The sequence below is a fragment of the Arthrobacter sp. 4R501 genome, from assembly GCF_002929755.1.
Classification (GTDB): domain Bacteria; phylum Actinomycetota; class Actinomycetes; order Actinomycetales; family Micrococcaceae; genus Arthrobacter.
In genome coordinates this window covers 54,906-110,000 of sequence record NZ_PJIW01000017.1, presented here as the reverse complement: position 1 = coordinate 110,000, position 55,095 = coordinate 54,906, and the positions used below count along the sequence as shown (strand labels likewise).

46 protein-coding genes and 1 tRNA gene (1 of these 47 cut by a window edge) are annotated in these 55,095 nt (G+C 65.4%); 26 read left to right on the top strand and 21 right to left on the bottom strand.

Annotation, left to right across the window (positions count from 1 at the left end; all coding sequences use genetic code 11):
• Positions 1-110: 110 nt before the first annotated feature.
• The 3 genes from CXR02_RS16875 to CXR02_RS16865 form a co-directional block, all read right to left on the bottom strand.
• A complete protein-coding gene (locus CXR02_RS16875; protein WP_104063032.1) occupies positions 111-1,784 on the bottom strand; it encodes a cell wall metabolism sensor histidine kinase WalK in 1,674 nt (557 codons plus the stop codon).
• A 71-nt stretch (positions 1,785-1,855) separates the two neighbouring features.
• Positions 1,856-3,229 carry a DNA repair protein RadA gene (gene radA / locus CXR02_RS16870; RefSeq protein WP_104063031.1) on the bottom strand — a complete coding sequence of 458 codons (1,374 nt, stop codon included), beginning with the start codon at positions 3,227-3,229 and terminating at the stop codon, positions 1,856-1,858.
• Between the two features lie 120 nt (positions 3,230-3,349).
• Complete coding sequence (locus CXR02_RS16865) at positions 3,350-4,477, bottom strand: aromatic acid exporter family protein (protein WP_104063030.1); 1,128 nt, start codon at positions 4,475-4,477, stop codon at positions 3,350-3,352.
• A 233-nt stretch (positions 4,478-4,710) separates the two neighbouring features.
• Between CXR02_RS16865 and pstS the strand changes: the two genes are divergently transcribed.
• From pstS to pstB, 4 genes are all read left to right on the top strand, one after another.
• The gene (pstS, locus tag CXR02_RS16860; protein ID WP_104063029.1) at positions 4,711-5,832 is read left to right on the top strand and encodes a phosphate ABC transporter substrate-binding protein PstS; all 1,122 of its coding nucleotides are present in this window, start codon (positions 4,711-4,713) and stop codon (positions 5,830-5,832) included.
• Positions 5,833-5,934: 102 nt separating this feature from the next.
• Positions 5,935-6,867: a phosphate ABC transporter permease subunit PstC gene (gene pstC / locus CXR02_RS16855; RefSeq protein ID WP_104063028.1), complete on the top strand. Its 933-nt coding sequence runs from the start codon at positions 5,935-5,937 to the stop codon at positions 6,865-6,867.
• Positions 6,868-7,980, top strand: coding sequence for a phosphate ABC transporter permease PstA (pstA, locus tag CXR02_RS16850; RefSeq protein ID WP_104063027.1), 1,113 nt, complete (start codon positions 6,868-6,870; stop codon positions 7,978-7,980).
• An 80-nt stretch (positions 7,981-8,060) separates the two neighbouring features.
• Entirely contained in the window at positions 8,061-8,840 is a 780-nt protein-coding gene (gene pstB / locus CXR02_RS16845; protein ID WP_104063026.1) for a phosphate ABC transporter ATP-binding protein PstB, read from the top strand.
• Positions 8,841-9,024: 184 nt separating this feature from the next.
• Here pstB and CXR02_RS16840 read toward each other — a convergent pair whose 3' ends face one another.
• The 3 genes from CXR02_RS16840 to CXR02_RS16830 all read right to left on the bottom strand — a co-directional run bounded on the left by CXR02_RS16840 (position 9,025) and on the right by CXR02_RS16830 (position 11,587).
• A complete protein-coding gene (locus CXR02_RS16840) occupies positions 9,025-10,038 on the bottom strand; it encodes an inorganic phosphate transporter (protein WP_104063025.1) in 1,014 nt (337 codons plus the stop codon).
• Position 10,039: 1 nt separating this feature from the next.
• Positions 10,040-10,657 carry a DUF47 domain-containing protein gene (locus CXR02_RS16835; RefSeq protein WP_104063041.1) on the bottom strand — a complete coding sequence of 206 codons (618 nt, stop codon included), beginning with the start codon at positions 10,655-10,657 and terminating at the stop codon, positions 10,040-10,042.
• Between the two features lie 270 nt (positions 10,658-10,927).
• Positions 10,928-11,587, bottom strand: a complete 660-nt coding sequence (locus CXR02_RS16830; RefSeq protein WP_058930351.1) for a hypothetical protein — start codon at positions 11,585-11,587, stop codon at positions 10,928-10,930.
• Positions 11,588-11,792: 205 nt separating this feature from the next.
• On the opposite strand from CXR02_RS16830, the gene CXR02_RS16825 reads away from it, so the two are divergent.
• A tRNA-Lys gene (locus tag CXR02_RS16825) sits at positions 11,793-11,865 on the top strand.
• 98 nt (positions 11,866-11,963) lie between these two features.
• Here CXR02_RS16825 and CXR02_RS16820 read toward each other — a convergent pair.
• Entirely contained in the window at positions 11,964-12,881 is a 918-nt protein-coding gene (locus tag CXR02_RS16820) for an ANTAR domain-containing protein (RefSeq protein WP_258061050.1), read from the bottom strand.
• Positions 12,882-13,315: 434 nt separating this feature from the next.
• On the opposite strand from CXR02_RS16820, the gene CXR02_RS16815 reads away from it, so the two are divergent.
• The 3 genes from CXR02_RS16815 to malQ all read left to right on the top strand — a co-directional run bounded on the left by CXR02_RS16815 (position 13,316) and on the right by malQ (position 17,266).
• Entirely contained in the window at positions 13,316-13,900 is a 585-nt protein-coding gene (locus CXR02_RS16815) for an HhH-GPD-type base excision DNA repair protein (protein ID WP_104063023.1), read from the top strand.
• Positions 13,901-13,906: 6 nt separating this feature from the next.
• Positions 13,907-14,911 carry a LacI family DNA-binding transcriptional regulator gene (locus tag CXR02_RS16810; protein ID WP_104063022.1) on the top strand — a complete coding sequence of 335 codons (1,005 nt, stop codon included), beginning with the start codon at positions 13,907-13,909 and terminating at the stop codon, positions 14,909-14,911.
• Between the two features lie 114 nt (positions 14,912-15,025).
• Positions 15,026-17,266, top strand: coding sequence for a 4-alpha-glucanotransferase (malQ, locus tag CXR02_RS16805; RefSeq protein WP_104063021.1), 2,241 nt, complete (start codon positions 15,026-15,028; stop codon positions 17,264-17,266).
• Positions 17,267-17,308: 42 nt separating this feature from the next.
• Here the strand turns inward: malQ and CXR02_RS16800 are convergent, their stop codons facing one another.
• A complete protein-coding gene (locus CXR02_RS16800) occupies positions 17,309-20,134 on the bottom strand; it encodes an FAD-binding and (Fe-S)-binding domain-containing protein (protein ID WP_104063020.1) in 2,826 nt (941 codons plus the stop codon).
• Positions 20,134-21,891, bottom strand: a complete 1,758-nt coding sequence (locus CXR02_RS16795) for an L-lactate permease (RefSeq protein WP_104063019.1) — start codon at positions 21,889-21,891, stop codon at positions 20,134-20,136. The genes CXR02_RS16800 and CXR02_RS16795 overlap by 1 nt, the downstream gene beginning before the upstream one ends.
• Positions 21,892-22,048: 157 nt before the next feature.
• Here CXR02_RS16795 and CXR02_RS16790 point away from each other — a divergent pair, with 157 nt between their 5' ends.
• Positions 22,049-22,741 carry a GntR family transcriptional regulator gene (locus tag CXR02_RS16790; protein ID WP_104063018.1) on the top strand — a complete coding sequence of 231 codons (693 nt, stop codon included), beginning with the start codon at positions 22,049-22,051 and terminating at the stop codon, positions 22,739-22,741.
• A gap of 101 nt (positions 22,742-22,842) precedes the next feature.
• Here CXR02_RS16790 and CXR02_RS16785 read toward each other — a convergent pair whose 3' ends face one another.
• A complete protein-coding gene (locus tag CXR02_RS16785; RefSeq protein WP_258061053.1) occupies positions 22,843-25,866 on the bottom strand; it encodes an alpha-amylase family glycosyl hydrolase in 3,024 nt (1,007 codons plus the stop codon).
• 316 nt (positions 25,867-26,182) lie between these two features.
• Here CXR02_RS16785 and CXR02_RS16780 point away from each other — a divergent pair, with 316 nt between their 5' ends.
• The 5 genes from CXR02_RS16780 to CXR02_RS16755 all read left to right on the top strand — a co-directional run bounded on the left by CXR02_RS16780 (position 26,183) and on the right by CXR02_RS16755 (position 32,044).
• Complete coding sequence (locus CXR02_RS16780; RefSeq protein WP_104063016.1) at positions 26,183-27,010, top strand: putative protein N(5)-glutamine methyltransferase; 828 nt, start codon at positions 26,183-26,185, stop codon at positions 27,008-27,010.
• 705 nt (positions 27,011-27,715) lie between these two features.
• The gene (gene chvE / locus CXR02_RS16770) at positions 27,716-28,843 is read left to right on the top strand and encodes a multiple monosaccharide ABC transporter substrate-binding protein (protein WP_104063015.1); all 1,128 of its coding nucleotides are present in this window, start codon (positions 27,716-27,718) and stop codon (positions 28,841-28,843) included.
• A 109-nt stretch (positions 28,844-28,952) separates the two neighbouring features.
• A complete protein-coding gene (gene mmsA / locus CXR02_RS16765) occupies positions 28,953-30,482 on the top strand; it encodes a multiple monosaccharide ABC transporter ATP-binding protein (RefSeq protein WP_104063014.1) in 1,530 nt (509 codons plus the stop codon).
• Between the two features lie 4 nt (positions 30,483-30,486).
• Positions 30,487-31,797, top strand: coding sequence for a multiple monosaccharide ABC transporter permease (gene mmsB / locus CXR02_RS16760; RefSeq protein WP_104063013.1), 1,311 nt, complete (start codon positions 30,487-30,489; stop codon positions 31,795-31,797).
• Positions 31,798-31,834: 37 nt separating this feature from the next.
• Positions 31,835-32,044, top strand: a complete 210-nt coding sequence (locus tag CXR02_RS16755) for a hypothetical protein (protein WP_104063012.1) — start codon at positions 31,835-31,837, stop codon at positions 32,042-32,044.
• 54 nt (positions 32,045-32,098) lie between these two features.
• Here CXR02_RS16755 and CXR02_RS22465 read toward each other — a convergent pair whose 3' ends face one another.
• Positions 32,099-32,263, bottom strand: coding sequence for a hypothetical protein (locus CXR02_RS22465; RefSeq protein WP_181037271.1), 165 nt, complete (start codon positions 32,261-32,263; stop codon positions 32,099-32,101).
• Positions 32,264-32,397: 134 nt separating this feature from the next.
• Here CXR02_RS22465 and CXR02_RS16750 point away from each other — a divergent pair, with 134 nt between their 5' ends.
• Positions 32,398-32,973 carry a DM13 domain-containing protein gene (locus CXR02_RS16750; RefSeq protein WP_258061048.1) on the top strand — a complete coding sequence of 192 codons (576 nt, stop codon included), beginning with the start codon at positions 32,398-32,400 and terminating at the stop codon, positions 32,971-32,973.
• 149 nt (positions 32,974-33,122) lie between these two features.
• Here the strand turns inward: CXR02_RS16750 and CXR02_RS16745 are convergent, their stop codons facing one another.
• The 9 genes from CXR02_RS16745 to CXR02_RS16705 form a co-directional block, all read right to left on the bottom strand.
• Positions 33,123-33,560 carry a hypothetical protein gene (locus CXR02_RS16745; protein WP_104063010.1) on the bottom strand — a complete coding sequence of 146 codons (438 nt, stop codon included), beginning with the start codon at positions 33,558-33,560 and terminating at the stop codon, positions 33,123-33,125.
• A gap of 111 nt (positions 33,561-33,671) precedes the next feature.
• Complete coding sequence (locus CXR02_RS16740) at positions 33,672-33,938, bottom strand: GlsB/YeaQ/YmgE family stress response membrane protein (RefSeq protein ID WP_056347899.1); 267 nt, start codon at positions 33,936-33,938, stop codon at positions 33,672-33,674.
• A 132-nt stretch (positions 33,939-34,070) separates the two neighbouring features.
• Positions 34,071-34,904 (bottom strand): aldo/keto reductase, encoded by an 834-nt coding sequence (locus CXR02_RS16735; RefSeq protein WP_104063009.1) that lies wholly within the window; start codon positions 34,902-34,904, stop codon positions 34,071-34,073.
• Positions 34,905-34,932: 28 nt separating this feature from the next.
• On the bottom strand, positions 34,933-37,488 hold the full coding sequence (locus CXR02_RS16730) for a rhamnogalacturonan lyase (RefSeq protein ID WP_104063008.1): 2,556 nt from the start codon (positions 37,486-37,488) through the stop codon (positions 34,933-34,935).
• 139 nt (positions 37,489-37,627) lie between these two features.
• Positions 37,628-38,671: an SDR family oxidoreductase gene (locus tag CXR02_RS16725; RefSeq protein ID WP_104063007.1), complete on the bottom strand. Its 1,044-nt coding sequence runs from the start codon at positions 38,669-38,671 to the stop codon at positions 37,628-37,630.
• Positions 38,665-39,636 (bottom strand): aldo/keto reductase, encoded by a 972-nt coding sequence (locus CXR02_RS16720; protein ID WP_104063006.1) that lies wholly within the window; start codon positions 39,634-39,636, stop codon positions 38,665-38,667. Before CXR02_RS16720 ends, CXR02_RS16725 begins: the two co-directional genes overlap by 7 nt.
• Positions 39,637-39,726: 90 nt before the next feature.
• Positions 39,727-40,548, bottom strand: a complete 822-nt coding sequence (locus CXR02_RS16715; RefSeq protein WP_104063005.1) for an aldo/keto reductase — start codon at positions 40,546-40,548, stop codon at positions 39,727-39,729.
• 253 nt (positions 40,549-40,801) lie between these two features.
• The gene (locus tag CXR02_RS16710; protein WP_104063004.1) at positions 40,802-41,011 is read right to left on the bottom strand and encodes a dodecin; all 210 of its coding nucleotides are present in this window, start codon (positions 41,009-41,011) and stop codon (positions 40,802-40,804) included.
• 105 nt (positions 41,012-41,116) lie between these two features.
• A complete protein-coding gene (locus CXR02_RS16705; RefSeq protein ID WP_104063003.1) occupies positions 41,117-41,821 on the bottom strand; it encodes a FadR/GntR family transcriptional regulator in 705 nt (234 codons plus the stop codon).
• 144 nt (positions 41,822-41,965) lie between these two features.
• Here CXR02_RS16705 and CXR02_RS16700 point away from each other — a divergent pair, with 144 nt between their 5' ends.
• The 11 genes from CXR02_RS16700 (at position 41,966) to CXR02_RS16650 (ending at position 55,031) form a co-directional block, all read left to right on the top strand.
• Positions 41,966-43,462 carry a four-carbon acid sugar kinase family protein gene (locus tag CXR02_RS16700; protein ID WP_104063002.1) on the top strand — a complete coding sequence of 499 codons (1,497 nt, stop codon included), beginning with the start codon at positions 41,966-41,968 and terminating at the stop codon, positions 43,460-43,462.
• A 91-nt stretch (positions 43,463-43,553) separates the two neighbouring features.
• Positions 43,554-44,453 (top strand): NAD(P)-dependent oxidoreductase, encoded by a 900-nt coding sequence (locus tag CXR02_RS16695; RefSeq protein ID WP_104063001.1) that lies wholly within the window; start codon positions 43,554-43,556, stop codon positions 44,451-44,453.
• Between the two features lie 161 nt (positions 44,454-44,614).
• A complete protein-coding gene (locus CXR02_RS16690; RefSeq protein WP_104063000.1) occupies positions 44,615-46,081 on the top strand; it encodes a GntP family transporter in 1,467 nt (488 codons plus the stop codon).
• Complete coding sequence (locus CXR02_RS16685) at positions 46,081-46,932, top strand: class II fructose-bisphosphate aldolase (RefSeq protein ID WP_104062999.1); 852 nt, start codon at positions 46,081-46,083, stop codon at positions 46,930-46,932. The genes CXR02_RS16690 and CXR02_RS16685 overlap by 1 nt, the downstream gene beginning before the upstream one ends.
• A 38-nt stretch (positions 46,933-46,970) precedes the next feature.
• Positions 46,971-47,375: a DUF1304 domain-containing protein gene (locus CXR02_RS16680; RefSeq protein WP_104062998.1), complete on the top strand. Its 405-nt coding sequence runs from the start codon at positions 46,971-46,973 to the stop codon at positions 47,373-47,375.
• A 120-nt stretch (positions 47,376-47,495) separates the two neighbouring features.
• Positions 47,496-48,875 (top strand): acyltransferase, encoded by a 1,380-nt coding sequence (locus CXR02_RS16675; protein ID WP_104062997.1) that lies wholly within the window; start codon positions 47,496-47,498, stop codon positions 48,873-48,875.
• Positions 48,872-49,204 carry a GNAT family N-acetyltransferase gene (locus CXR02_RS16670; protein ID WP_104062996.1) on the top strand — a complete coding sequence of 111 codons (333 nt, stop codon included), beginning with the start codon at positions 48,872-48,874 and terminating at the stop codon, positions 49,202-49,204. The genes CXR02_RS16675 and CXR02_RS16670 overlap by 4 nt, the downstream gene beginning before the upstream one ends.
• A 298-nt stretch (positions 49,205-49,502) precedes the next feature.
• Entirely contained in the window at positions 49,503-51,125 is a 1,623-nt protein-coding gene (locus CXR02_RS16665; RefSeq protein ID WP_104063040.1) for an aspartate aminotransferase family protein, read from the top strand.
• Positions 51,122-52,564 (top strand): lysine N(6)-hydroxylase/L-ornithine N(5)-oxygenase family protein, encoded by a 1,443-nt coding sequence (locus CXR02_RS16660; RefSeq protein ID WP_104062995.1) that lies wholly within the window; start codon positions 51,122-51,124, stop codon positions 52,562-52,564. The genes CXR02_RS16665 and CXR02_RS16660 overlap by 4 nt, the downstream gene beginning before the upstream one ends.
• Positions 52,561-53,154 (top strand): GNAT family N-acetyltransferase, encoded by a 594-nt coding sequence (locus tag CXR02_RS16655; protein WP_104062994.1) that lies wholly within the window; start codon positions 52,561-52,563, stop codon positions 53,152-53,154. Before CXR02_RS16660 ends, CXR02_RS16655 begins: the two co-directional genes overlap by 4 nt.
• Positions 53,155-53,156: 2 nt before the next feature.
• Positions 53,157-55,031 carry an IucA/IucC family siderophore biosynthesis protein gene (locus CXR02_RS16650; protein ID WP_308470697.1) on the top strand — a complete coding sequence of 625 codons (1,875 nt, stop codon included), beginning with the start codon at positions 53,157-53,159 and terminating at the stop codon, positions 55,029-55,031.
• A gap of 14 nt (positions 55,032-55,045) precedes the next feature.
• Here the strand turns inward: CXR02_RS16650 and CXR02_RS16645 are convergent, their stop codons facing one another.
• Positions 55,046-55,095, bottom strand: the 3' end of a protein-coding gene (locus CXR02_RS16645; RefSeq protein WP_104062993.1) for an RNA polymerase sigma factor. Its footprint extends 1,198 nt past the window's final position; 50 of the gene's 1,248 nt are visible here — the last part of the coding sequence; the start codon falls outside the window, past its right edge; the stop codon is at positions 55,046-55,048.

Genomic DNA, 55,095 nt, shown 5'->3' with positions numbered 1-55,095 from the left:
CAGCCAAGGCCTGGAAGCCTTCGAAACCGCCAGGAACTCCGCCGCATCAGGAAAAGTACTCCTCAACTTCCAACCGGCAGGCGCAGTGGTTCAGCCCTGAGAACTGTCGTTCAGGACGCCGGCAGGACGAATGTCGCCGTGGTACCTGCGCCCGGAGCGCTGGTCAGGCTCATGGAACCGCCGTGGCCCTCGACGATGGTCTTGCTGATGGGGAGCCCCAGGCCCGCCCCGGGGATGGCCGTTTCGCGGGACCTCGCGGAGCGGAAAAATTTGGTGAACGCCTGCTCCTGGTCTTCCGTGCTCATGCCGACGCCGGGATCGGTGATCGAGCAGACGAGGTCCGTGCCGGTGCGGTGCGCCCGGGCGGTGATGCGGCCGCCGTCCGGAGAGTATTTGATCGCGTTGGAGAGCAGGTTACTGACCACCTGGCGGATCCGCGGGATGTCCATCCGGGCGGTGAGTGACGGCTCCACCTCGAGGACCAGTTCAAGGCCCCTGTTGGCGGCCTGGGGGAGCGTGAAATCGACGACGTCGGCGAGGAGCCGGGCGAGGTCGGCCTCCTGCAGCGAAAGGTCCACACGTTCAGAGGCCACCGCAATCAGATCGTTCACCAGGCCCAACAGATGCGTCGCGTTCCGGTGTACCACCTGCAGTTCGGCTTCGATCCCTTCATGCCCGGGTTCCTCCAGAACGAGTTCGAGGTAGCCGAGGATGGACGTCAGGGGCGTTCGCAGCTCGTGGGAGACGGTGCCAACGAAGTCGTCCTTCGCGGCGAGCGCCGTGATCAGGGCTGTCACGTCCACCAACGTTATGACACCGCCGCTGCGCGCTCCGTCCCTGGAGCAAATTGTGTGCGCGCTGACGGAAAAGGCGCGCTGGTCCTTTTCATCGCCTGCCCAGATAAGCTCGTCCGTGAACACATCGCCCTGGGCAACGCGGGCAGCGGGGAGCCCGCCGGAAGGCACCGGCGTCGCCCGGTCGCTGAGCAGCAGGGTGGTAGTGCTCTCCGCTTCGGTCAGTCGGGCCAACGTCGGATCATCGCGCATGGCCCGGTTGATCAGGACATTGTTTCCGTCCTTGTCCACCACCCAGACGCCCACTCCCACCGCCGCCAGCACGGCGTCCAGGAGCCGCTGGCGGTCCACACTCTCAGCAAGCGTTTCCGCCAGGGCCTGGTCTTTCCGCAGCAGCGCTTTCCGCTGCCGGTGGAGTGTTCCTGAGACGATATGCGCGGAGACGGCGATTGCAGCCATCACCAACGGCAGGAAGATGGTCCGGATCATCGACCCCTGGGTGGGCGGGGAGCCGAGGGCCGCGGCCGGGATGACGGTACTGAGCACGACCCCCAGCACAGCGAGGAGCACCCTGCTGCGCTGGCGGCCTACGGACAGCCAGATCACGGGGAAGACGAGCATCAGGCTCAAGATATTGAAGCTTGGCCCGCCGGCTTCCCTCGTAAAGCCAATGGCAAGGCAATCTAGGACCGGAACCACACTCAACACGGGGGCCGGCACCCTGCCCCATGGGATAGCCGCACACGCAACGAAGATGACCGAATGGCCCAGCAGCGCCAGCCTGAAACGATCATCCAAGAGGGTTTCAGGGCTGAACAACGCAGCGGCCGCCACGATCAGGACCACCGTCACCGTCAGCGGCAGGTGGCTCAACACCACCCGCCCGCGGGCGCCAAGGCCCGCGAATAGCGCGTCGATCCTCCCTGCGAGAAGACCGTCGTGTGGCGGTTCCTGGCCCGGCGTCGAGCCATTTCCTTGCGTTTGATGCATCAGTCTGTCCCCCAGACACAGCTGTGATGACCCTCCGGCTGCCTGAAGGTCGTTGTGAAAGCCTAGCTGCCCTACCCGATCAGCAGGCTCAACGCCTCCGTAAGGTGCTCCACTTCCCGGACGGAGAAGCCTGGTGGCACGGGTCCGGGTCCGTTGTGGCTGGCTGGGACCACGGCGTGGGTGAAGCCCAGACGGTGTGCTTCCTGGATGCGCTGGTTTATGCCGGGCACGGGCCGGACCTCGCCGGCCAGGCCCACTTCGCCGAATGCGATCAGCCGGATGGGCAGGGGTTTGCGGGCCTTCGCGGACGCGACGGCAAGGGCAACAGCGAGGTCAGTGGCCGGTTCACTGAGCTTCACACCGCCCACAGTGGCCACGTAGGAATCGTCCTTGTGCAGCAGGCAGCCGGCACGCTGCTGCAGCACCGCCAGGAGCATGGACACCCGTGAACTGTCCAGGCCGCTGGTGGCCCGCCGGGGCTGCGAGTTGGCGCTCTCCGCAAGCAGCGACTGTACCTCGGCCAGCAGCGGCCGCCGCCCTTCCATGGTCACCGTGATGCAGGTGCCTGAAACAGGTTCCTTGGTGCGGCTGACGAACAGCCCGCTGGGGTCCGTCAGCCCTTCGATGCCGTTCTCATTCAGGTCAAAACAGCCGACGTCGTCCGTGGGCCCGTACCGGTTCTTCACCGCGCGCAGCATCCGGAGCCGGGAGTGACGCTCGCCTTCGAACTGGCAGACCACATCCACTAGGTGTTCGAGCAGCCGCGGCCCCGCGATTGACCCGTCCTTCGTCACGTGCCCCACCAGCAACGTGGTCATGTTCCGGCGCTTGGCCGCCCCGATGATGGACGCCGCAACCTCACGTACCTGCGAGACTCCGCCGGCGCTGCCGTCGACGTTTGCGCTGCTGAGCGTCTGGACCGAGTCCACAATCAGCAGCCGCGGCTCGATCTTCTCCACCTGCCCCAGCGCCTGCCCCAGGTCCGTTTCGGCGGACAGGTACAGGGAGTCGGCGACGGCGTCGATCCGTTCGGCGCGCAGCTTCACCTGTGCAGCGGATTCCTCGCCCGTGACATACAGGACATCCTGGGCGGTGCGGGCAAACTTGGCCGCGACGTCTAGCAGCAGCGTGGACTTGCCCACGCCAGGCTCCCCGGCCAGCAGGATGACCGCGCCCGGAACCAGGCCGCCGCCCAGCACTCGGTCTAGCTCGTCCACTCCGGTGGGCAGGAAAGCCGCCGTAGTGGCATCCACCTCGGCAATCCGGCGGGCCGGCTCCAGAACTGTAGTTGCCGCCGTCGTACGCGCTACGGCGGCGCCGGTTTCCTCAACCGTGCCCCACGCCTGGCACTCGCCGCAGCGCCCCACCCACTTGACCGTGGTCCAGCCGCATTCGGCGCACTTATAAGCCGGCGCCTTGGACGCCCGGGAAGTCTTTGTTGCCATGGGTTCCACCCTACTGGCGGGCACCGACAGTATTGGCCCGAGAGAGGGCAGCATGCAGCGCGGGGGTGACCTATTTGGAGGGCAGCCGCTGGGTGGCGCGAAGTGCCATCTGGGCGAACGCTACAACCCCGGCAGCACGTCCCGGGCCTCGCGCGCATCCATGCCGGTGGCCTCCAGGAGGTCCACCATGAGTGGCCGGAACAGCATCACCACAGTCTCACCCTCAAGCCGCTCGACCTCCAGCAATTTGGGGTGCAGCCTCATCGCGATCTCGCTGAAGTCCTGCCTGGCCGTACGAAGATGGGCGCGGCGCACGCCGTCCTGCGTTTCCGCCAGGCCGAGCGACAGTTCATCAATCGCGGCCGCGGTTTCCTGGAGCACGTCGGCGATGTTCGCGGTGGCGTTGTCTGAAAGCGCGGCGTGGTTGATGGCGCTGGTCAGCCGGCGTGCGAAGACGCGGCTGTTCCTGAGCGCAAGGTCGATGAAGTCAAGGGAATTCTCAAGCCGGTCGAGCTCGTCGCGGTGCCGGCGGTGGGCCGGTGCGAGGGTGGCCACTTCACCGGAAGCGCGCAGGGAATGGCGCATCGCGTCCACGAGCGGCTGGCAGTTCCGGCCGCGGATCAGCGCGTGCCAGGCCTGCGTGGAGTCGCTTTCGGTCAGGGCGGTGGCGCATTCCCGAAGCACTTCGGCCAGTTCGTGGAGCAGCTTCCGGACATCCTTGCGGGGCTCCCGGCGCGGATCCTTCGGAATCAGGATGGTCACCAGGAGGGCGAAAAGGCCACCCACCACGGCGTCCAGGCTGCGCGTGAAAGGCCCGCCGTCCGGCGCCGGCAACAGCACCACAAGCAAGGATTGCAGGCCCAGCTGCGTGGTGAAGATGTTGCCGCTGTCCAGGAAACGGGCCAGCAGGATGGAGAACAGAAGTACGACGGCGGCCTGCCAGATTCCGCTGCCCAGCCAGTGCTGCAGCAGATCACCGACGGCGATCCCGATGGTGCAGCCGAGGCCCACCTCCATCACCCGGCGCAGCCGCGGGTCACGCGAGAAGCCCAACGCGATCAGTGACGATGTGGCCGCAAAGAGGGGTCCGGAGTGCCCCAGGACGTACTCGGCGAAGGCATACGCCCCCACCGCGCACGCGGTCATCTGGACGGCGGGAACCAGGGAATTCCGGCTCCGGACCAGGCCGGTCCGGATGCGTCCGCGCAGGAAACGCCTGCTTGCTGAGAATCCTGCTGCTGCGGCCATGCCCTCCAGTCTATTTGCCGGCCCGATACCTACGCCCGAAAGTGTGACGCGCGCAATGGTGACGCCGCAGTTGTAAGCCAATATGCCGCCGTCGTTAATCTCCTGTTCATCTGCGGCCGCCCATCCCGTTACCTGCGGCCCATAGATTCGTTGAAGGTACAAAACGTACGCATCGCGCTGCAGGGCGTCTCCGGTCCTGCCGCCGCTGAATATCCCTGGAAGGGGTACATCTAGTGAAGGCACTCCGTTTCGGCCGCCACGCGGCTATCGCTGTAATCGCAGCCGGCGCACTCGCGCTCACCGCCTGCGGTTCAGATAACGCCACGGGCAACACGCCTGCAGGCAACCAGACTTCCGCCGGCCCCAAGGTCACCGGCACGCTGACGGGCATCGGCTCTTCCGCGCAGGGCGCAGCGATGGACGCCTGGAAGACCAGCTTCGCCGCCGCCAACCCCGGCGCCACCGTGCAGTACTCCCCGGATGGCTCCGGCGCTGGCCGCAAGGCGCTCGTGGACGGGTCAGCCCAGTTCGGCGGCTCGGATGCCTACCTGAAGGACGAAGAGTTCGCATCCTCCAAGACCGTCTGTGGCCCTGACGGCGCCATCAACATCCCGGTCTACATTTCCCCGATCGCGGTTGCCTTCAACCTCCCGGGCATCACCGAGCTGAAGCTTGACGCAGCTACCGTTGCCAAGATCTTCCGTGGCCAGGTCGCCAACTGGAACGATCCGGCGATCGCCGCCCTGAACCCGGGAGTCTCCCTCCCGGACCTGAAGGTCACTCCCGTGAACCGCTCTGACGATTCCGGTACCACCACCAACTTCACCGAGTACCTTGCGGCTGCTGCTGCGGATGTTTGGACCGACAAGGCTTCCGGCGTTTGGCCTGCAAGCCTGCAGGGCGAGAACGCCAAGGGAACCTCCGGTGTTGTCAAGACCGTCACCGATACCCCCGGCGCAGTGACTTACGCAGATGATTCCGCAGTCAGCGGCAAGCTCGGCGTTGCTCAGATCAAGGTTGGCGAGTCCTTCACCAAGATCTCCGCTGACGCAGCCGCAAAGGCTGTTGATGCAGGCAAGCCCGTTGAAGGCCGCACCGCCAACGACCTGTCCATCAAGCTGGACCGCAAGACCACAATTGAAGGCGCATACCCGATCGTCCTGGTCTCCTTCCACGTTGTCTGCGCCACCTATGACAAGCAGGAGACGGTCGACCTGGTCAAGGCCTTCGAGAACTATGTAGTTTCCAAGGAAGGCCAGCAGGCCGCCGCCGATTCTGCCAAGTCCGCGCCGCTGTCCTCGGCCCTGGCCGAGAAGGCCGTCAAGGCCATCGAATCCATCAAGGTCAAGTCCTAGTACCTGTCCCTGAACCATGTTCCCCGCCACGCCGAAAGGCGGGGCGGGGAACTTTGGCTTGTAAGCTGGATTTAGGCACCGCCCACAACCGAAGGGTCTGGAATGACCGCCACCCCCCTGACTAGTTCCCAGGGCGCAGGCCGCGCCGGGGATAAGATCTTTTCCGGCGCCGCCCTGACCGCCGGGTGCCTCATCCTCGCCGTCTTGTTCGGCGTGGCACTCTTCCTTGTTGTCCAGGCCATTCCGGCGCTCACCGCCCCGGCCGCCGAGATCCAGGGCGGCGAAGGCTTCTTCGCCTACATCTGGCCGATCGTTATTGGCACCCTCATTGCGGCCACCATTGCCCTGGTGATCGCGACACCCATCGCCATCGGCGTGGCCCTGTTCATCTCTCACTTCGCCCCGCGCGGACTGGCGTCCGGCCTTGGCTATGTGGTGGACCTCCTGGCCGCCATCCCGTCGGTGATTTACGGTGCCTGGGGCGCGGCGTTCCTTGCCAAGGAAATCTCCCCCGCCTACAACTGGCTGGCCGAGAACATGGGCTGGTTGCCCATCTTCCAGGGTCCCGCCTCTGCCACGGGCAAAACCATCCTGACCGCGGGCATTGTGCTCTCGGTGATGGTCCTGCCGATCATCACGTCCCTGAGCCGCGAAATCTTCCTGCAGACGCCCAAGCTACATGAGGAAGCCGCCCTGGCCCTCGGCGCCACGCGCTGGGAAATGATCAAAATGTCGGTCCTGCCGTTCGCCCGTCCGGGCATCATCAGCGCCGTCATGCTGGGCCTGGGCCGTGCGCTGGGCGAGACCATGGCAGTTGCCCTGGTCCTCTCTTCCGGTGCCCTGACAGCCAGCCTGATCACGTCCGGCAACCAGACCATCGCCGCGGAGATCGCCCTGAACTTTCCCGAAGCGAGTGGTCTCAAAGTCAGCACGCTGATCGCTGCCGGCCTGGTCCTGTTTGTGATCACCCTGGGAGTCAACATGATCGCCCGCTGGATCATCACCCGGCACAAAGAATTCTCGGGAGCCAACTAAATGTCCTCCACTCTTACCCCCGTGCGCAGTAAGCGTTCAGCCCTCACCAAAGGCCAGCTACCCAAGTACGCGCCGTACGTTGTCGTGGGACTCGCGCTCATCGTGGGCGCCGCAATCCTGGCACTGATCGGGTTCAATGCCTTTGGCTGGGGCATCGTCTCGGCCATCCTCTTCACTGCCGGCCTGGTGGGCTGGAGCGCCGCGGTGGAAGGCTCCCGCAAAGCCAAGGACAAGCTGGCCACCTGCCTGGTGGTGGGCTCGTTCCTGATCGCGCTGCTCCCACTGATCTCCGTGATCTGGACGGTGCTGGTCAACGGAGTCCCCGGCCTCATCTCCCCGGGCTTCCTCACCAGCTCCATGAACGGCGTCACGGGCGTCTACGACAATAAGGCCGTTGAAGAGGGCGCCCCCGTTATCGGTGGCATCTACCACGCCCTGCTGGGTACCATCCAGATCACGCTGGTAGCCACCGTGATCTCCGTGCCCGTCGGACTGCTGAGCGCCATTTACCTGGTGGAGTACGGCAATGACGGCCGTTTGGCCCGCGCCATCACGTTCTTTGTGGACGTTATGACCGGCATCCCGTCCATCGTGGCCGGCCTGTTCGCCGCAGCGTTCTTCTTCGCCGTGGTGGGGCCCGGCACCAAAACCGGTGCCGTCGCCGCCGTCGCGCTTTCGGTCCTGATGATTCCTGTCGTGGTGCGTTCCAGCGAGGAAATGCTCAAGATCGTCCCCAACGAACTGCGCGAAGCGGCCTACGCGTTGGGTGTGCGTAAGTGGCGCACCATCCTCAAGGTGGTTATCCCGACAGCGATCTCCGGCATCGCGTCCGGCGTCACCTTGGCGATCGCCCGCGTTATCGGTGAGACTGCGCCCATCCTGGTCACCGCCGGGTTTGCCACCAGCATCAACAACAACGTGTTCGGCGGCTGGATGGCCTCGCTACCCACGTTCATCTATACCCAGATCCTGAACCCCACCTCGCCGGCGAACCCGGACCCGTCCTCGCAGCGGGCCTGGGGCGCCGCCCTGGTGCTGATCATCCTGGTAATGGTGCTGAACCTTGGCGCCCGGCTGATCGCCAGGACCTTTGCGCCCAAGACCGGCCGCTGAAATTTTTTTCAGCAGGCCATTCCGGTCCTCGCGGCCAAACCCTAGACTTCAATCCAGACCCCAGCAAGTGAAGGAACACCATGTCTAAGCGCATCGACGTCAAAGACCTGAACGTGTACTACGGCGATTTTCTGGCCGTGGAGGATGTCAGCATCAACATCGAGGCCAAGTCCGTAACGGCCTTCATCGGTCCCTCAGGCTGTGGCAAGTCCACGTTCCTGCGCACCCTGAACCGCATGCACGAGGTTCTGCCCGGCGCCCGCGTCGAAGGCGAAGTCCTGATGGACGGCGACAACCTCTACGGCCCCGGCGTGGACCCCGTGACGGTGCGTTCCCAGATCGGCATGGTCTTCCAGCGGCCCAACCCGTTCCCCACGATGTCCATCCGCGACAACGTGCTGGCCGGCGTCAAGCTGAACAACAAGAAGATCTCCAAGGGCGAGGCCGACGTCCTCGTGGAGAGGTCCCTCCAGAGCGCCAACCTCTGGAACGAGGTCAAGGACCGCCTGGAGAAGCCCGGATCCGGCCTGTCAGGCGGCCAGCAGCAGCGACTCTGCATCGCCCGTGCCATTGCAGTGGAACCACAGGTGATCCTCATGGACGAGCCGTGCTCCGCGCTGGACCCGATCTCCACGCTGGCCATCGAGGACCTCATTAACGATCTCAAGGACCAGTACACAGTGGTGATCGTGACCCACAACATGCAGCAGGCCGCTCGCGTTTCGGAAAAGACGGCGTTCTTCAACATTGCCGGTACCGGCAAGCCGGGCAAGCTGATCGAATACGGGAACACTCAGGTCATCTTCAACAACCCCACCGTGAAGGCCACCGAGGACTACGTCTCCGGCCGCTTCGGATAATCCCCACCGCCGCCCTAACCTCGCAAGCTCGGCCAGGGAACCCTGGCGGTGTGGGCCCATCCATCCGCTCCCCAGGCTCGCAAGCTCGGCCAGGGAACCCTGGCGGTGTGGGCCAATCCATCCGCTCCCCAGGCTCGCAAGCTCGCCCGGTGGGGACAGTCGATGCGGCGTTTAAGGCTTGCGCTCAGCCCGCCAAAGGTGACATCGCCAGGGCCAGCACGAAGGCCCCGGCCGCGGCTGCCGCAGGGGTGAGGACCCACAGCGCCAGGATCTGCATGACCAGCTTCCGGTTGGTTACGGAGAAGTTCTGGTTCTCGCCCGCGCCCAGCACGGCGGACGTCACGATGTGGGTGGTGGACACGGGCCAGTGCAGTCCGATGGCGCCCACGAACAGGATCACCGCGCTGAAGATCTGGGCCACAGAGCCCCGCAACGGGTCAATCCGGGTGATTTTGTAGCCGATGGTTTGAGAGATCCGCCAGCCGCCGAAAAGCGTTCCCACCGTTATCATCACCGCGGAGAGCAGCGCCACCCACATGGGGATAGTGCCGCCGTCGGAATATCCAGCCGCCAGCAGGGCCAGCAGCAGCACGGCACTGATCCGCTGGCCGTCCTGCAGGCCGTGCCCGAATGCCACGGCGCCGGCGGCGATGGACTGGCTGCGGCGGAAGCGTTGATTGACAACGTTGGGCTGGGTGTAGCGTGCCGCCCACGTGACTGGGAAAACCAGCAGGAACGCGCCGCTGTAAGCAACCAGTGGCGACAGGAGCAACGGCAGGACCACCTGGAACAGCAGTGACTGGTTCACTGCGCCCACACCTGCGCCGCCCACGGCCAGGCTGGCCAGACCGGCGCCGCCCAGCCCTCCCACCAGGGCATGGGTGGAGGACGCCGGGATGCCGCGCCACCACAGCAGGACGCCCCAGACGCAGGCGCTCGCGAGCCCTGCAACCAGCATGCTAAGGCCGTTGGTGCCGTCTGGAAGGCTGATCCAGGTCTGGCTGATGGTTACCGCCAGGCTGGCGCTGAGCAGGGCGCCCAGGAAGTTGAAGAAGGCCGCAAGCAGCACGGCCACGCTTGGCGTGAGCGCCCGGGTGCGGACAGCCAGCGCAACAGACGTGGAGGCGTCCCTGAAGCCGTTCAGGAAGGAAAATCCCGCGGCCAGCACAACCACCGCAGCAAAGATGACTGCGGTCACCTCAGGATTCCTTGACGATGATGCTGCCCACCTGGGTGGCAATGCGCCGCATGTCCTTGGTGACTTCCACCAGCTGGTTGGCGATGTCGCGGTGGCGGGAATACTGCGCCCACTTCATCTCGTGGATCATGTCCGCCACCCAGACCCGGTGCGACCGTTCGGCGCGCTTGGCAAGCCGCAGGATCTCAATCCAGTAGTCCTCCAGGTCATCGAGGTTGTTCAGCCGGCGCATGGCGTCCACCGTGAGTTCGGCCTGCCGGCTGATGATATCCACCTGGTCCGCCGCCCGTTTTGGCAACCGCTCCAGCTTGTACAGGGCCACCAGCTCGGCGGCGCCGTCCAGTTTCTCGATGGCCTCGTTGAGGTAGCGGGACAGCGCGTACATGTCTTCGCGGGGTAGCGGGTTTACGAAGCTGGTGCGCATGTGGGTGAGCAGGGCGAAGTGAAGGTCGGCGGACGTGGCCTCGTGGTTGTGCATGTCGTCCACGAGCTTGGCGTGCTCCGCGGCAGGTACGCCAAGGATCTCTGCCATGGTGGCGCTGGCATGCACAATTTGCTGGGCCATCTGGGACAGCAGGGTCAGCCCTGCGGGCTCCTGGGGAAAAAGGCGCAGCTTCACGTTGGGATACCGGTCTCCGGGGATGTACAGGGGTCGGGGGCCGCCCACTTGTGACTTGACGCAGGCCAGCAGCTGATGTTGATTCTACCGGCCCAGTGCCCGCGGCCTGTAAACAGGCGCAAAAAATGGTGCCGAACCGGATACGCCTCTCGGCGGTAGGCCGCTCTAGGCGGCTAATTGTTGAAGCCCGGGGGTTTCGCGGCTCGACACCAGTTTCAGTGTTCTACGTTGCTTGGCCCAAGTCAACATTGACAGATCGGCGCTGGTGGTTCAGTCCAGCTCGCCCAGCCGCCAGGCGTTTGCCGCATGTTCAAGGTCCTCGGCCGTCTTCACGAGCTGGTGCGAGTTCCGCGTGAGCTTGCTTGCGTGGGCCTCGTTGCCGTGCTCGGCACCGTCGGCGATCGTCGCCTGGCCGAGCGCCACCACGCGGCAGAACGCGGCGGAACGTTCCAGCGCGACGTCGAACTCGCCGTCGAACGCTCCGGAGAGAATGGCGTCAGCCATGGTCCGCATTTCCTCGGCTCCCGGCGGTTCAGCGGCGCCGGCCACCACGTTGGAAACCTGCGCGGTGTCCTTGCCTGCCCGGAAGTACACGGAGATCCGTTCGGGGTCCTGGACGGTGGCGGCGCGCAGGGCGTACAGCCGCCAGAGGGCGCCGGGCAGCGAACGCGCCGGGCTTTCCGCCCACATCTCCGCGATGGCCTCCAGGCCCTGCTCGTCGGTCAGCTTGACCAGGCGTTCGGTGATGACGGGATCGTCGCTGTCGCGTCCGTGGCGCACCAGTGCCTGGGCGGCGAGGTGGGCGGCCTCGGAGACGCGCGCAGGATCGGGGCCGCCTGCGAACGGCTCAAAGTCGATGGGGGCGAACGGCTTGGGCTTGTGATGCCGGTTGGCTCCGCCGTAATGACTGGGTCCTGCTTGTTCGCTCATGCCCCCCACGCTACTCCTGTGCCGCGCGGGAAATCGAGTACTGTTTGCAGCCAGGATGGACCTTGCCAGCGCCGGTGACGCTGTGCGGAATTCGGAACATACGACGGCGGCGGACAACTTGCGTGCCAAAGCCGCCCCGTGTGTGGGGTAAAGTATTTTACGTCCAGAAATGGACTGGGCTGATCGGTTGTTTGACCGTCGGCTGGGGCCTTTAGCTCAGTTGGTAGAGCATCGGACTTTTAATCCGTGGGTCGTGGGTTCGATCCCCACAGGGCCCACCCACGCGGAAGACCAGAGACACTTCGTCTCTGGTCTTCTTTCGTGTACACCCCAGCACGGGCATTGGCGGTGGCCAACGTGGATGACCTGAGGCAGCCTAATGCTCGAAATGCGTGTCCGGTGCTCCGCCTGGCAGGTTCGCCAGGATCCCCTCAGCCACCTTGCGGAGCTTGATGTTCCGGTGGCTGGATGCCTTGGCGATGATGGCAATTGCGTCGTTGTAGGAGCACCTGTTCTGCGCCATGATGACGCCGCAGGCAATGTCGATGGACGTCCGGCTTTCCAAGGCTGACTGCAGGTCCGACGCCCTGGTGCTGGCCGACTCCAACTCAAGGGCCAGCCTGAGGCCGCGGGACGCGAGGTCGGTGAAACTGCGGGCCTCGGCGATGACGTGCAGCGGGAACGCCTGGGGGCTGGCTGCGAAGAAGGCCAGGGCGGCCTCGGTGCCCTCATCCAGGGAAAGCCGCAGGCCCAGGACGCTGTCGAACCCGGCGTCCTGCAGGTGCCGCCTGTAGCGTCCCCAGCGGAAGTCGGAGGCCACGTGATTCATGGCCGCGGTTCCTGTGCCGGTGAGGGCTTCGGTCAGGGGGCCTTCGCCGACCTCCTTTTCCAGCCGGGCCAACGTCGCGGTCCGCGTGCCCGTTCCAGCGGTGGCTCTGGAGCGTTTAACCCGGCTCAGGACCAGGGCGCATTCGATGGGAACGCCCGCGAGCCGGCTCAGCGTGGCCGCTCCCAGATGGGCCAGGATCTCCAGGGAGTCAGACAGGTCCTTCGAGCCGGTGACCAAATCGGGGATAAGCCCGTCGACGCCGACCATCCCGATGGTGAACGCCTTGGCTGCCGGTTCCGCGCCAGGACGATCGCCCGGTGCCGCGATGGGCCTGCGGTCCGGGATTGCCGCCGGCCCCGGATGCGGGGCTGCATGCTGGGTGGTGTGTTGGGCCGGATGAGCCGGCGCTGGCCTCCTGCCCGCCGACGCGTGTGCCTGGGAAGCCTCGGATCGGGAATACTTCACGTCCGCCTCCCGCCGGGACACCAGGAACTGATCGGAAGCGTTGGATGAATATGGGGCGTGGAGGACAAAGGGCCGGCGACGGCTGGGGGAGAGGCCTTGGTCTCTAAGACCTCCTCGTCGCCGGCCCCGCTTATTTCCCGGACCCCTTGGAGCGGGAAAACGCGGCTGCCGAGTCGTGTATTCATCCTTCCCACAACCCCCTAGTGAGACATCCAAACCAGTGCGGTTTGCGAGTCTTAACTCATTACTCGAAGGTAGTTCTGGCTTGGTCCCCGGCAACCGCGTAATCGGTACTTGTTTTTCAAATTAGGTAGTACTTGGTTTTTCGGAAGAACTACTCAACTCCGCGCTGATGAGTTCTCCTCCGCCGGCACGATCACCATGAGCATGGACAAAAACTCCAGGTCATGACGCAGGCCGCGGGAGGTGGAAGGATGAGGGCCATGGAACTGCATATCACGGGTGACCCGGCCGCCGACCAACTGCTGACCGATGACGCGTTTGCGCTGCTGACAGGCATGCTGCTGGACCAGCAGGTAACCATGGAATCCGCCTTTGCCGGGCCGGAGAAGATCCGGGCCCGGATCGGGTCCATCGCCCCGGCCGCGGTGGCCGCGTACGAACCTCAGGCTTTCGTCGACGTGTTCAAGGAACGGCCCGCGGTGCACCGGTTCCCCGGCTCGATGGCGGGACGTGTCCAGGCGCTCGCCGAGACGGTGCAGCATGACTGGGACGGCGACGCGACGCTGATCTGGACCAAGGGCGACCCGGACGGCCCGGAGGTGCTGCGCCGCCTGCAGGCACTGCCAGGATTCGGGGAGCAGAAGGCAAAGATTTTCCTTGCGCTCCTGGGGAAGCAGCGCGGGCTGAACGCACCCGGCTGGCGCGAGGCCGCCGGCCACTACGGCCAGGAGGATGCCTTCCTTTCGGTTGCCGACATCGTGAGTCCTGAATCGCTCGCGAAGGTGCGGGCCAGCAAGCAGGCAGCAAAGGCGGCGGCCAAGGCTGCCAAAGGCTGACCGCTCATGGCCGTGACCATGAACGATGTGGCGCGCGTCGCCGGGGTGTCGTTGAAGACCGTGTCGAACGTGCTCAACGACTACGAGTTCATTCGGCCGGCCACCAGGCAACGGGTCCAGGACGCCATTGACGCACTGGGCTACGAGGCGAACCTGACAGCTCGCAGCCTGCGCTCCGGGAAGACCCACATGTTGGGCCTGGTGCTGTCCGATCTCGCCGCGCCGTACTACGCAGAGCTGGCCTCAAGGGTGATGACGGTGGCGGAGCAGCGCGGCTACCGCGTGCTGGTGGAACAGTCCGGCGCCCTGGAAGCCAACGAACTCGGTGCCCTGCAGGGTCCGCTGCGGCAGCTGACCGACGGACTCCTGTTCACGCCACTCGTCATGAGGGCCGACGCCGTCACCTCCCACCGCGGCACTAAGCCGGTGGTGCTGCTCGGCGAGCACATTCGGGATCCCCGGCTGGATCTGGTCACCATGAAAAACCAGGACGCCGCTCAGGCCCTCACCGCCCACCTGGTGGCGGGAGGCCGCCGTCGTATTGCCGTGCTCGGCGCCCATCCTGGCGAATCAGCGGGCTCGGCCGGCCTGCGGCTCAACGGTTACCGGAGCGCACTGGAGGACTCCGGAGTCCCGTTTGACCCGGCCCTGGTGGCACCCGGGGAATGGCGCCGCGACGGGGGAGCAGCCGCCGTCGCCGGCCTCCTGGAACACGGCATTCCGTTCGACGCCGTCTTCGGGCTCAACGACGCCCTCGCCTTGGGCGCCATGCACGAACTGCTCGTCCGTGGTGTGAACGTGCCCCAGGACGTTGCCGTGGCGGGCTTTGACGACATCGACGAGGCACGGTTCGCCTCGCCGTCGCTCACCACCGTGTCGCCCGGCATGGACGAGATTGCGGAACGGTCCGTCGGGTTGCTGATCGACCGGATTGACGGGCTGGAAGCGAGGGCAGACGGGGTCCACGCGGAGGCGGGCTTTGACCTGATAATCCGGGATTCGGCGCCCTGAGGGCTGCCGCCGGACTATCGTTGGCTGCAACAGTCGTGCGCGGGGGCGTGTTGCTCCCGTGCGTCAGCAAGCAATGTAAGTTCGGGCCCATCACACCAGACGAGGCGGACATCCATGAAGGCTCCAGACCAGCAGCACGCTCAAATTTTCGGCACGCCGGTTCCACCGGGCGATGGTGATGCCGCCGGTCATGAGCCCGTGGACCGGCACCTGCTCCAACGCCTCGCCGACGTTCACGGCGTGGGAACCTCGTTCCACGGCTGGGACGGGCTGCCGCACAGCGTCGCCCCGGAGACGCTGACCAAGGTCCTGGCGGCGCTGGGCGTCCCCGCCCACACGAACCAGCTGATCGAAACTGCCCTGGCCGAGGCGGAAGTGGCGCCGTGGCGGCGGATGCTGCCGCCCGCCGTCGTGGTCCAGCAGGGCCAAGCCGCACTGGTTCCCGTCCACGTCAAGGACGGCGCCACGGCCCGCCTGAGGGTTGTGCTGGAGGCCGGCGCGGGCGGGCCCGTAGACGCAGTCCAGCAGGACGTCTGGGTGCCGCCCCAGGACGTGGATGGCGTGGCCACCGGCCGGGCCACCTTCGTCGTGCCGGAGGGGTTGCCGCTGGGTTGGCACACGCTGCAGGCAGAGTCCGACGGCGTCACAGCAGAGGGCACGCTGGTGGTGGTTCCGGCGCGGCTCACCACCGCCGATTCCCTGGCGGAGCGTCGGGGATGGGGCCTGGCCACGCAGCTCTACTCCGTGCGGTCCAAACGTTCCTGGGGGATCGGCGACTTCGCCGACCTCGCGGATCTGGCCACGCTCAGCGGCGCCCGTGGTGCGGACTACGTGCTGGTCAACCCGCTGCACGCCGCGGAACCCGTGCCGCCGGTCCAGCCGTCGCCCTACTCGCCGTCCACGCGGCGCTTCTTCAACCCGCTGTACATCCGGGTGGAGGCCATCCCGGAAATCGCCTACCTGAAGCCGCGTAAGCGCGCGGCGGTGGACAGCTTGCAGGAGCAGGTCCAGGCCCTGAACAAGGACGGCGAACGGCTGGACCGGAACGCCGCATACGCCGCCAAGCTCCAGGCCCTGGAACTCCTGTATCACGCCCGGCGCTCGCTGGCGCGGCAGGCAGCGTTCGACGAATTCTGCCGGATCTCCGGCTCCGGGCTGGATGACTTTGCGCTGTGGTCTGCCATCCGGGAAGACCTGGCACCGCACCATCCGCTGTGGACCGACCCGGACTGCGCGCTGGGATCCCCTGAAGCGGAGTCGCTGCGCGGGAAGCTTGCGGACAGGATCGGGTTCCACCGCTGGCTGCAGTGGATCTGTGACGAGCAGCTTGAGAACGCGCAGCAGGCGGCGCGCCGGGCGGGGATGCGGCTGGGCGTGGTGCACGATCTTGCGGTGGGCGTGGACCTCAGCAGCGCCGACGCCTGGACCCTCCGCGATGTCCTGGCGCCCGGGATCAGCGTGGGGGCGCCGCCGGACATGTACAACCAGCTGGGCCAGGACTGGAACCAGCCGCCGTGGCATCCCGCCCGTCTGGCGGAGGCCGGCTACGCGCCGTTCCGCAACATGCTCTCCACCGTGCTCCGGCATGCCGGCGGCATCCGGGTGGACCACGTGCTGGGCCTGTTCCGCCTCTGGTGGGTGCCGGCCGGCAACTCCCCGCGCGATGGCGCCTATGTCACGTACGACCACGAAGCACTGATCGGTATCCTGGCGCTGGAGGCCCAGCGCGCCGGGGCCGTGGTGATCGGCGAGGACCTGGGAACCTTCGAGCCGTGGGTGCGCGACTACCTCGCTGCCCGCGGCATCCTGGGCACCTCCATCCTCTGGTTCGAGAACGACGGCGATTCACCCCTGCCGCCGGAGCTGTACCGCACGCAGGCCCTCGCCAGTGTCAACACCCACGACCTGCCGCCCACCGCCGGCTACCTGGCGGGCGACCACGTGGCCCTTCGCAGCAGGCTGGGCCTCCTGGAACGCCCCGAGGCGGAAGAGCGGGCGGAACACACTGCCACGCTCGAAAAGATGATGGGGCTGCTGCGGGAACGCGGCCTGCTGCCTGACGGTGGCGCTACCGCCGACGGTGGCACCGGCAGCACCGGCAGCGAGGAACGCACCATAGAGGCGCTGCACCGCCTGCTGGCGCAGACGCCGTCGGTCCTTCTCGGGGTGGCGCTGGTGGATGCCGTGGGGGAGCGGCGGGTGCAGAACCAGCCCGGCACCACCGAGGTGCTGTACCCGAACTGGCAGGTCCCGCTCGGTGGTCCGGACGGTAAGCCGGTGTTTATCGACGACCTTCCTGCCAATCCGCGGTTCAACACTTTGCTGGGAGCAGTCGCGGAGGCGCTCCGCGGCTGACCCACGCCGCAGCTGACGCACGGTAACCCGCTTTGCCGTGGGTCAGCGGGTAACCTCCTCCAGGAGTTCCAGCACGTGGCGGTACTGCGCGCCGGTTGCCCGCGTCATGCCCAGTTCGCAGGTCCGGTTGCAGGAGGCGTGCGCCGCAGCGCCCATGTCCGCCACTTCCGCGGCCTGCTTTGCGGTAGCTGATGCCGTCAGCTCCGGGTGCAACATGCCGCGGTCCCCGGCGAATGCGCAGCAGCCCCAGTTTTCCGGGACCTCCACGCGATCGGCGACGGCGCCGGCCACGGCACCGAGGGCATCGTTGAGCCCCATCCGGCTGGAGGAGCAGGTGGGGTGCAGGGCCAACAACTCCAGCTTCCGGTGGTCGGGCAGTCCGGGAAGGATCCGGTCCGCAACGAAATCCACGGCGTCCACCATGCGCAATGGACGCTGCCTTGCTGCCGGCGTGTCCGATTCGACGGCCTGTCGCAGGCCCTCGGTGCAGGAGGACGCGTCGCAAACGATGGGCAGCTCGCCGTCCCGGGTGGCCGCCCGGAGCGCTGCGAGGGTCTTCTCCCGCATCGTTTCTTGGCCGGCGACCATGCCTTTGGAAGACCAGGGGGTGCCGCAGCAGAGGCCGTCGATCCCTTCCGGGACAAGGAGCAGGAGCCCTGCCCTGGCACAAAGCTGTTCGAAGCTGTACTGGACGCCTTTCCCGAGGCTGTCCTGGGCCGTACCCGCGGGCCCGAACATCGTCCCCACGCACGCAGGGAAGTAGACAGCGTCCACTTCGCCCGCCGGTGTCGGACGCTTCCGCACCGAACCGCCGCCCGGCAGTTCGGCCGAATACAGCGGGACTGTGTCTGCCCCAAGCACTGCCCGCGCGGCCTTATTGGGCGGGGCGATGGCGGCGGCCGGGAGCTTGTTCACCACAGTCAGGGCCAGCGAAGCACCCCGGGTGACGCCTTCCCAGTGCTTGGCGGCGGCATTCCACGCCCCGTTGGCGAGCGGGCCGGCGTCGGACTTCCGCAGCTTCTTTACCAGCGATCCGGTGTTGATGTCCACCGGGCAGGCGGTCTGGCACATTCCGTCCACGGCGCAGGTGTCCACTGATTCGTACTTGTAGTCCTTTTCCAGTTCCTTGACCAGCGCCGTGTCCCCGGCGAGCCGCGCGGATTCGATGGCGCGTAGCGTGACGATCCGCTGCCGCGGCGTCAGGGTGATGTCCTTGCTGGGGCACACCGGCTCGCAGTAGCCGCAGGAGACGCAGCGGTCCACCTCTTCGGCGACCGGCGGCGCGGTCTTAATGTGCCGCAGGTGCGCCAGGGGGTCTTCGTCCATCAGCACGCCCGGGTTGAGCATCCCGGCAGGGTCGAACAGCCGCTTGATGCTGCGCATGACGTCATAGAGCTCATCGCCGTATTGCCTGCGGACGTAGGGTGCCATGACGCGCCCTGTCCCGTGCTCGGCCTTCAGCGATCCGCCCTCGGCCAGGACCAGGTCCACCATGTCTTCGGTGAAGGCGCTGTAACGGTCCAGTTCTTCGGCGGTGGCGAAACCGTCGGTGAGCATGAAGTGGACGTTGCCGTCCTTGGCGTGGCCGAAGATCACGCTGTTGCCGTAGCTGTACTTGTCGAAAAGCCGGATCAGTTCCCGGCAGGTGCGGCCCAGCACCGGGACGGGGACCACAATGTCTTCCAGCAGCGCGGTGGTGCCCTGGGGGCGCGCACCGGCGACGGAGGCGTAGAGGCCCTTGCGCAACTGCCAGAGCTGGCCCCGTTCCCGGGCGTCACCGGTGAACCGGGCGGGGGTGGAGAGCCCCAGGCCCATGAGGATGCCCTCGCCGTTGACTTGGAGCTCCGCCAAATGTCCGGCGCTGCCGGCGGAGTATTCCACGAGCAGGGCGGCATGGTCCCGGACCGCCAGGTCCTGCACGACGGCGGGCGTTCCCTTGAGCGTCTGGCCCACCTTCAGTGACAGCGCGTCCATCAGCTCAATGGTTGCGGCCCCTGTTTCTACGAGGGCAGGCAGGGCCGCGTTGGCCGCCTCGAGGTCCGGAAATACCAGCAGGCCCGCGGCGGCGTGCTGGAGCCGCGGGATGGTGCGGAAAATCGTCTCTGCCACGAAACCTAGGGTGCCTTCGCTGCCGACAATCAGGTGGGCCATGATGTCCACCGGCCTCTTGAAGTCCAGCAGGGAGTTCAGGCCGTAGCCCATAGTGTTCTTCATGGAAAACTGCTGCCGGATCCGGTCGACGGAGCCGGGGTTGTTCCGGACGCGCTCCGCCAACCGGGCCAAACCTTCGTAGAGTTCCGGTTCGAGGGCGCGGAGCTTTTGGTCGGCGTCGACCGCCCCGGTGTCGATCACGGTGCCGGAAGGCAGCACTACGGTCAACGACTCCAGCGTCCGGTAGGTGTTGTTCAAGGTCCCGCAATTCATGCCGGAGGAGTTGTTGGCCACCACGCCGCCGATGGTGCACGCCGCCTCGCTGGCCGGATCCGGGCCGAACTTGCGGCCGTAGCGGGCGAGCCTCGCGTTGAGCGACCGTACGGTGACGCCGGGCTGTACCCGGACCCGCGCGCCGTCGTCAAGCACTTCGATGTCCCGGAAGTTGCGGCGCACGTCCACCAGCACGCCGTCGGTAACCGCTTGGCCGCTCAGGCTCGTTCCGCCGGAGCGGAACGTCAGCGGCACACCCTGGGCAGCGCTCGCACGCAGCAGCCCGCCCACCTCGGCGGCGCTCCCCGCCGTGACCACAGCCTGCGGGATCAGGAGGAAGTGCGAGGCATCGTGGGCGTTCGCGTGCAGGTCGATGGCCCGGGTCTTCACCTGGGTGGGATCCTTCACCGCCGCGCGTAGGCCAGCTATGTCCAGGGGTGCCATCAGGGGACCATCCAGCCCAGTACGGGGGTGGACTGCAGGAAGATCAGCACGGTGATGAGCGCCAGCAGGCCGAGGCTCCAGCCGAGGAGCTTCCGGAAGAGGGTGCCCTCTGCACCGTCAAGGCCCACCGCGGCCGAGGCCACCGCCAGGTTCTGCAGCGACAGCATCTTGCCCATCACCCCTGCGGAGGAGTTGGAGGCGGCCATCAGCACCGGAGAAAGGCCGGTCTGCTCCGCTGCGGTGGCCTGCATCTGGCCGAACAGCGAGTTGGAGGAAGTATCGGAGCCGGTGAGTGCCACACCAATCCAGCCAATCAATGGTGAGAGGACGGCGAAGAAACCGCCCGCGGAGGCCAGCGCGAAGCCGAGCGTAGTGGTCTGGCCGGAGAGGTTCATCACGAAGGAGAGGCCCAGCACGGCCGTGACGGTAACGATGGTCCAGCGCAGCTGTACCAGGGTGTCCCGGTAGATGCGAAGGCCCTGTGATGCGGTGATCTTGTACAGCAGCATGGTGAGCAGGCCGGAGAACAGCAGCAGGGTGCCGGTCGCCTTGAGGTGGTCCAGCTTGAACTTCGTGGCCGCGACAGGCTTGCCGGCCGAGTCGGTGATGTCCAGGCCGGGCCAGGCGAACGTGAGGCTGCCAACCTGGCTCAGCCAGGCCTTGACGAACGGAATCTGAGCCACAGAGAACACCGCGATGATGATCAGGTAAGGGGCGATCGCCATCCAGATCTGCCGCGGCTCGGGCCGCGAGTTATCGGTGGGTACTGCACTGTCAGTTCGTTCAGCACTGCCTGTGGCGGGCTGTTCGGCAGAGTGCTTTGAGCTGGCTCCGCTCCCTGAACCGGCACCTGCGCGGGCACTGACGTTTGCGCGGGCGCTGACGGGGGCTGCCTCGGCTGCTTCCGGTGCGGCCTGAACGGCTCCTCCCATTCCGACGGTTTCTTTCGGCTGCCACACCTTCAGCATCAGGAGCACGGCGGCCACTGTTACCACGGCGGCCACAACGTCAGTGAGTTCCACGGCGAAGTAGTTGGAGGTGACAAACTGCGCCGCACCGAAGGCGACGCCTGCCACGAGGGCTACGGGCCAGGTCTGCTTCACTCCGCGCCGGCCGTCGACGATGAACACCAGCAGCAGCGGAACGATCAGGGCGATGAACGGAGTCTGGCGTCCGGCCATCGAGGAAAGCTCATTCAGCGGCAGGCCGGTGACGCCGTTCAGGGCGATGATCGGCGCGGCCATCGCGCCGAACGCTACCGGGGCGGTATTGGCCAGCAGCGAGACAATTGCTGACTTCAGCGGCTTCATTCCTGCAGCCATCAGCATGGCGGCGGAGATGGCCACGGGCGCGCCAAAGCCGGCCAGAGATTCCAGCAGGGCGCCGAAGCAGAAAGCGATCAGAATGGACAAAATCCTGAGGTCGTTCGAGATGGAACGGATAGTGCGTCCCAGCACTTCAAACCAGGGGGTAGCCACGGTGAGGCGGTAGATCCACAGCGCATTCACCAGGATCCACAAGATGGGGAACAGGCCGTAGAAGATGCCGGCCACGGTGGCGCTAAGGGCCTGGCTGACCGGCATCTGCCAGCCAACGATGGCAAGCACGAGGGACAGGGCGAGGCTGGACAGGGCTGCTTTGGGTGCCTTGACCTTGAAAACGCCCAGCAGAACAAATAGCAGAACGAGGGGAAGCGCCGCGAAAAGGGCGGAAAGCACTAGGGACCCGGCAATGGGGTCGAGGATCTGCTGAAACATGTGTCTCCAGATTGTGTTAGGCGTCACAACACCGTGGCGCCCTTCGATTGTCTAACAAGTACACATGTTGGTCAAGTGCATATGTTGACTTGTCTGGCAAGATTGAAGGAAATGGGTTTTATTCTGTTTGGGTTTTTGGTTCAGAGAGGACGCGCGCATGGTCGGCCGTATTGCAGCAGTCTCCATCGTGGACGCCATCGCTGCGGATCTGCGGAGCCGCGTCTTCTCGGGTGACCTAGGTTCCGGCGAGGCGCTCACGGAGACAGACGTCGCCACGTCGTATGAAGTGGCACGGCCCACCGCCAAGGCCTCGATCGAGAAGCTCGTGGCGGAGGGGCTGCTGGACCGCGGCACGCACAAGACCGCACGTGTTGTTGACCTCGGGCCGGAATCAGTGCGGGACATCTACCTGGCACGGGCCTATCTGGAAAGCGAAGTACTCCGCCGGCTGGCGCGCACCAAAAACGTGCCGCAAGGGGCGGTCCAGGCCAACCGCGATATCGCGGCATTGAAGTCGGGCGCGCCGCTGGATGTTGTGGAACCGGACATGCGTTTCCATACAAGCCTGATCGACGCAGTGGCCAATGAGCGCATCAGCCGGATGTACCGATCGCTTGTGGGTGAGGTGCGGCTGTGCATGGTCCGGGTCCAGTCGCTGCACCTCCTGGACACGGAGCTGATACTGGCCGAACACCAGAAGATCCTTGAGCTGATCGAGGGCGGCCAGGGCGAGGCCGCCGCCGAACTGCTGGACGAACACCTTGGGCGCGCGCGTGAACGGCTCGTCGCCGCTATGGGGGGAACAGCTGGCCCAGAGGCTGAGTATCCGTCAGGGCTGCTGCAGGAGTAGCCGGCACACAGCAATGCGGGTCACCGGTCGGTGCTCCGGAACGGACCGACGGTGCCCCGCATCGCGGTGCTAGGCGGCGCGGCGAAAAACAGCGCTGGGCCCTAGCCCGCCGTGAGCAGGTGGGTGACGTGGTCGTACCGGAAGGTGACCGCGCCGCCGTCGTGCGTGTAGGAGATGTTGCCGCCGTTGGCAACGCCGTCAGCCCCGTAATTCACGTCCCAATTGCGGTTCAGCGCCGCCTTGAACTCATACGTCCCGGCCGGCAGGTCCGGCACGGACAGCTTCCACACCAGCGTTGCCGGGTCCAGGATCAGCTGGGCCTGGTCGCACGTGGGATCCCAGTCCGCGCCGCACCCGAGTTCGGTGTCAAGGCTCCCCGCGATAGCCACAGCGCCCGGCTGTTGTGAGGCGTACCCGGCGCTGAGGACGTGCGTGCTGTTGTCGTAGCGGAAGGTGACGGCCCCGCCGGGGTGGTCCAACACGATGTCGCTGCCGTCAGGGATTCCGTCGGCGCCATAGTTCACGTCCCAGCTGCCGTTGAGCGCGGCCTTGTACTTGTACTGCCCGGCGGGCAGGTCGGCCGTGAGCCGCCAGATGTTGTCCGCCGGGTCCAGCGTCATGAACGCGGCTGGGCAGGCCGGGTCCCAATCCGCAGGGCAGCCCATCTCTGAGTTCAGCGACCCGGCCACGGTCACCGAATCCGGCTGCGGGGCGTCGCCGACCGTTACCGTCCGCAGCTCGCTGACCACGCTGAAGCCCGGGCCGCTCATGCTGGCGCGGTACTGCACCTTCGTGCCGTCCGCGAGCTCAAGTGCCGCCAGATCATCGGTGACCGAGTACACCGGTGAGGAGTCATCGGAGCCTACGGCCGTCCACTCGCCGCCCGCCACGCTGCGCTCGAAGGACACCACGTGGCTGGACTTTTCGGGATCGGCCGTTGCGCTGAGCTCAACGGCCCCCTCCACGCTGCTTCCTTCCACAGGCTTCTGGATAGTCAGGACCGGCGCCGGAACGTCGGCTGCCCGGGGCTGGCTGGTGGCTCGGTGGCCCCCGTTGTCCAGCACAGTGGCGCGGTATTCGAGGGCGGTGCCTGCTTCCAGGGCAGCAACATCGTGGAAGACCTGGTACGGCGCGGTGTCGTCGGTGCCGATCGGTGCCCAGCCACCGCCCGCCGTCCTGGCCTCAAAGGTGACCTCGTAGAACGAAGCACCGCCGACGTCGGCCGTTACGTTGATCCGGCCGTTATCTGCCGGTGCCGCGGCAGGTTCCTGGAGTGCGACGGCGGGAGCCGCCTTGGAGTGCGGGATGCGGCCCGATGACTGGTAGACCACGGCCGACAGCGGCGGGACGGTGACTGTCAGCTTTCCGTCCGCTGAGGTGTTCACCTCGTCTGCTCCCGCACCTGTGCTCCCATAAATACGTGTGTAGCTGCGCTTGCCGATGTAGGTGGGCACGTCGGCCGTCTGCGGCTGTTCGCTGTTGTTCAGGGCTACGACATACTCACGCTGGTCCTCCGCATCGGTGCGGGAGAAGGCGTAGATCCCGGGCCCTTCGGAGGCGTAGCGGTGCTGGTGGGCGCCGTCGCGCAGGGCCGGGTGGTCCTTGGTCAGGGCCGCGAGCTGGCTGATCTTGGCGTACAGCGGGTGGCCGGCGTTGAAGTTGTCGGTGGCGTGCGTGGCATCGGTGCCCAGCAGGTCGTCGTCGAGGTACTCCGGCACTTGGCTGGCGAAGAGCGTCTGCCGGGCGTCCTGGTCGCCGCCGGGACCGGTGAAGCCCTGCTCGTCGCCGTAGTAGATCACCGGATTGCCGCGGGCGAAGTACATCAGCTCGTGGGCCAGCTGGTCGCGTGCCACCTGTTCCGTGTCGCCTGACCCCGGGTTGTCGGCTGCGATGAAGCTGCCGATGCGGCCCATGTCGTGGTTGCCCAGGAAGGTGGGCAGTTGGTAGACGTTGGAATCGGCGTCGGTGTACCAGTCGTCGCCGGCGAAGAACGTCTCCAGCGAGCGGGTGTCCTGGCTCTTGGACGCGAAGTTCCGGGCGGCCTCCTGGAACGGGAAGTCCAGCACGGCCTGCATCTGGTTGCGGGTGGTGAACTGGGAGGTGAAGGACTTGGACGTGTCGAAGACTTCGCCGAACATAAAGAACTCGTCCTTGCCCTGCGTCTTGGCGTAGCTGAGCATCTCCGGGCCAAATTCCTGCCAGAACTCGTTGTTGACGTGCTTCATGGTGTCGATCCGGAAGCCGTCCACCCCGAAATCGCCGATCCAGGACTTGTAGATCTTCTCCATGCCGTCCACCACTTTGGGGTTCTCGGTGAAGAGGTCATCGAGTCCGAAGAAGTCGCCATAGTAGGAGTCCTCGCCCTGGAAGGTGGTGTCGCCGCGGTTGTGGTACAGCGTGGGATCGTTCAGCCAGGCGGGAACTTTCAGGTTCTCCTCGGCTTTATCCAGAACGGGAACGTAGGGGAAGGACGTCTTGGCCTCAAGCTCCGGGAAGTCGTCGGAGCCTGCGAAGTCGCGGTCGTCGAACGCCTCACCCGCCGCGGTCTTATACGGCTCGGCGTCCTTGGAAACGTAGGTCTTGCGGGCGCCCTCTTCGTAGCCGATCACGTCCGCGGTGTGGTTGGTGATGATGTCGAAGTACACCTTCATGCCACGCGAGTGGGCTTCGTCGATGAGGGCCTTCAACTCGTCGTTGGTTCCCAGATGGGGGTCGATCTGGGTGAAGTCGGTGATCCAGTAGCCGTGATAGCCGGCCGAATTGTCCTCGGGCTGCACCGCCTTGTTCTTGAAGCTGGGCGTGAGCCAGATGGACGTGGTGCCGAGGCCCTGGATGTAGTCGATCTTGTCGAGCAGCCCGGCCAGGTCGCCGCCGTTGTAGAAGCCCTTTTTCGTCGGGCTGAAGCCGGACACCATGGGGTCGCTGCCCAGGCCGCCGTCGTCATTGCTTGTGTCCCCGTTGCTGAAGCGGTCGGCCATCACAAAGTAGAAATTCTCGTCCGTCACCGGGGCGCGGAGGGAGTGAAGGGCCGACGGCGACCCCGGGTCCTTCGGGCCAGGCGCCGCGTGCGCCGGGAGGACGGAAGTGGAAGCGACTACGGCTGCGGCTGCGGCGAGCAGTCCCAGCCATGCTGTCAGCGGGTTGTTGAGGCGTTGGATGGAGCCTTTGCGGGTGCGTGTTTTCACGTCAGGAGACCTTCCTGGTAGCGGCGATGCTGTTCAGGCTGCTGTGGAGATGCGAGTGTGGTGGCGTCGGTTGGTGGTCAGATACGCGGTTCGCGCAGGCAGTGAGGGAGCGATCGCCAGGTGAACCACGGCACACTGTAAGCGCTTGCACTGAATAAATCCAGTCTTTTTAGACAGACGGCCAGGGGCTACCTTCGCGTACATTCAGAGGCGGGCGACGGCGCTCGGCGCCCATCGGATTGCGGAAGGTGCACCCATGTCAGCCACTGAATTGGATGTTGAGTCCCTTGCTGGGATCGCTGAGCGGCTTCGCTCGGCCGGGTGCGTCTTTGCGGAGGAGGAAGCCGAGCTTCTCCTCGCCGCGGTGTCCGGCCCGGCCGAAATCGCTGCGGCGGTGGAGCGGCGCGTTGCCGGGTACCCGCTGGAGCACATCCTGGGCTGGGCAGAGTTCTGCGGACTCCGGATTGAGCTCGATGCTGGGGTTTTTGTTCCGCGCCGCCGCACCGGGCTCGTGGTGAGTGAGGCCGCAGCCCTGCTCTCGGCGGACCCGAAGCGGAAGCACCGGGAGAGTTCGGAGCCCGCCGTTGTTGTGGACCTGTGTTGCGGGTCCGGTGCTGTGGGGGCCGCCATCGCCTTCCGGATTCCGGGGCTGGAACTCCATGCGGCGGACATTGACCAGGCCGCGGTGGCCTGCGCGCGCCGAAACATTGGCCGCGTGGGTGGCGAGGTCCACCAGGGCGACCTGTTCGATGCGCTGCCGCGCGCCATCAAGGGACGGATCCGTGTTCTGGGTGTCAACGCCCCCTATGTGCCCACCGGCGCCATCGATTCCATGCCGCACGAGGCACGCGAGCACGAACCATTGTGGTCGCTCGACGGCGGCACTGACGGACTAGAGTTCCACCGCCGCGTCGCTGCCGAGGCCAACGAATGGCTGCGGCCGGGCGGGAATCTCATCATCGAAACCAGCGAGCGGCAGGCCGCAGGGACGGCGTCGATCCTGGAGAGTGAGGGCTTCGCAGTCAGGACTGTCCGCTCGGAAGAACTGGACGGCACTGTTGTAGTCGGACAGGCTGGGCCTTAGTGGAGTTGCTGCCATCCGCGATGCCCAACCGCCTGGTCATGGGGGCCCATATCGCTGGATTCGTAATCCGATGGCGGTCGCGGCATTGTCCAGGGCGCCGCGATCGGCGTCATCCTGCAGTCCTGGCTCGTTGTCGCTTCCGAGGTCGTGGGCTCGCTGCTGTGGAACTACGCCATCAGGCCACTCGAGGAATCTGACCTCAAGGAACGGGCCGGCGAAGTATTCCTGCAACGCCGCGACAGGGTGGGGTTCTGGATCCCTCATGTATCGAAGACTTAGCGCCTTCCAAGACGATGGCTATGTCATTTTTTTGTGAGTCCTCTGCACAGGTTGCGTGGCCCGACGGTGCGGTCGTCTCCGTGGGGATCGAGGCGAACGCTCTCGCCGCGCTGACGGCCCGCGCCGTCTCGACGGCATCCGCACTGGAGCTCGGAGTTCCGAGTGGAGACGCCCGGCGTTTCCGCTCACCAATAAAAGTGATTTGACTCACATGCTACTCTGCAATATCCTGTTGTTAGCGCTAACAAGCAAGAGGCGGAACTTGGCTTCCGGCACGCAACCGACCTCCGCTCCTGCCTGTTGGCAGCTCTTCAGATGTCCAGGGCTCGGGCCCTGCACATCAAGGCAGTACCGCTCTACCGGCAAGCGCAGACGCCTGCCGACCCAGCAGCACTTCGCGGACCAGCTTCCGCGGGAGGAGAAATCGTGAGAATTAGGAAATTCCTGGGCGCCGTCGCCGTCGTCCTCGCAGTCGCTGTGGGTGCCACAGGGTGCGGAAGCCGGGGCGGAACAGCCACCACCCCGGAAACCACTGCGAATCCCAGTGAATCCCTGGTGGGTATCTCGATGCCCACCCAGACGTCCGAGCGTTGGATCGCCGATGGCGGAAACGTGGAAAAGTCCTTGAAGGGACTTGGTTACAAGACTGACCTGCAGTTCGCCAACGACGACATCCCCACGCAGGTATCGCAGATCGAGAACATGCTGACCAAGGGTGCCAAGGCGCTCATTGTCGCCGCCATCGACGGCACCACCTTGACCGATGTGCTCGCCAAGGCAAAGGAACAGAACGTCAAGGTCATCGCCTACGACCGCCTCATCAACGGCACCCCGAACGTTGATTTCTACACCACGTTCGATAACTACACGGTGGGCGTGCAGCAGGCAACATCGCTGCTGACCGGGCTGGGCCTGGTTGATGCCAGCGGCAAGAAGGTGGAGGGCAAGGGCCCGTTCAACGTTGAGCTTTTCGCCGGCAGCCCGGATGACAACAACGCCAACTTCTTCTGGACCGGCGCCATGGACACGCTGAAGCCGTACCTGGACGCCGGAACCCTCAAGGTCCCCAGCGGCCAGACCAAGTTCGAGCAGGCAGCCATCCTGCGCTGGCAGGCCCCCGTTGCCCAGAAGCGCATGGAGGACATCCTCACCGCGGCCTACAGCTCCGGGACCAAGCTCGACGGCGTGCTCTCCCCCTATGACGGCCTCTCCATCGGCATCATCTCGGCTCTGACCAGCACCGGCGGCTACGCCAAGGGCGACCTGCCGATCGTCACGGGCCAGGACGCTGAGAAGGGCTCCGTGAAGTCCATCATCGCCGGTGAGCAGTACTCCACCATCTTCAAGGACACCCGCCAGCTGGGTTCCCAGGCAGTGAAGATGGTGGACGCCCTGCTGAAGGGCCAGGAGCCGGAGGTTAACGACACCAAGACCTACAACAACAAGGTCAAGGTGGTTCCGGCCTACCTGCTCAAGTCCGTGATCATCACTGCGGAAAACTACAAGAAGGAACTCATCGACTCCGGCTACTACACAGACGCCGACGTCAAGTAACCAGCTTCCGGGGTTGCGGCCGGCCGCACGGCCTGGCCGCAACCCCTTCCCGTAGGCCCCTGCAGCCGCAGTCCGGTCCAGCTTTCCAACCAGTCAGTGGGAATTGACGATGAACACACCCATTCTTCAAATGCGAGGAATCACCAAGACGTTTCCGGGCGTGAAGGCCCTGCAGGATGTCACCCTAGACGTGAACCGTGGCGAGGTCCACGCCATTTGTGGCGAGAACGGGGCGGGCAAGTCCACCCTGATGAAAGTCCTGTCCGGGGTCTACCCGCACAACTCCTTCGACGGGGACATCCTTTTCGAAAACGAGCCGTGCCACTTCTCCAGCATCAACGACAGCGAGAAACGCGGCATCGTCATCATCCACCAGGAGCTCGCCCTGAGCCCCTACCTCTCGATCGCCGAAAACATCTACCTCGGAAACGAGCAGGCCAAAAACGGCTGGGTGGACTGGCGGAAGACCAACCTGGAGGCCGCGAAACTGCTGGCCCGGGTGGGCCTGAGCGAAAACCCCATCACTCCGGTCCAGCACATCAGCGTGGGCAAGCAGCAGTTGGTGGAAATCGCCAAGGCGCTCTCGAAGGAAGTCAAGCTCCTCATCCTGGACGAGCCCACAGCGGCGCTCAACGACGAGGACTCCGGCCACCTCCTGGACCTGATCCTGCATCTGAAGGGCCAGGGCATCACCAGCATCATCATCAGCCACAAACTCAACGAAATCCGCAAAGTCGCAGACGCCGTCACCATCATCCGGGACGGCAAAACCATCGAGACGCTCCGGCTCGATGAAGGCCAGATCACGCAGGAACGGATTATCCGCGGCATGGTGGGCCGGGACCTGGAAAGCCTCTACCCTGACCGGGACCCGAAGATCGGGGAGGAAGTCCTGCGGATCGAGGACTGGTCCGTCAGGCATCCGCAGGACCACACACGCATGGTGGTGCACAGCGCCAGCCTGAACGTCCGCAAGGGCGAAGTGGTGGGCCTCGCGGGCCTGATGGGAGCGGGCCGGACCGAGCTGGCCATGAGCGTTTTCGGACGCACTTACGGCACGGCGATGTCCGGGAAGGTGTACAAGTACGGCAAGGAAATCAACACCTCCACGGTGTCCCAGGCGATCGGGCACGGGATTGCCTATGCCACCGAAGATCGGAAGCACTACGGCCTGAACCTCATCGAGGATATCCAGCGGAACATCTCCATGGCCGCGCTCCGCAAGCTGGTCAAGGGCGGCTGGGTGGACAAAAACCGGGAAACGGTGGTGGCCAACGGCTACCGCAAGAGCATGAACATCAAGGCGCCCTCAGTTGCTGCCATCACCGGCAAACTGTCCGGCGGAAACCAGCAGAAGGTGGTGCTGAGCAAGTGGATGTTCTCGGACCCGGACGTGCTGATCCTCGATGAGCCCACCCGCGGGATCGACGTCGGCGCCAAATTCGAGATCTACACAATCATCGCCAGGCTCGCGGCGGAGGGAAAAGCTGTCATTGTCATCTCCTCGGAACTGCCCGAACTCCTCGGCATCTGCGACAGGATCTACACGCTGTCCGCCGGCCATATCACCGGCGAGGTGCCCATCGCCGAAGCATCCCAGGAAACCCTCATGCACTACATGACCCAAGAGAAGGAATAGGACCATGTCCGCCCTACGAGAATCCCTCGGCTTCCTGACAAGCCGCCTCCGGCAGGTTGGCATCTTCGTTGCCCTGATCCTGATCGTCCTGCTGTTCCAGATACTGACCAACGGCATCCTCCTGGAGCCGCAGAACGTCACCAACCTGGTGGTCCAGAACAGCTACATCCTCATCCTCGCCATCGGCATGGTCATGGTGATTATTGCCGGCCACATCGACCTCTCGGTGGGATCGATCGCCGGCTTCATCGGCGCCGTCGCCGGCGTCATGATGGTCCACTGGGGCTGGGCCTGGTGGCTGGCCATCCCGGCCTGCCTCCTGGTCGGGGCGCTCGTCGGGGCGTGGCAGGGATACTGGATCGCCTACGTCGGCATTCCGGCCTTCATCGTCACCCTGGCCGGCATGCTGATCTTCCGCGGACTCACCCTGATCACCCTGAAGAACCAGCAGATCACCCCGTTCCCCTCAGAACTCCGCGCCCTGGGCGGCGGCTTCCTCCCGGACATCTCCGGGGGCACCTCGGTGCTGGAATGGCTGACCGTCATCCTGGGCGTGGGCGCCACGGTGGCGCTGCTCATCCAGGCGCTCAAGGAACGCCGGATCCGCAAGAAGTTCGACCTCGAAAACGAACCGATGGCCTGGTTCGCGACCAAGACCACCTTCGTTGCCCTGCTCATGCTGATCATCACGTTCCTCCTCGCGAGCTACCGCGGCACCCCGATCGTCCTGATCGTGCTGGCAGTCCTGGTGATCGTGTACACGGCGCTGATGAACAACAGCGTCTTCGGCCGCCACACCTACGCGATCGGCGGCAACCTGCACGCAGCAGAGCTGTCCGGGGTCAAGACCAAAGCCGTCACTTTCCGGCTCTTCGTCAACATGGGCGTCCTGGCGGCACTCGCAGGCCTGGTGTTCACGGCAAGGCTCAACTCGGCACAGCCCGCCGGCGGTACCGGCTTCGAACTCGACTCTATCGCCGCGGCATTCATCGGCGGCGCCGCAGTCCAAGGCGGCATCGGCACCGTGGCCGGAGCCATGATCGGCGGCCTGATCATGGGCGTGCTGAACAACGGCATGTCCATCCTGGGCCTCGGCACTGACTACCAGCAGCTCATCAAGGGGCTGGTCCTCCTGCTGGCTGTCGGCTTCGATATTTTCAACAAGAACCGCAGCGGTGGCGGCGGCAGCACCATCGGGAAGAGGTTCAAGTTCAGGACTTCCCCGCCGGCCACGTCGGAATCCCATGCACCCGCGGGGACGAAGGACCAGGCGAAGGATCGCCCTGTCCCCGTTTCGGCGGTCAAGCCTGAGTAACCAGGAAACCCACCCCAACTATTAACAAGGAACCGATATGTCTACCCCCATAGACCGCATTGAGATAGATGTCGCCAGCCGGCACCTTTTGGACGAAGAGCTTGATGCTGCCGTCCGGCGCCTTCAGGAAGTCGCCCTCCTCACAGGCACGCACGGCATCCTGGTCACCCGTGTCGCCCCGGGCCGCTACACCGCAACGCTGTCAGATCAGGTTCCTTTCGGGATGACCCGCGAACTGGTTTCCTGAGGGCTGCCGGAACCGCCGCGGTTCCGGAATCAGGCGCCTCGCCGTCTCGTGACCCTAGGAGTCGGAATCTTTCCTGCGGATCTCGAAGAACTTATCTGACTTCAGAGCACCCGGCTTGGCCTTGTTGGCGTTGGACCATCGTGGGATCAGGATCGCGAACAGTGCGATCACTACGACCGCTCCGATGAAGGCCATGAGGATTCCTGTTGGTACATCCATTTTCATGCTCCTTCGGTTATGAAACTGAGGGATGCGCTAGCAGATGTAGGTATGGTCAGGCGGTGCGAGCAGACGGCTGGTCCGTTGCATTGGTCAGCGGATACACGGACGATGATTGCATGAGCGGAAAGTCCATGAGCCGAAAGCAAAGCCCAGCCCGACGCCGGACCTGGATGATCGCTGCGGCGGCCCTTGCAGCGGTAGGGCTGGTGATTGGGCTTGTGCTGTTCAAGCCCTGGCTTCTCTTTGTGGACGTGAGAGTGGATGAACAGCTCCCCATCGTGGCCAGCAGTCCAGCGCAAGCACAACCGACTCCGCCTACACCCCTGGCGCCGACTCCGGCACCCATGCCTGCAGGCCCGGTGCAGCTTGCTGTGGGTACGCTGATCAGCCATGAACACGCCACCACGGGAACTGTCCGGATCGTACAGCAGCCTGACGGCGCCAGGCTGCTCACGCTCGAAAACCTGGATACGTCCAATGGTCCGGATGTGCACGTCTGGTTAAGTGCCGCCCACGTGGTGGAAGGAACGGCCGGGTGGTTCACCGCCGGCTCCGCAGACTACTACGACCTCGGCCTGATCAAAGGAAATCAGGGCAATCAGGTTTACCGGATTCCCGCCGACGTTGACCTGTCGAAGTACCCGTCGGTTGACCTGTGGTGCGTTCAGTTCAGCGTGTCGTTCGGTGCTGCCGAGCTGGTCACCTGAGACGGCATCTGGCCATGACCTGAGACGTGGCTGGCCGCCGCGTCCCCCAAGGAGCGCGGCGGCCAGCAACGACCATTTTTAGCACAATTTCAGCGTGGCTTCCGTGTCACACGGCGAATCCCGCGTAACGTCCCTGCAACGATCCCCGATCATTCCCGTCGGGGGTCAACATTCGTGGCTGCGCCGGCAGTAGTGGCGCCGCCTTCACCGGACCAGTCCTGGCCCTGGTTGTCATTGAACGCGGGGTCTGACTCAACGTCCGATGTCCCCAGGTTCACCGTTTCCGGGTGCGTGCTATGGGCGGGAACGTGATCGCCCACCGCGGCACTGCCGGACGCGGTGTCGTGGTGCACGGCCGAGCCGATGACTGTGCCCGCCCGGCGCGCAGCCTCACCGAGCTGGTCCGCCACGTCGGGAGCCTTCTCCTTAATGGCCGAAGCGGCGGCACTGACCTTGTCCTGGACCGGCTTACTGTCCCAGATGCTCGCCGCCCTGGCCTTGAGCTTGTCGTACGCTGCCCGGCCGGACCGCGATCCCAGGACATAACCGGCCGCGATGCCAATACCTAAGAGTAGTTTTGATTTCATAGTGAACTCCTGCTCGTTGAGAAGGTGTCAGTCCCCGATCCGCTTGGCCGGGGGAAAGAAAACCGGCCCCGGGATGTGGTCCCGGGGCCGGTTTTCATGCCGGTGACGACGCTAGCTGCGGACGCTGCGCTTCGTGACCATGCCGTAAACCAGCAGCACGATGATCGAGCCGGCGATCGCCAGCAGCCAGGTCTGCAGCGAGAAGAACTCCTGCAGGCCGGTACCGAAAATCATTCCGCCGAGCCAGCCGCCGAGGAACGCACCAACGACGCCCAGAATGAGGGTGATGATCCAGCCGCCACCCTGCTTGCCCGGAAGGATCGCCTTAGCGATCGCGCCGGCAATAAGGCCAAGAATCAAAAATGCAAAGAAACCCATTTTTCGTTCCTTCTTCCTACATCAGGGAGGTGCCCGGATCCCGGGCACGCTTCATCCCTCTGCCCTAATACTAATCATGCTTACTTTATTTTCGCCACTCCGAATCTCCGCGGAATGCCTGTTCGGGGCCCCTCAGTGTCCTGTTGCGTCCGAATCGTTGCCGGCGCCGGGCCCCTCGTCCAGGATGGCAAGTTCCGCGAGATCCTGCCGGTCCAGGGAGAAATCGAAGATGTCCAGATTCTCCTGCATCCGCTCGGGATTTCCGGATTTTGGAATGACTACAAGTCCCTTCTCAATATGCCAGCGAAGCACCAGTTGAGCGGGCGTTTTGTCGTACTTTTCGCCCAGCTGCGCAAGGAGGGGAGCGCCCAACAGGCTGGCCCCCGACCCGCCCAGCGGGCTGTACGATTCCGTGACAATTCCATGCAGGGCGTTGAACTCCCGTTCCGCCTCGCGGGTGATCGCCGGGCTCAGCTGGATCTGGTTCACCGCAGGCACAACGTCGGTTTCGGCCAGCAGCCGTTCCAGGTGTGCCGGTTTGAAGTTGGAGACGCCGATGGACCGGACTTTGCCCTCCGCCTGCAGACGCTCAAACGTCTTCCACGTCGAGACGAAATCATCACGCGCAGGGAGCGGCCAGTGGATCAGCAGCAGGTCCACGTAGTCCAGTCCCATGCGCGTCAGCGACCCCTCCAAGCCCGCCACCGCGCGGTCCTGGCCCTGGAATTCGCCGTCCAGCTTGGTAGTGACGAAGATTTTGCTCCGGTTCACCCCGCTGGCGCGGATGCCGTTCCCAACACCTTCCTCATTGCCGTATTTCACTGCCGTATCGATGTGCCGGTACCCGGCTTCCAGGGCCTGTACGACGGCGGCAGTCACCTGTTCGTCGTCCAGCGGCCAGGTGCCGAGCCCCAGTTGCGGGATGCCGTGGCCGTCATTGAGCGTGATGAGCGGTGAGAGAGTCATTTCAACAGTCTGCCGTGCTTTCGCCTGCCTAGCCTTCGAATGCCCGGAGAATATTTCCGGCCTGGTAGTCGAGTGCTGTTCGTGCCACGTCGGATACCTGATCTGGCTTCTTTTGCTGGTCCAGGAACTTCACAAAGCGCTGGATGGCCTGTGCCGCTTGGGAGGCATCGCCGTCGTCCACTGCCTTTGCCGCCTCCTGCACACCCGCTGCCAACTGCTTCGCGACCGGGCCCGCCACGTCGCCGGACTCAACCAGGTCCTCCACAGCCTGTTGGAGGGCTTTCACACTGCCCGGAAGCCAGGCCGCCCGCAGCGGCACATCACCGAAGTGCATGTCCGAAGCGAAGTAGAAGTCCGTGTAGGACTGCTGGTTGTACGTGGTGTTCTGCCGGGCAACTTCAGCGCGGTACTGCGGATCGTGCATGAGCGTATAGAGCTTGTGGTTGGTCACTTCGGTGCTCAGGTACATCCGGAGGGCTGAGCTGTCGGCCGTCCGGACCAGCATTTCCTCGCGCCAGTCACCCACTACGTCTGCAACGAGGCTCGGGGTGCCTTTGGTGCCGTTGTTGGTCCGGGTGTTCGTGGCGGTGAGCAGCCTGCCGCGCTTCCAGTCGTCAATGGTGGGGGTCTGGTCGCCGGAGCCATTGATGATCTGGGTTGTCATGTCCGCAGCCCATTTGATGCTCATGTTGGTGCCCGGGGTGGCGGCGGAAAGCTTGTCGCCGTCGGCCGACTGCATGCCAATGGCCCAGTTCTCGATGCCGGGCACTGCCGGATCCACGTCGCCGATCATGCCGCGGCCGGTGTCCTTCCCCGAATAGGCACCGAACAGTACCTCGCCGGTGGCAGCGTCGCGCATGGCGTAGCCGTACGGGGCGTACGTGCCGCCTTCGTGCACCGTGAAGATCTCCTTGCCGGGGCGGGCCGGATCAATGTCCGTGACGTGCATGGCGTCGCCGTGGCCCAGCCGGGCCTCCTCTCCCGGGGTGGCGCTGCCGGCCGGCATGGTGTCGGACGAGCTGTACAGCAGCGAGCCGTCGTCGTCGATGGTGGCCGAGCCGTACACAATTTCCTGCCTGCCATCACCGTCCACATCGGAGGCGCTGAGGGAGTGGAAGCCCTGCGTGGTGAGCGTGCCAAACTCGGGGTCCGTCCCGTCCCGGCCGTGCGGGCTGTCCTTGAAGGGGTTGGTCATGGGCGCCCAGCCCGAGTCCACGTTCCACAGCGGGGAGAGGTTGGCGCCGTCCCAGGTGTAGGCGGCAAGTGTGCTGCGCGTGTAATAGCCGCGGGCGAAAACAGCGGCGGGCCTCTTGCCGTCCAAATACGCGACGCCGGCCAGGAACCTGTCCACGCGGTTGCCGGGTTCGATCCGGGCCATGGCGTAGTCGCCCCACATCAGGCCGTCGTCGTGCCTGCCGGGCTCGTACGCTACCGTCTTCAGTTCCTTGCCCGTGGCGCCCTCGAAGACGGTGAGGTATTCCGGGCCGGAAACGATGAAGCCCTCAAAGGCCCGCAGGGCGTTCCGGGCGCTCCGGGCCGGCGCGTAGACATCCATGAAGTAGTCCGTCACCGCTTCGGCATCTGTCCGGGACAGCGGGTACGTGTACTGCGGGGCGATGCCGAAGGCTTCTTCCAAGGTGGCCGGCCAGTTGCCCGCCTTGACCTCGGGGTGGTCGCTCCAGCCCAGGAACGTGTCCACCATGTGCTGGTAGTAGTCGGCGGCGCTCATCCGGTAGTCGTCGGTGTTGGCGTATCCGGCGTCGAGGTCCTTCTGCAGCAGCGAGATGAAGGACTCAGCGGCCACCGAGCCGTCCGGGTTGTAGGTGGTGGTCTTGGTGCCCGGGGCTGTCTTGAACATCATTTCCGAGCGCCCGTCGCCGTCGAAATCGTTCACCAGCAGCTGCGTGTAGTGGGCGCCGGACCGGATGTTGACGCCCAGATCGATCCGGTGGAGCAGCGTGCCGTCGGCCTTGTAGGTGTCCACATAGGTGTTGCCCGTGTAGCCCACCTGGGAGACGTCCTTGGAGTTGTTCGGATCCCACTTGACCACGAACTCGTACTCGCCATCGCCGTCGACGTCTCCCACCGAAGCATCGTTCGCCGAGTAGGTGTACGCCTGGCCGGCGGGCGTCACGCCGTCGGCCGGTTTCTTCAGCGGGATGTCCCTGAAGTTGCCGCCCCACGGGGTGGCAGTGGCGCTCCGGTCCAGTTCAACGCCGCCAACGACGGCACGCACGTCATATGCCGACGACGCGGTTCCGCCGGCGTCAAGGTAGTTCGTGCTGTCTGTGACTGTTGCGAGCTTCTGGCCGTCGCGGTACACATTGAAGTCGGTGCCGGTGAAGCCTGTGGCGGACGAGCCGGTTGCCTCGTGGCCCAAGAGGCGCCAGGTCAGGAAGACGCCCTCGGATGTGCCGGCAGCAACCAGCCCGCGGTCCAGATATTCCAGCTGTACGCCCGCCGTGGCGGGCTTCGCTGAAGGCCCGACGGCGGCTGCCGGGGTGGTGAGGAACCCCGCGGTCAGGGCGAGGCCCGCAGCTGTGGCCACCGAAAAACGGCGCACGGATATCCTGCTCGGATTCATCAGTGAATCCTTTCAATTTTGGATTGGGAAAACGCTTCCCCAGTAACCTAGTGGGGGTATGCGCCACAAATCAACCCTTGCGCCCGGCGGGAATCCCGAGTATTTAGAACGTTGTAAATGGCATGGCCGGGCCGCGCCGTCAGTCAGCCGCCCTTCGCGCCCACCTGATCAGCCGATCACTCAGATCCATAAACGACTGGTCCACCACCTGAAGTTCCGGGTGGCTCTCATGCCAGTCAACGATCTCCCGGGTCCCGTCCGCAAACGGGATGGTGGCCGCAAAGCCAGGCACCAGGGCTTTGATCTTGGTGTTGTCGAACACCACCGAGTGGGCGCGGTCGCCCAGGAGGCTTGGACCCAGATGGGGGCTGTGCCCGGCGCCGTGCGCGGCGATGGTTTCCGAAGATATGTGGACCAACTCGGGTTCGGCAACTCCGGCCGCCCGCGCAAACAGGCCATAGATCTGGTTCCAGGGCAGGTACTCATCCGACGTGATGGTGTAGCTCTCGCCCACCGCCTGCGGCCTGCCGAGCAGTCCCACGAAGGCCTTCGCGAAGTCCCTGGCGTGCGTCACGGTCCAGAGCGAGGTGCCATCACCGTGCACCATGACGGGCTGGCCGGTCCGCATCCGGTGGATGTCTGTCCAGCCGCCCACCAGGCCCACCCTCGTGCGGTCGTACGTATGTGAGGGGCGCACCACGGTGACCGGAAAGTCGTCTGACCGGTAGGCGTCGAACAAGAGGTCCTCGCACGCGATCTTGTCCCGTGAATACTGCCAGAACGGATTTTTCAGCGGAGTGGATTCCAGGATCGGCAGCCGGGTGGGCGGCTTCTGGTAGGCCGACGCCGTGCTGATGAACACGTACTGGCCGGTCCGGCCCCGGAACAGTTCCATACTGGAGCGCGCCTGATCTGGAGTGAAGGCAATAAAGTCCGCAACGGCGTCGAACTCCCTGCCCTGCAGCACCGCCCGCACAGCGTCCTGGTCGCGGATATCCGCGTGCAGGACCTCCGCGCCGTCCGGGACCGGCCTGTCCGATTGGCCGCGGTTGAGGATGGTCACCCGGTGTCCCAGCACGACGGCGCGTTCCGCCGCTGCGGCGCTGATCACCCCGGTGCCGCCCAGGAAGAGGATGCTCCGTGGTGCCACGGTGTCGGCCGCGGAATCCAATGGATTCACCATGCGTAGTCCTCCGGTGCCGGCCGGTGGCCCGGGAAGATGTCGTCGAGCCGCTTGAGCGCGTCGGCGTCGAGCGTGACCCCCAACGCCCGGATGCCGGCGTCGAGCTGTTCCTGTGTGCGCGGCCCCACGATCGGTGCGGTGACAGCAGGCTGGTGAAGCAGCCACGCTAGCGCGATGTCGCCGGGTTCGTGCCCCAGCCCGTCCGCGAGATCCTCGAACTGCTGGATCTGGTCCCTGTGTTGCTTGAGCGTTTCTGCGGCGCGCCCTTCGGTGCGCCGGACGCCCGCGCGTTCCTTCTTCAGGACGCCGCCCAGCAGCCCGCCCTGGAGCGGCGACCACGGGATCAGGCCCAGTCCGTACTGCTGTGCGGCGGGGATGACCTCCAGCTCCACCTCGCGGCGGAACAGGTTGTAGATGGACTGCTCGCTGACCAGCCCGGTGTAGTTCCGGCGGCGGGCGGCTTCCTGTGCCTGGGCGATGTGCCAGCCCGCGAAGTTGCTGCTGCCCGAGTAGAGGATCTTGCCCTGCTGGACGGCCACTTCGATGGCCTGCCAGATCTCGTCCCAGGGCGTGTCCCTGTCAACGTGATGGAACTGGTACACGTCGATGTAGTCCGTCTGGAGGCGCTTCAGGCTGGCGTCCAGGGCGCGCCGGATGTTCAGCGCGGACAGCTTGGACTCGTTGGGGAGGTCCGTCATGGTGCCGTACAGCTTGGTGGCCAGGACGGTCCGTTCGCGGCGCTCGCCGCCCTTCGCGAACCAGCGGCCAATGATTTCCTCGGTCCAGCCCCGGTGTCCGTGTCCGCCATAGACGTTGGCGGTGTCGAAGAAGTTGATGCCGGCGTCCAGGGCCGAATCCATGATGCGGTGCGCGTCAGCCTCGTCGGTGTGCGGGCCGAAGTTCATGGTGCCCAGGCAAAGCCGGGAAACTTTCAGGCCCGAACGGCCCAGGTGCGTGTACTGCATGCGGAGGGATCCTTCGCTGGTGGTTGGGCGAGGCGGAACGCGCTGACCGAGCCCGCCGGAATCGGTGCAGACAGGCTCGGTCAGCGTTGGCTACAGCTGTGTGAAAGCGGCGACGGCGGGATCGGAACCGATGCGCGCGCCCCGCTCGAGGGCGGTGATGGAGGCGAGCTCGTCGTCGGTCAGGGTTAAGGACGCGGCCGCGAAGTTTTCGCGGATACGGGACGGGTTAACCGACTTGGGGATGACGATGGTGCCGGCGGCCAGGTGCCAGGCCAGGACCACCTGCGCCGTGGTGGCGTCGTGTGCCTTCGCAACGGCGGTGACGGCGTTTCCGTTGAGGTCCCCACCCTGGCCCAGCGGGCTATAGGCCTCCACGGCAATCCCGAGGGCACGGCTTTTGGCGGCTAGCTTGGCCTGCTGGTAGCTGGGGTGCAGTTCAATCTGGTTCACGGCGGGTACGACGTCCGCGGACTCGAGCAGGGTGTCCAGGTGGTCGGAGAGGAAGTTCGAGACGCCGATGGCACGGATCGCCTTGGCGGCATACAGGGCCTCCAGTTCCTTCCAAGCCTGGACGTAGAGGCCCTGTGACGGGACCGGCCAGTGGATGAGGTAGAGGTCCACGAAGTCAAGTCCCAGCGCCTCGCGGGTGTCCTGGAATGCGTCCCAGGCCCGGCCCTGGTCGCCGTTGCGGAGCTTGGTGGTCACGAAGATTTCCTCGCGCGGAATGCCCGAGGCTGCGATGGCAGCGCCCACACCTGCTTCGTTGCGGTATCCCGCGGCGGTGTCGATGTGGCGGTAGCCGGCTGCCAGGGCATCCTCAACGATCCGCTGGGTGTCTTCCGGCGGAACCTGGAAAACGCCGAAGCCGAGCTGGGGGATAGCGACGCCGTTGTTCAGCGAGATTTCTGACATGGGTACTCCTCGTAGTGCTGAAGGATGGTTCCTGGCTCGGGATGTCCGGCAGGAAACCGCTTTCGGGAACTGCTCCGGTACGAGCCTATGCACTTTCGCGCCGATAGTCAGTCCTTGACCGTGTCCCTGTTTTTCCTAGGACCGGCAGTCCTACCTTCGTTGCAGGAAGTGCCTGGCAGGGCCGTGCCGAATGGCTGAACAGAGATGGCCGCGCCCAAAGGACGCGGCCATCACCGTTCAGACTTTGGAAGGGTCAGCCTTCGTGGCGGAAACCGAGCTTGATCCGTACCTGCCAGTCGGCAACCTTGCCGTCTTCGAGGTGACCGCGGATTTCCTTGACCTCGAACCAGTCCAGGTTGCGCAAGGTCTTGGCGGCCTCGGCGATCCCGTTGCGGACTGCCGCGTCCACGCCTTCTCCGGAGGTGCCGACAATTTCAGTAATGCTGTACGTGTGGTTGGACAACTTCGCTCCTCGTGATCGCCTTCGATTCCCGGTTGCGGGCCGTTCTTGAACACTAGTGGCACTTTTGAAGCGTGGCCAGAGCCAATACTTCGGAGCGGACCCTGGTCAGGGCGCTTCGAGGACCAGGTTCTTGAGGTCATCCAGGGTCTGCTGCATGTGCAGGTCCATGGCTTCGCGCGACCTGCTCGGGTTACGCGATTCCAGTGCCTCGGCGATGTTCTGGTGGTGTCCGATGGCGTGCTCCTGGATGGTTGGCACGGCCGAAGTTTCGGCCCGGCGCTTCTCGAGCACCCGGTGCAGCGGTGCGAAAAGGACCGCCACAAAAACGTTCTCCGAGGCGAGCAGGATCAGGTCATGGAATGCCAGGTCAGCCTCCACGAAGGCGGCCACATCGTTGACCTCATGGGCGGCCCGCATCGCCGCTACATGGCCGAACAGCGCCTGGATGTCGGCGTCGCTGATCCGTGCCGCCGCGAGTTCGCACGCCCCGGTTTCAAGCATCCGGCGCAGTTCAATGAGCTGCACGGAGGCGGCAGCTTCGTTCTGTCCCTCTGATGCGGCGCGCAGGACGGCTTCCAGCGAAGCCCAACGGTTCAACGGGTTAACGAACGTGCCGCGGCCGCGTTCCACGCTGAGGATCCGCTGCGCTTCCAGGGTCTTCATGGCCTCGCGCACCGTCATCCGGCTCACCTCGTGCTTGGCGCTGAGCTCAAGCTCGCCGGGCACGCTGGAGCCGGGCGGAAAGTCGCCGGCAATAATGCGGTCCAGGAGTTCGTCGGCAACAACGCCCACCAATGATTTCCGTGCCATTACGTCCCCCTTGCGGCGTCGCCAGATATGTCTGACAAGTCTACTTGCGCGTTTGTATGTCCTGTGCCACACTATTTGAAATGTTAGATGTCAGACATCTTACAGTTACCTCAATACTTAGATTTCCACACAACGGAGTGCACTGTGACGCTTGAAGCAGACATCCTGGCCGCCTTCCCGGCCGAAGTCCGGATTCCCGCCCGCCTGGTGGCCGACGCCGTCGCCGCGTCCAGCGCGGAGACCCCCCGGATGCTCGTAGTGCTCGACGACGACCCCACCGGAACGCAGTCCGTTGCGGATCTGCCCGTGCTCACCCGCTGGGAAGTGGAGGACTTCATCTGGGCCTTTGGCCAGGCGAAGCCTGCCGTGTACGTGCTGACCAACACCCGCAGCCTGGACCCCGCAGAAGCTGCAGCCCGCAACGAGGAAGTGGTCCGCAATGCACTGGCCGCCGCCGGCTCCGCAGATGCCGGTGCCGATTCGAGCCTGCGGCTGGGCTTCGTGAGCCGCAGCGACTCGACCCTCCGTGGCCACTACCCGCTGGAGCCCGACGTCATCGCGGCCACTGTTGCCGACGTCAGCGGAGAAGCCACCGACGGCGTTGTGCTGGTGCCGGCGTTCCCCGACGCCGGCCGCGTGACCATCGGCGGCGTGCACTACATGCGCGGCACCGGTGACGATGCCGGCAAGCTCACCCCTGTGGCCGAGACCGAATTCGCCAAGGACGCCAGCTTCGGCTTCGCCAACTCGGACATGACCAAATACGTGGAAGAGAAGTCGCAGGGCCGCTTCGCCGCGGAATCCGTGATTGTCCTGGACCTGAACATCATCCGCGCCTCCGCCGATCCGCAGATCACCGCCAAGGCCATCGCCGACGCCATCGAGCCCGCCACCAACTCCACGCCGATCGTCGCCGACATCGTCACTGAGAACGACCTCCGCGCCCTGTCCCTTGGCCTGGAAGAAGCCGAACGCCGCGGCAAGAAGCTCCTCTACCGCGTGGGGCCGCCGTTTGTCCGCGCCCGGATCGGCCAGGAAATCCGCACCGAGCTCACCGGCGCTGAAGCCTACGCAGGCAACACCCCGTCCGAGGCCGGCGGCCTGATCGTGGTGGGCTCCCACGTGGGCGTCACCACCCGCCAGCTCAAGGCCCTCACCGAGCAGCACAGCGCCGCGCGGATTGTGGAGATCGACGTCGAGAAGCTTCTTGCCGCCGAAACCGAAACAGCTGCGGACGCCTACCTCGACCAGACCGTCGGCACGGTTGTGGAAGCACTCCACGGGGGAGATGTCATCGTCCACACCAGCCGCCTGCTGATCAAGACTGGCGATCCCGCCGAAAGCCTGCGGATCGCGCGCACAGTGTCCGCCGCCGTCGTCGCCGTAGTGAACCGGACCCTGAAGACCTTCCCGCCGCGGTTCGTCATCGCCAAGGGCGGCATCACGTCCTCGGACGTCGCCGCCCACGGCCTGGAAATCCGCCACGCCATTGTCCGCGGTCCCATGCTGCCGGGCATCGTCTCGCTCTGGGAGCCGGTGGACGGCCCCGCCAAGGGCATCCCGTACATCGTGTTCGCCGGCAACGTGGGCGACGACCAGTCCCTCGCTGACGTCACCCGCAAGCTCAGCAACACCTTCTAATCCCAACCCCGGTGGTTGAGCTTGTCGAAACCCGTCAATGGATTTCGACAGGCTCAATCACCGATATCGCCAGTATTCAAGGAAGAACACCATGACCAGCAACTACACCGTCACCGTCCTGGGCCTCGGCGCCATGGGCCTGCCCATGGCCACCCGACTGGCCAGCGAGCTCACCGTCCACGGCTTCGACATCGCCGAGCCGCGCCTGAAGCTCGCCGAAGAAGCCGGCATCCGCACCTTCGCCTCCGCCAGGGAAGCCTCCAAGGGCGCCGACGCACTGCTCCTCGCGGTCCGCAACGGCGAGCAGCTCAACGACGTCCTCTTCGGCGAGAACGGCGTGGCTTCCGTGCTGGAACCGGGTGCCGTCGTCATCCTCGGCAGCACCGTGGGCACCGAAGCCATTCCCGCTACGGTAGAGAAGCTCGCCGAATACGGCGTTGAGCTCGTGGACGCGCCGCTGTCCGGCGGCCCCAAGCGCGCCGGCGAAGGCGACCTGCTGATCGTCGTCGGGGCCTCCCCGGAAGCACAGGAGAAGGCCCGCCCGGCCCTCGAATTGCTCGCCTCCACGCTCACCGTGGTGGGCGACAAACCCGGCGACGGCCAGGCCCTCAAGACCGTCAACCAGCTCCTCTGCGGCATCCACATCGCGGCCGCCGCCGAGGCCATGGCGCTCGCCGACGCGCTCGGCCTGGACCAGGCCAAGACCCTCGCCGCCCTCGAAGCCGGCGCGGCAGGTTCGTTCATGCTTTCCAACCGCGGCCCGCGCATCCTCGAGGCCTACACCGAGGAAGGCGCCGAGGTCCTGTCCCGCCTGGACATCTTCGTCAAGGACATGGGCATCGTGGGCAAGGCCACCCGCGCCGCCGGCCTGGCAGCCCCCGTTGCCGCCGCCGCCGAGCAGCTGTACCTCCTGGGCCAGGCCCAGGGCCTCGCCGCCGCCGACGATTCCGCAGTCATCAAGGTTGTCGCGCCCACCAAGCGCACCGCCTAGGCACCACTAGTTCACCACGGCTAAAGCACCCCCAAAAAAACGTACGACGACGGCGGTCCCCCCCTCCGCCGTCGTCGTATCTTCCAGCGTTCACAATGCACAAGAAAAAGCGCCCGCCAGCCCGTCTTCTGGAAGACTGGCTTGTCGAAGGAGACACCGCAATGAACCCCCTGACTAACTCGCTGATGGTGCGGGCGGCCGACGCCCCCGCCATCAAACCCGCCGTGGAGCTGGGTACTCCGCTGCTCCTCACCATCGCGGCGATCGGCATCGCCGTCCTGCTGGTGATGATCATCCGCTTCAAGATCCAGGCCTTTGTGGCCCTGCTGACCGTAAGCATGGCCGTGGCCGTGGCCTCGCAGATCCCGCTGAAGGACGTCTTCACCGTCGTCGCCACCGGTGTGGGCGGAACCATGGGCAAGGTGGCCCTGCTGATCGCGCTCGGCGCCGTCCTGGGCCGGATGATCGAGGTTTCCGGCGGCGTCCAGTCGCTGGCCGCGCACTTCACCGAGAAGCTTGGCGCCAAGCGCGTCGCGGTGGCGCTCACCGCCGTCGGCTTCCTGGTGGCCATCCCCGTGTTCTTCGAGGTGGGCATTATTGTGCTCGTCCCGATCGTCTACGCCTTCGCGAAGATCGCCAACGTGCACCCGGTCAAGTTCGGCCTGCCGATGGCCGGCATTATGCTCTCCATCCACGTCGCCGTGCCGCCGCACCCAGGCATCGTGGCAGGCGCCGGCGTGTTCGGCGCCGACATCGGGCTCATCACGCTGATCTCGCTGCTCATCTGCGTCCCGCTCGGATTCCTGTCCTACTGGGTTGCCAGCATCATGAACCGCAAGGAGTACGAGCTCCTCCCCGGCGTCAAGGCCCAGGTGGACGAATTCGGTTCCGACTCCCTGGTCAAGGTCGGCCACCAAGGCCCCGGCGCCGTAGGCATCGCCCCGCCGCGTCCGGCCCTGATCATTTTCCTCATCGCCGCGCCGATCGTGCAGATCCTCATCGGCACCCTGGGCACGCTCACCATCCCCAAGGACAACTCCTGGTACGGCCTGGCTGCCTTCATCGGCAACCCGTTCTTCGCCCTCCTGGTGGCCGTTGCCCTGTCTTTCTTCCTGCTGGCGGTCCGCCGCAACTGGTCCCTGAAGGAAACCGGCGAGATCTTCGAAGGCGCCCTGCCTCCCATCGCGTCCATCCTGATGGTTGTCGCGGCCGGCGGCGTGTTCGGTGAGGTCCTGCGGACCTCCGGCATCGGTGCCGCACTGTCCCAGACGCTGGACCACCTGGGCCTGCCGGTGATTGTGCTCGGCTTCGTGATCTCCCTGGCACTGCGTGCAGCCCAGGGTTCGGCAACCGTCGCCATCGTCACCACCACCGGCCTGCTGACCTCAGCCGTGATGGAAGGCGGCTACTCGCCGGCCCAGATCGCCGTTATCGTGATCGCCATCGGCTTCGGCTCCCTGGGCCTGTCCCACGTGACCGACGCCGGCTTCTGGACTGTGGTGCGCTACTACGGACTCACCGTCTCGGACGGCCTCAAGACCTGGACCGTTCTCACTACCGTCCTGGGCGTGGCCGGCTTCATCCTGACCTACGTGGCCTGGATCCTCGTGGGAGGCCTGAGCGTCTGATGCGCACCCGACTCGACCACCTGGTCACCGCCGCCCTCCAGCAGGGCTCCGCCGTTCCCGCCTTCACCTGCTACGACTTCACCACCGCGCTGGCCGTTGTGGGCGCGGCCGAGGACGCGGGCCACGGGGTCATCCTGCTGGTGGCCCCCAGAACGGCCGGCACGTCCAACGGCCTCCGCCTGATCGCCGCGCTCCGCGGGCTGGCAGACGCCGCAACCGTTCCGGTGGCCGTCCAGCTGGACCACGCGACGGACCTCAAAGTGATGGCCGACGCCGTCGCCGCGGGGGCGGATTCGGTCCTCGCGGATGGCTCGTCCCTGCCGTATGAGGACAACATTGCGCTGGTCCGTGAGGCCCGCGCTGTGCTGGGTGCCGGCGTCGTGCTTGAAGCGGAACTCGGCGGTCTGGCCGGCGACGAAGACCGGGCCTTCGGTGCCGATGAAGCCGGGGTGGCCGTTGCCGGCCTGACGGACTCCGCGCAGGTGGAGGACTTTGTGGCCCGGACCGGCGCGGAACTGCTGGCTGTTGCGGTGGGCAACGTCCACGGTAAGTACAAGGGCGAGCCGCAGCTGCGCTGGGACGTCCTGCAGGACATAGCCGTGCGGACACATATCCCGCTGGTGCTCCACGGCGCGTCCGGCATTCCGGCGGGGGAGCTGGTCAAGGCCGCCGCCATGAACGTGGGCAAAGTGAACTTCAATACCGAGCTCCGCACCGGCGTGCTGTCCACGCTCCAGGAACAGCTGCCGGCGCACCGGGCCGACGGCGAGAACCTCCAGGGCCTGCTGGGCCACTGGAACACCTCGGCCAGGGAATTCGCCACGTCCGCACTGGGCATGCTCAGCCGCTGACGCATCAGTTGAGTTTTTGGGGAGGCTAGGATCAGCACATGATCCTGGCCTCCCTGCTTTTTGCCTTCCTCGCCGCCGCGCTCCACGTCTACATCTTCACCATGGAATCCCTCACCTGGACCACGCCGGCCACTTGGAAACGCTTCGGCCTCGCCTCCCAGGCCGACGCCGAGACCACCAAACCGCTTGCCTACAACCAGGGTTTCTACAACCTGTTCCTGGCCATCGGTGCGTTCATCGGGTTGGGCTGCGTGGCGCTTGGCCCCGACGCTTCGGCGCAGCACGTGGTGGGCTGGACGCTGATCTTCAGCTGCTGCGGCTCCATGCTGCTCGCCGCCGCGGTGCTGGCACTCAGCGGGAAAAAGTACCTCCGCGCCGCGGTTCTGCAAGGCACGACGCCGTTGCTCGCCGTCGTGCTTGGGTTGCTGGCCGTTACCGGCTGACTGACGCTCCTGAGGCGACCACTGCTGAGGCGACGTTGTGCCCGTTTCTGGCCGGGAACACCCTTTTCTGGCCGGGAGCGCATCACGGGCGGACAATTGAGTGAACAACAGCATCGGCGCATGTTGGGACTGCACGTGAGTGGTGTGAAGGAGGCGGGGCCGGCCCCGCAGGGTGAACAGGCGGTCCAGCGCGACCTCGTGATCGACCTCGTCCGGTTCGTCTGCCTGGCCCTGGTGGTGGTGGGCCACTGCATGATGGTCAGCCCCGTCCTGCAAGGGGACGGCACCGTGACCTCCAAAAATACGCTGGGCGATCAGCCATGGTTCGAGCCCGTGATCTGGATCTTCATGGTGATGCCGCTGTTCTTCGTGACCGGCGGCACCACGGGCCTCCAGTCCTGGCAGCGGCTGAGAGCCCGCGGCGGTACGGGCGTCGAGTTTGCCCAGGCCCGGCTGCTGCGGCTGGTCCGCCCGGCGGCGGCACTCCTGGCGGTGATGTTCCTGGGGTTCTGGGCCGCGCTTCTGTTGGGCGTGGACGCCCAGGTGGTGCAGCTGATGACCACCGGAGCGGGCATGCCGCTCTGGTTTCTGGCCGCCTACCTGGCCGCCCAGCTAAACATCCCGCTCCTGGCCCGGTTCCATGAGCGCGCGCCCTGGCTGACCGTTGCGGTCCTGGCTGCCCTCGTGGTGGCCATCGACTGCTTCCGCGGAGCCCTGCCCATGCTCGCCTACGCAAATCTTGTTTTCCTGTGGTGCGCCGTGCAGCAGCTTGGTTTCCTGGTGGCCGACGGTCACCTGGCCAGGCTCTCGCGCTCCGGCCTGGTGGGGCTCATCCTGGCAGCCAACCTTGTGCTCGGGCTGGTCACTGGCCTGGGTCTCTACTCCGGAAATATGCTGGTCAACCTCAACCCGCCCAACCTCTGCCTGCTGCTCCTTGGCGTGTCCCAGGCTGCCGCGCTCCAGCTTTTCCGGCCGGGGCTCGGCTGGGTTTCCGGCGTGCGCTGGATCCGCGGGGTGGTCATGGTTGCCGGGCGCCGCTCCATGACCGTGTACCTGTGGCACCTGCCGTTGCTCGCGGCCATGTCCGGGCTCCTGCTCCTCACCGACTTCCCCAAGCCCGCGGCAGGCACCGCCGAATGGTGGTGGGCCCGGCCGCTCGTCCTCCTGGGGGTTGTGGCCCTCCTGGTCCCGGTGCTGGCCGCGTTCGGCCACCTTGAGGAACGTCCGACGGCGTCTGTCCACACACGCGGCCGGCCCGCCGCTGCGGTGGTGACGGCCGCCGTCGTCGTCTTCATTCCGGTGGCGGACGCTGCCCTCAACGGCCTGACGCTGGGCCTGCTCGGAGGCGGCGCGGCATGCTTTGTGTTGGCCGTCCTGCTGCTGGGCCGGATACCCGAACGTGTCCCCGGCGATGTCGGTGCCGAACGCGTCGCCCACGATGGCAGCCAGTCTGACGGGCCATTGCCAGCGGGGCCAAGTAGTGCCAATGTCGAACCATGACTGAGAACATGATTTCCACAGAGGACAAGTTCAGCCCCGACGTCTCGCTGTCCAGGGATGACGAACATCACCGCTACGAGCTGCGGGTGGGCGGAAAGGTCGCCGTCCAGTCCTTCTTCCGGGACCTGCCCGGACACGTGGATTTCCTCCACACAGACACTGCCGAGGCCTTCCAGGGCCAGGGCCTGGGCAAGGTGCTGGCCCACTTCGCGCTCGACGACGTGGTGGCCTCGGGCAAGCGGATCATCCCGCATTGCCCCTTCATTACCCGCTACCTCCGCGCCCACGAGGGGGGCTACGAACAGCACATCGACTGGCCGGACAACTAGCGCGAACGGTCATTTAAGGCCCCTCGAACCAGCGCGATCGTCATTTAAGCCCCTGGAACTCCCTCCGGAGGGCCTCAAAATGTCCGTTCGCGCGGAGTATTTTGCACCCGATTAGCGATCGGGGCCAGTCAATGACGCGCCCGCGACCTGAAGAACGCCCGTATTCCCGCGGCTTAAGATAAATAAGTCACTAAAGTTTGACGAAAAGGTTCACCTAAGTAAGGCTTACCTTGCTAAAGACAGCCCCAACGTCGAACTAAGGATGACCACTGTGCCGCTGCTGCCCCGTGTTGATGAGATGTACGTGGATGAAAATCGGGTGGGCGAAACCCTGCCCGGGCAGGATTTCGGCTCCCGCGTGGAGCTGGCCCTCGCTGCCACCAACCATCTGTTCAACACCAGGAACTCCACCCGGTACGTGGCGCAGGTGCTGCAGGGCGTCAACGCCGTGGCCACCAAAATCGACCGCACCACCCGGCCCTTTACCGGCGTCGGGCCCGCCGAAATGAAGGCGCGCATCGGCGCCGTTGACCTGGACCAGCCGCTCCCGGACACCGCCGCGGCGCTGGAAGAGCTGGAGACCGTGTACCTCCGGGACGCCATCTACTTCCACGATGCGAAGTACGCGGCCCACCTGAACTGCCCGGTGGTGATCCCGGCGCTGGTGGGGGAGGCCATCCTGTCCGCGGTGAACTCCTCAATGGACACCTGGGACCAGAGCGCCGGGGCCACCATGATCGAGCGCCGGCTCATCGACTGGACCGCCGAACGGCTGCAGCTGGGGGCGGCAGCCGACGGCGTGTTCACCTCCGGCGGCAGCCAGTCCAACCTGCAGGCGCTGCTGATCGCGCGCAACCACGCCGTTGCCGGGCTGCGGCAGGAGCCGGCCAACGCTGGACTCCGGCTGCCCGCGCTGCTGGAAAAGCTGCGGATCTTCACATCAGCAGACAGCCACTTCAGCATCCAGAAGTCCGCGTCCATGCTGGGCATGGGCTTCGACGCCGTCATCTCCGTCCCGTGCGCCGCGGACCACAAGATGGACCCGGCCGCGCTCGCCGAGGCCATGGCGGAAACCCACGACGCCGGGCTGGTGCCGATGGCGGTTGTGGCCACCGCCGGGACCACCGATTTCGGTGCCGTGGACCCGCTCGCGGACCTCGCGGCCCTGGCCCGCGCCTACGGTGCCTGGTTCCACATTGACGCGGCTTACGGCGGCGGGCTGATGGTTTCCGGCCGCTACCGCCACCTGCTGGACGGGACCCGCCTGGCCGACTCCGTCACCGTGGATTTCCACAAAACGTTCTTCCAGCCCGTCAGCTCCAGCGCCCTGCTGGTCCGCGACCGCGCCATGCTCCAGCACGTCACGTACTACGCGGACTACCTGAACCCGGAAAGCGCCGCCCTGGCCGAGATCCCCAACCAGGTGGACAAGAGCATCCAGACCACCCGGCGCTTTGACGCGCTCAAGCTGTGGCTGACCCTGCGCATCATGGGCGCGGATGCGATTGGCGCCCTGTTTGATGAAGCGATCGATCTCACCGCCCGGGTGGGATCAGTGCTGGCGGCCGACGACGACTTTGAGCTCGCCGCCGCTCCGCAGCTCAGCACGGTGGTCTTCCGGTACCGGCCCCGGGTCTCCGGTTCTGAACTCACCGGCACTGTGTCCGACGCTCACGGCCGGCTTTCCGAGGATGCGGCCGACGCCCTCAACCCGGCCATCCGCGCGGCGGTCTTCGCGTCCGGGCAGGCCGTGGTGGCCGGCACCAAGGTGGCCGGCAGGCACTACCTGAAGTTCACGCTCCTCAACGCCGAGGCAACCCTGGAGGACATCCGCGAGATCATCGAGCTGCTGCGCAGCACCGGCGTGCAGCTGCTGGCCGGCGCCAACACCAACAACAGCACCAGCGAGGTGTCCGCATGAGCACCTCGGACTTTAGCAGTTCTGCAGAAGCGCGCATTTTCGACTTCGCCGGCATCGGCGTCGGGCCCTTCAATCTTGGCCTCGCAGCCCTCAGCGAGCCGGTGGACGGGCTGGATGGCGTCTTCCTGGAGCAACGGGAATCCTTCGACTGGCACCCCGGCATGATGCTGGAGCCGGCCCACCTCCAGGTGCCGTTCATGGCGGACCTGGTGTCGCTGGCCGACCCCACGTCGCCCTATTCGTTCCTGAATTTCCTCAAGCAGACCGGGCGCCTCTACCGCTTCTATATCCGCGAAAACTTCTATCCGCTGCGCGCCGAGTACAACCAGTACTGCCAATGGGTGGCCGGCCAGCTGCGGTCCGTCCGTTTTAGCACGGCTGTGCTGGATGTAACGTACGACGCCGGCGTTTACCGCCTTTCGGTGCAAGGTCCGGAGGGGCCCGAGGTGCTGCTGGCGCGGCGGCTGGTGCTGGGCACGGGCACCTCGCCGTACGTGCCGGCGTCCTGTGACGAAATAGTCGACGCGGCCGCTGATGGCGGCGGGGGACTTGTCCTCCACAACGCCGATTACCTGTCGAGGAAGAGTGAGCTGCAGGCCAAGCGCAGCATCACCGTCGTGGGCAGCGGCCAGAGCGCCGCGGAAATCTATTACGAGCTCCTGCAGGACATCGACACCTACGGCTACCAGCTGAACTGGGTCACCCGGTCCGGGCGATTCTTCCCGCTGGAGTACACCAAGCTCACTCTGGAGATGACCTCGCCGGAATACGTGGACTACTTCCACGGGCTGCCGCAGGACCAGCGCGACGGACTCATCAAGAGCCAGAAAAACCTGTACAAAGGCATCAACTCCGAGCTGATCGACGCCATCTACGACCTCCTGTACACGAAGAGCCTCGACGGCATGGTGGACACCCAGCTCCTGACTCATTCGTCGCTCACGGGCGCCGCGTGGGATCAGACCGCCGGTTCCCACACCCTGCGGCTCCGGCACGGGGAACAGGGCTCGGATTATGTGCTGGACAGCGAAGCCGTGGTCCTGGCCACCGGCTACACCTACCGGGAGCCGGACTTCCTGGCCGGCATCCAGGACAGGATTGCCAGGGACTCCGCCGGCCGGTTCGCCGTGGCACGCAACTACAGCACCGGCGTCGAACCCGGCGAACTTTTCGTCCAGAATGCCGAGCTGCACACGCACGGTTTTGTCACCCCGGACCTCGGCATGGCCGCCTACCGCAACTCGTGCATCCTGCGCGAGATCGCCGGCCGCGACGTCTATCCCGTGGAGCGCAGCATCGCGTTCCAGCAGTTCGGCGCGCCCCAGCCTGACGCGCCCCAGCCCGGCCCGGTCTCCGCTTCAGTCCCCGGTTCAGTCTCCGGTCCGGCCGGACGCAGTGCCGAGCCTGTTCCCGCCCAGACGGTGGAGGTGTCCGCATGAGCTTCTCGTTCCGCTGTGTTGACGCCGTTGCCGATGCACCACTCCTCCACAGCTGGGTCACACAGCCTTACGCGTCGTTCTGGGGGATGCTGTCCTCCACAGTTGACGGGGTTGTGGAGGAATACTCGAAAATCCAGGCAACGGGGCATCACCACGCCTTGCTGGGGATCAACGACGACGGCGTCCCCGCCTTCCTGGTGGAGGAATACCTGCCGGCCGCCTCGCCACTGGCCGCGGTCTATGCCGTGCAGGAGGGCGACATCGGCATGCACCTGCTGGTGGCGCCGCCGTCGGAAGATCCCCAACCGGGGTACACGGCCGCGGTGATGGACGCCGTGCTGGAGCGGTTGTTCGAAAAACCGGGCGTGGAACGCGTGGTGGTTGAACCAGACGCCAGGAACTCCAAGATCCATGTGCTCAACGAGCGGCTGGGCTTCCAGCCGGCGGGGGTTGTCACCCTGCCGGACAAGGAAGCGCTGCTCAGCTTCTGCACACGCCAGGACTACCTCGCCGCCCGCGCAGCGCTGGGCCACCCCCGAGTCCCTTCCCATGACCTTTCCACCCCGATCCATCAGGGAGCATCACTGTGACCATCATCGAGCTGGACCCCACCGTCGTCGAAATACCGGACAGCACCGCCAACACCGTTCCCCACCTCGCACCCGAGCGCTGGGCTATAGCCAACCGCCACCTGGTCCGCAAGGCGCTCGCCGAATTCCTGCACGAACGCATCCTGGAGCCGCAGCGCCTGGGCTCCGGCAGGGGTGCCACGGGTCCGGAGGAGCCCGCGGTGTACGTGGTCCGCAGCGACGACGGCCTCACGGCGTACTCGTTCACAGCCCGCGTGCTTGAGCTGGAGCACTGGTCGGTGGACGCCGCTTCGATCCACTGCACACGCAGCGGCGAGGACGCCGCCCCGGACGCCCTGCGTTTCATCACCGAGTTCAGGGACACCCTGGGCATCCGCGAGGAGATGCTCCCGGTCTACCTTGAAGAGATCAGCAGCACCCTGGCCGGCCACTCCTACAAGCAGTGGCTGGGACAGCCGTCCGCCGAGGAACTCGCGGCAGGAGTCACCGGCGGCACGGACCCCGCCGCCGACTTCCAGGCCATCGAACGCAGCATGACGGAGGGCCACCCGTGTTTCGTGGCCAACAACGGCAGGCTGGGGTTCGGCATCAGTGACTACCGGGCGTTCGCGCCGGAGACCGGAGCCCCCGTCCGCCTGGAGTGGATCGGCGTGCACCGCAGCAAGGCTGTCTTCACCGCCAGCGCGGGGCTGGACTACCGCGCCCACCTGGAGGCCGAGCTCGGCGCCGCCGCGCTGCAGTCCTTTGAGAGCGAATTCGCGGCGCAGGGTGTGGACCCCGCCCAGTACTTCCTGATGCCGGTGCATCCGTGGCAGTGGGAGAACAAGCTCACCGTCACGTTCGCTGCCGAAATCGCCCAGCAGCACATCATCCATCTGGGGACCGGTGCCGACAGTTACCAGGCCCAGCAGTCCATCCGCACGTTCTTCAACACGGCCGCGCCCGCCAAGAGCTACGTCAAGACGGCGATGTCCGTCCTGAACATGGGCTTTATGCGGGGACTCTCGCCGCAGTACATGAAGGCAACCCCCGCCATCAACGACTGGCTGCGGGACCTGATCCGGTCAGACGAAGCCCTGCAGAAACGCGGCCTGGCCATGATCAGCGAGATCGCTGCCATCGGCTACCACAACGGCTACTACGAGGCCGCGTCCGCCAAGGGCTCGCCGTACCAGAAGATGCTGTCCGCGCTGTGGAGGGAAAGTCCGCTCCCGCTGCTGGAGGACGGCCAGCAGCTTGCCACCATGGCGTCCCTGCTGCACGTCGATTCGACCGGCAAGCCGATGGTGTCTGCCCTGATTGAGCGCTCCGGACTGGAGCCTGCCGAATGGCTGCGCCGTTACTTCGAGGCCTACCTCGTCCCGTTGGTCCACTGCCTCTACCGGTACGAACTCGCCTTTATGCCGCATGGCGAGAACGTGATCCTCGTGCTGGATAACGGTGTGCCAGTCCGTGCGGTGATGAAGGACATCGCCGAGGAAATCGTGGTGATGGGGCGCCGGCTGGACCTGCCCGAGGAGGTATCACGGATCCAGGTGGACATTCCCGACAGTGAAAAGGTGCTGGCCATCTTCACGGATGTGTTCGACTGCATCTTCCGCTTCCTTGGTGCCCTGCTGGTGGAGGACGGGAAACTCAGCGAGGAGGAGTTCTGGGGCACGGCCGCCCGCGTTATCCAGGAGTACCAGGCTGAACACCCGGAGCTCGCGGACCAGTTCGCCCGCCACGACCTGTTCGCCCCTGACTTTGAACTGTCGTGCCTTAACCGGCTGCAGCTGCGGAACAACCAGCAGATGCTTGACCTCACGGACCCGTCCGGCGGGTTGCAGATGGCCGGCAGGCTCGCCAACCCGCTCGCCAGGTTCGCTGTGGGGTGAGCTCAGCCAGGGAGTCAGCTGAGCTCGTCCACCTTGCGCTGCAGCACCGCGCGCTCGGCGGCGT

What these genes read in the sequence shown, in the direction of transcription:
- CXR02_RS16875 (WP_104063032.1), bottom strand. Translation starts at nt 1,784, where the DNA reads ATGCATCAAACGCAAGGAAATGGCTCGACGCCGGGCCAGGAACCGCCA.
- radA (WP_104063031.1), bottom strand. Translation starts at nt 3,229, where the DNA reads ATGGCAACAAAGACTTCCCGGGCGTCCAAGGCGCCGGCTTATAAGTGC.
- CXR02_RS16865 (WP_104063030.1), bottom strand. Translation starts at nt 4,477, where the DNA reads ATGGCCGCAGCAGCAGGATTCTCAGCAAGCAGGCGTTTCCTGCGCGGA.
- pstC (WP_104063028.1), top strand. Translation starts at nt 5,935, where the DNA reads ATGACCGCCACCCCCCTGACTAGTTCCCAGGGCGCAGGCCGCGCCGGG.
- pstA (WP_104063027.1), top strand. Translation starts at nt 6,868, where the DNA reads ATGTCCTCCACTCTTACCCCCGTGCGCAGTAAGCGTTCAGCCCTCACC.
- pstB (WP_104063026.1), top strand. Translation starts at nt 8,061, where the DNA reads ATGTCTAAGCGCATCGACGTCAAAGACCTGAACGTGTACTACGGCGAT.
- CXR02_RS16830 (WP_058930351.1), bottom strand. Translation starts at nt 11,587, where the DNA reads ATGAGCGAACAAGCAGGACCCAGTCATTACGGCGGAGCCAACCGGCAT.
- CXR02_RS16815 (WP_104063023.1), top strand. Translation starts at nt 13,316, where the DNA reads ATGAGGGCCATGGAACTGCATATCACGGGTGACCCGGCCGCCGACCAA.
- CXR02_RS16810 (WP_104063022.1), top strand. Translation starts at nt 13,907, where the DNA reads ATGGCCGTGACCATGAACGATGTGGCGCGCGTCGCCGGGGTGTCGTTG.
- malQ (WP_104063021.1), top strand. Translation starts at nt 15,026, where the DNA reads ATGAAGGCTCCAGACCAGCAGCACGCTCAAATTTTCGGCACGCCGGTT.
- CXR02_RS16800 (WP_104063020.1), bottom strand. Translation starts at nt 20,134, where the DNA reads ATGGCACCCCTGGACATAGCTGGCCTACGCGCGGCGGTGAAGGATCCC.
- CXR02_RS16795 (WP_104063019.1), bottom strand. Translation starts at nt 21,891, where the DNA reads ATGTTTCAGCAGATCCTCGACCCCATTGCCGGGTCCCTAGTGCTTTCC.
- CXR02_RS16790 (WP_104063018.1), top strand. Translation starts at nt 22,049, where the DNA reads ATGGTCGGCCGTATTGCAGCAGTCTCCATCGTGGACGCCATCGCTGCG.
- CXR02_RS16780 (WP_104063016.1), top strand. Translation starts at nt 26,183, where the DNA reads ATGTCAGCCACTGAATTGGATGTTGAGTCCCTTGCTGGGATCGCTGAG.
- mmsA (WP_104063014.1), top strand. Translation starts at nt 28,953, where the DNA reads ATGAACACACCCATTCTTCAAATGCGAGGAATCACCAAGACGTTTCCG.
- mmsB (WP_104063013.1), top strand. Translation starts at nt 30,487, where the DNA reads ATGTCCGCCCTACGAGAATCCCTCGGCTTCCTGACAAGCCGCCTCCGG.
- CXR02_RS16755 (WP_104063012.1), top strand. Translation starts at nt 31,835, where the DNA reads ATGTCTACCCCCATAGACCGCATTGAGATAGATGTCGCCAGCCGGCAC.
- CXR02_RS22465 (WP_181037271.1), bottom strand. Translation starts at nt 32,263, where the DNA reads ATGGATGTACCAACAGGAATCCTCATGGCCTTCATCGGAGCGGTCGTA.
- CXR02_RS16750 (WP_258061048.1), top strand. Translation starts at nt 32,398, where the DNA reads ATGAGCCGAAAGCAAAGCCCAGCCCGACGCCGGACCTGGATGATCGCT.
- CXR02_RS16745 (WP_104063010.1), bottom strand. Translation starts at nt 33,560, where the DNA reads ATGAAATCAAAACTACTCTTAGGTATTGGCATCGCGGCCGGTTATGTC.
- CXR02_RS16740 (WP_056347899.1), bottom strand. Translation starts at nt 33,938, where the DNA reads ATGGGTTTCTTTGCATTTTTGATTCTTGGCCTTATTGCCGGCGCGATC.
- CXR02_RS16735 (WP_104063009.1), bottom strand. Translation starts at nt 34,904, where the DNA reads ATGACTCTCTCACCGCTCATCACGCTCAATGACGGCCACGGCATCCCG.
- CXR02_RS16730 (WP_104063008.1), bottom strand. Translation starts at nt 37,488, where the DNA reads ATGAATCCGAGCAGGATATCCGTGCGCCGTTTTTCGGTGGCCACAGCT.
- CXR02_RS16725 (WP_104063007.1), bottom strand. Translation starts at nt 38,671, where the DNA reads ATGGTGAATCCATTGGATTCCGCGGCCGACACCGTGGCACCACGGAGC.
- CXR02_RS16720 (WP_104063006.1), bottom strand. Translation starts at nt 39,636, where the DNA reads ATGCAGTACACGCACCTGGGCCGTTCGGGCCTGAAAGTTTCCCGGCTT.
- CXR02_RS16715 (WP_104063005.1), bottom strand. Translation starts at nt 40,548, where the DNA reads ATGTCAGAAATCTCGCTGAACAACGGCGTCGCTATCCCCCAGCTCGGC.
- CXR02_RS16705 (WP_104063003.1), bottom strand. Translation starts at nt 41,821, where the DNA reads ATGGCACGGAAATCATTGGTGGGCGTTGTTGCCGACGAACTCCTGGAC.
- CXR02_RS16695 (WP_104063001.1), top strand. Translation starts at nt 43,554, where the DNA reads ATGACCAGCAACTACACCGTCACCGTCCTGGGCCTCGGCGCCATGGGC.
- CXR02_RS16690 (WP_104063000.1), top strand. Translation starts at nt 44,615, where the DNA reads ATGAACCCCCTGACTAACTCGCTGATGGTGCGGGCGGCCGACGCCCCC.
- CXR02_RS16685 (WP_104062999.1), top strand. Translation starts at nt 46,081, where the DNA reads ATGCGCACCCGACTCGACCACCTGGTCACCGCCGCCCTCCAGCAGGGC.
- CXR02_RS16680 (WP_104062998.1), top strand. Translation starts at nt 46,971, where the DNA reads ATGATCCTGGCCTCCCTGCTTTTTGCCTTCCTCGCCGCCGCGCTCCAC.
- CXR02_RS16675 (WP_104062997.1), top strand. Translation starts at nt 47,496, where the DNA reads ATGTTGGGACTGCACGTGAGTGGTGTGAAGGAGGCGGGGCCGGCCCCG.
- CXR02_RS16670 (WP_104062996.1), top strand. Translation starts at nt 48,872, where the DNA reads ATGACTGAGAACATGATTTCCACAGAGGACAAGTTCAGCCCCGACGTC.
- CXR02_RS16665 (WP_104063040.1), top strand. Translation starts at nt 49,503, where the DNA reads ATGTACGTGGATGAAAATCGGGTGGGCGAAACCCTGCCCGGGCAGGAT.
- CXR02_RS16660 (WP_104062995.1), top strand. Translation starts at nt 51,122, where the DNA reads ATGAGCACCTCGGACTTTAGCAGTTCTGCAGAAGCGCGCATTTTCGAC.
- CXR02_RS16655 (WP_104062994.1), top strand. Translation starts at nt 52,561, where the DNA reads ATGAGCTTCTCGTTCCGCTGTGTTGACGCCGTTGCCGATGCACCACTC.